Genomic DNA, 57671 nt, shown 5'->3' with positions numbered 1-57671 from the left:
GAGATGTTTCAAGACATCCACCTAATGCAAATGCTCTAGCTTCTTCAACAGTCATTCCTTCATCGGCAAATTGCTTCATCATAAATGTTGTCCCATTTGAATTGTTTACCCATGCTGGATAACCAGAACCAAGTTTTGTACATTCAACAGCTTTCATTAAAAAATCTTCTGGAAGTTTTTCATCATATAACATAGTCAAGCTAGGTTGAGGAGTTCTACATCTCATACTTGCCTCTAATAATAATTCTTCTAATTCATTAGCTCCTGTAGAACCATCTTCTCTTAAACCACCTATAGATAAAGTATTAAATGTATTTCCTGATAATACTCCTCCATTTACACCTGCTGAAGCAAAACAGTCAATACAAGTGATTTTTATTCTGTAAAGTTCTAATAATTCAATAACTTCTTCTTTTGTAATTAGTCCTTTTTCCATATCCTGTTCATACCAAGGATATAAAATTTGACCAAAGCGACCTATAGACATACCAGATATCGCATCTTCGTTTACTGATGCTATATGGATTGTATAAGTCAATTGAAGAGCTTCTCTAAATGTACGAGGTTGTTTATGTGCAATATGTTCTAATATCTCTACTAAATCTGAATATTCTTTTTTTGCTTCTAAATCTGTTTCTATACTCTCTAAATATTTTGCATGTTTTGCATAGTTTAAAATCCAAGCTTGTAACCCTTCAATAACTTGAATAACAGCTTCATAAAAATATAGACGATCCATTCCGATAAGACCATCTCCAGATGCATTTCCTGCGACTGCTTTTTTACATTCTTTTGCCATTTCTATAATTCCATCTAATCCATAATTTAAAGGATAAAAATAGTTTATAACTTCTCTACCTTGAGGAAGTGTATATCCTGAATCAAACATGCATATAAGTGTACTCATTAAATTTTCTTTTAAATCATAATCTGGCATCATCTTTTCATAGTGAAATCCTAAATCTTCAACTGATTTTCCAACCCATTCTTTTGCCATTTTTACAAGAACAGGAACTTCTTCTTTTCTCATTCCAAATTTACCAGCTATTGAAACAACATTTCCAAAACTTTCAGTTACATTTCCTCCACCAGAACCAAATTTTGTAAGCTCATCTGCTGTATTGCTAGCTAACTTCTTTGCTTCTTCTTTCATTTGTTCTCCCTGAGCAACAAAGAAACTTTCACTTACCCAAGGCATTGGGAAAGAGCCTCTATAATGGCGTGTTTTTTGCATTACTATCTTCTCACCAGGTATTATATTTGGTGTCATATGAGAAAAAGCAGCTTTAAGAGCTTTAGCTCTTCTAACTACTGCTATATCACCATCTGATTTTCTATATTCTCTATTGTACCAATATGGAAATTCCATATCAGCTGTAGACAATGTATTGTAATATACATTCAATAAATCATCTGCTCTTTTACTTGCTTTTTTTTCACTAAGTTCATCTAAATTTTCTTGATTTTGAAAATTTGCTTTAATATTTTTTGCTTCTAAAATACTTCTTATTTTATCTTCTTTACTTTGACTCATTTCTTCCCCTCCTTAAACTTTCTACACTTAGTATAAAACTTTTTAAGAATGAAAAAAAAGAGTCTATTACCCACTTTCTAAAATAATCTTTCTACAAAAAAATAAAACTTAAAACAATTTAGACCATAAATTTACCTTATATCTAAATATCTAAAAAACCTCCTGATTTATTAGAATATAAAGATTATCCATGGTCTTGTTTTAAGCTTTAATAGACAACATATTTAATTTTATAAAAATACTTACTCAATATATTTTTAAACCTAGTTTATATTACTGGTTTATCTTAAGATTTGGAACTGCATTCAGACTCATATCATGTGTTTTATTGTTTATGAAATTATAATATCCTGCACAACCTATCATAGCAGCATTATCTGTACATAAAATTAAAGGAGGATATTTAACTATAATTCCACTTTCTTTTGCAAGTTCTGTTATTTTAGCTCTAAGACCAGAGTTAGAAGCAACTCCACCAGAAAGAGTTATAACATCATAACCTTTATCTTTTGTTGCCTTTAATGCTTTAGTAGCTAAAACTTCAACTACAGCTTCTTGAAAAGATGCAGCAACATCTTCAACTACTATTTCTTCATTTTTCATCCTTTTTCCATTTAAATAATTCAATACAGAAGATTTTAGACCACTAAAACTAAAGTCATAGCTATCCTCTTCTAAATAAGCTCTTGGAAATTCTATAGCATGCTTATTTCCCTTTTTAGCTAAATTATCAATAATAGGACCTCCTGGGTAACCCAAATTCATAGCTCTTGAAATCTTATCGAAGGCTTCTCCAGACGCATCATCTCTCGTCTTTCCTAAAATTTCATATTTACCATAATCTTTAACTTCTACTAAATGAGTATGACCTCCCGATACTATTAATGTTATAAAAGGAGGTTTTAAATCTTTATGTTCTATATAGTTTGCACTTAGATGTCCCTCAATATGATTTACTCCTACAAGAGGAATATCCAATGTATATGCAAGTGCTTTAGCATAGGATAATCCAACTAATAAAGCCCCTACTAGCCCTGGACCATATGTAACTGCAATGTGGTCTATATCATTAAATCCTATATTTGCCTTGTCTAAAGCTTCTTGAACAACTATATCAATATTTTCCACATGTTTTCTTGAAGCCACCTCTGGTACTACACCGCCAAACTTTTTATGTGTTTCTATTTGAGTAGAGATTATGTTTGAAAGTACTTCTCTACCATTTTTTAAAACTGATGCAGCTGTCTCATCACAGCTACTCTCTATAGCTAATGTTATTATATCACCCATAAACTCTACACCTCTTTTAATTGGTTCCACATTATAATTGCATCTTCTTTATTATCACTGTAGTATTCTTTTCTGATTCCACCCATTTTAAATCCATATTTTCTATATAGATTTTGTGCTATTTTATTTGATGCTCTAACTTCTAATGTCATAGACGCAATATTATTATCTTTACATAAATCAACTAATCTTTTTATTAACTTATCTCCTATTTTTCTGCCTCTATAGTCACTATGAACAGCTACATTATTTATATGCCCTTCATCAATTATAAGCCAAATTCCAACATATCCAACTACTTTTCCATCTAGTTTTGCTACTATATACTTTGCAACTTCATTAGATAACTCTTTTCTAAAAGATTCTTTTGACCAATAATCTTCAAAACAATTTTTTTCTACTTCAAAAACTTCATCTATATCTTTAATAGTCATTTCTTCTATTTTTACATCATCTACTATTTGTTTTGTATTATCTTTCATTATTTATCCTCTTCATTTTTTCGTCATATTGTACTTCAGCCTGAGATTTTCTGATATACATAGGGTTTATTGTATAACAAGTATGTACATCTATATTTTTACTATATTTATTTAATGCTACAGAACATAAGCTTCCTGCTTTAGATACATTATGAGCTGGTGAAGGTATCTTTATATTTTTTATGTTTTCTAGCTCATCCTTATATTTATAAACAGCTTCTCCAACTATTATAAATTCTTCATCACTTGATTTAATCTCTTTTAGTAAAGTTTCAAACTCTACAACATCAACACTATCTAACTCTATTAACTCTCCATCTTCAAACTTATATTTAGCTGAATAAACCTGATTTTTTTGTGCATCTAATATAGAGCATATTTTTCTTTCGCATAAATTCATATTACCAGCTAAAGATTCTAAAGAATTTACTGCTATTATTGGTAGATTATTTACATGGGCTATAGCTTTTACTGTAGCCATACCTATTCTAAGACCTGTAAATGAACCAGGCCCTATACATATAGCTAACAAATCCATCTCTTTTATGTTTAAATCACTCATATCCAACATATTTTCTATCATTGGCATAAGCTTTTGTGAATGAGTTTTTTTGTTATTTACTGTAAACTCACAGATTAAATTATCATCTTCGACAACTGCTACACTTGCTGCCATAGAAGATGTATCTATACCTAATATCTTCATTATTTAATCAACTCCTCAACTATACCTTTATAATAATCTCCTTTTGGAGTTAATATCATTTCTCTTCCTTCATCTTTGTATCTTAATTCTATGTTTAAATATTCTTTTGGAAGTATATCTTCTATTAAATTACCCCATTCAATTATACAGATTCCATTTGAATTTATATATTCATCATATCCAATATCATACATTTCATCACTACTACCAATTCTATAAACATCAAAATGATACAAAGGTATTTTTCCTTCATATTCGTTTATTATAGTAAAAGTTGGACTTGTTATATAATCATTTATTCCTAATGAGTCTGCTAAACTTTGTGTCATTGTGGTCTTTCCAGCTCCTAAATCCCCCACTAAACAAATTACACTACCTTCTTTTAATAATTTACCTAATTTATGTCCTATTTCTCTAGTTTTACTTTCATTTTCTAAATATATTTTTGCCATTAATTCATCTCCATCTTGATATAATCGTCGTGTGAATTTATATCACTGCTTAATTAATTATAGTATAAGCCCCAACTATTATAAAGTACTTCTATTTATCTTTTTTGTTTATCTTTCAATATTGATGATTCTCTGAACCTCCCATGGCTAAAGTCATGAGTGTGCGTAGCTATTTTTTAATCAAAACTTATATATAATCATCAATAGCAATCTTTACATATTCTTTTGCCTTACAATTTTGTTTTAGAGCTTCTTTACATATTTCCTCTGATTGCTCTTTTACATACTTGAGAGATTTATAATTTTCTTTTACTGCTTCAATGCACATTTTTTCTGTTTGATTTTTTATATACATAAGCATCTTTCCATTTTGTCTTACAATCTCTGTACATATCTCTTCTGTATAGTTATCTATGTAATTTAGTACATCTTTAATATTGTACTTTTTATCCAAATATCTTATAGCTCTTATACATGTTTCTTCTGTCTTATTATTAACAAATTGTAGGCTCCTTCCATCTTGTTTAACTGCTTCTAAACATATTTTTTCTGTTTGCTGGTTTACATATTGTAATGCCATACCATTTTGACTTACAGCTTCTATACACATTTTTTCTGTTTGGTTTTGTACATATTGAAGTGCTTTATAGTTTCGTTTTATTGCTTCTATACATAATTCTTCACTTTGTTCTCTAACATATGCAAGACACCTGCCATCTTTTTTAATTGATTCTAAACATATTTTTCTTGTTTGAACCTCTAAAGCTTTTAATATACTTACAACATCTATATTAGAAGAACATCTTATTGCTTTTATAATAAGTTCTTCTGTTTGATTTCTTACATACTTAAGTGCATTGCAATCCTTTTTTATTGCTTCAAGACATATATACTCAGTTTGTTCTTTTACATATTCAAGTGCTCTATAATTGTACCTTATAGCTTCTAAACATAATTCTTCTGTTTGCTCTTTTACATACTTCAAAGCTTTATAATTCTGCCTTACCGCTAAAATACACATACCATCTGTTTGGTTATTTATATTTTCTAATTCATGATAATCATACTTCACTCTTTCCATATTTTCAATATATTCATTCGTAATATGCTTTAAAGAATCTCCTAACATTTCACTATCAATGCCTATATGAATATTTTCCCAATCACTATTAAAATAATACCCTTTATCGTCTAAAAATACTTTTTTCATTTTTTTACATACTTTCATAAATCTACTCTCCTATCATTATTAAATTAGCTATTATTAAGAATTACAGTTCAAAACATTATTTATTCTTAATAATAACTTTATTTTTTGTTTATTATGAATTCGCTCTGCATATTGTAGATACCTTTTTAGTATTTTAATAGTTAATCGTTTTAATTCTTCCTTTATTTTAAAAATTAAATCTGTCTAAATATTTCTTATTTTAAATACATTTTTTGATAAATTAATAAAGCCATAATGTATTTAATACATCAATCACAACATGAGACTGAAGTTATAAATAAATTATGGCTTTCCAATATATTTAATTTTAAAATTTTATATTTTCTTGTCTGATTATTTTTTTATTACATTTCCCATTTTTTTATAAAGTGGTAATGTTACTAAAGATATTATCACAGCTTTTAGTACATTAAATGGAGCTATCATCCAAATTACAAAAGTAAATAGGTCGTGAATTTTAGGATTTAGAGCTGAACCTAAGCCTATTATAGCATCTAGTCCCATCATTTGACCATAAAGTGGTAACATTACAAAATAATTCACTAATGAACCAATTATAGTCATTGCTATTGTTCCTAATACAAAACCAATTAATACACCTTTTAAATCTTTACTTCTCTTATATGAATAACAAAGTATCATTACATAAGAACCACCAATTAATATATTTGCAAATTCTCCTATCCCTCCAGTTGTTGTTGCTGTAATTGCTTGTAGTACATTTTTTACTACAACTATTCCAAACCCAACCACTGGCCCTAAAGACATACCACCAAATATTGCTGGAATATCTGATAAGTCAATTTTTAAGAAATCTGGAAATATACCTGGTATTGGTGCTTGAATAAACATTAGTAAATAAGATATTGCTGATAAAATTGACATTACTACTAAAGTTCTTGTTGAAATCATATTACCTCTTTTTGCTGTACTTTGCATAATTATTATCCTCCTAATAAATATATTTATATTTTTTAGGAAAAACAAAAAACTCGAAGACCCTATCTTCGAGTTTTTATGGATATAGTTTAAACAAACTAAAATAAACTTATTTATATTCCATAAATATCTTCTCTCATCCAGACTTTACTGTCGGCTTTGGAATTTCACCAAATCAACCACCTAAGTAGTTCGCGGGCTATACCGCCGGTAGGGAATCTCACCCTGCCCCGAAGATCTTCTTTGATTTTTTAATTTTCCTTACACTCTTATATTAGTTAATTTTTTAATAATTGTCAAGTTATTTTTTTTCGTACACTACTTTACCATTTATTATCGTGTAAAGCACCTTACTTTGAATCTCTAGTGGAGAATTATCCCAAATTACTATATCTGCATCTTTCCCAACTTCTATAGAACCTACTCTATCTTCAATCCCTAGAGTCTTAGCTGGATTTATTGTAATGGATTCTATTGCTTTTTCTTTTTTCATACCATGCTTAACTGCTATCCCTGCACATATTGGAAGATATTGAACTGGTATTACTGGATGGTCTGTCATTATACACACATCAAGCCCTGCATTTGAAAGTATTCCAGCTGTATTAAACGTTAAATTTCTAAGTTCAAATTTAGACCTTTCTGATAATGATGGTCCTACTATTACAGGAAATCCTTCTTCCAATAGCTCCTCCACTATAAGATGACCTTCTGTACAATGGTCTAATGTAAGCTTTAAATTAAACTCTTTTGCAATCCTTATAGCTGTGAACATATCATCAGCTCTATGGGCATGTGCTTTAAAAGGAATTTCTCCTCTTAAAACAGGTATCAAACTTTCCATTTTTATATCATATTCAGGTTTTTCACAGTCTTCATCATCATGACTTTCATACAGGTCGACTTCCTCTAAATATTCTTCTGCTTTTTTAAGATTTTCTCTAAGTAATGAAGCTATTGCCATTCTAGTTTGTGGAGATTTATCATCTTGACCATAACAACTTTTTGGATTTTCTCCAAAGGCTATTTTAGATGCTACTGGATTTTTTATTACCATTTTATCAATTCTTTTTCCATATGTCTTTATAGCTATACATTGACCTCCCATAACATTCGCACTTCCAGGAGTTGTACATACAGAAGTTATACCACCTTCAAAAGCTTCTTTAAATGTTCTGTCCATTGGATTAATCCCATCTATAGGATTTAATTGTGGTGTTATTGGGTCAGTTTCTTCATTTCCATCTGCTCCTTCAAATCCTATACCATCTTCCCATAATCCTAAATGAGTATGGGCATCTATAAACCCTGGAAACACAAATTTACCACTTGCATCTATCACCTCTACATCTAAAGGTGCTATTAAATCTTTTCCTATTTCTATTATTTTTCCTTGGTCTATAAGTATATCTCCCTGAATTATTCCATTTGTTATGGTATTTATGTTACCATTTTTTACAAAAACCATTCATTTTCCTCCTGATTTTCAATACTATACTAATTATTTTAAATATTATTTTTTTACAATCTCATTTCATAATTTCTTAAATTTTTTATTATGCTACTTACATTTATAATTGTTACATGTAAGTAGCATAACTAAACATAAATTAGCCTATTTTTTCATTGACAATGCTACTCTTTTTTTATTTAAGTCAATTCCAATTACTTTTACATCTACTATATCACCTACTGTAACAATACTCATAGGGTCTTTTACAAAGCTATTACTCATTTCTGATTTATGAACTAATCCATCATTTTTTATTCCAATATCTACAAATGCTCCAAAATCTACAACATTTCTTATAGTACCTTTTAAAGACATTCCTTCTTGTATATCTTCAATTTTTAAGACATCAGTTCTAAGTATAGGCTTTATACCTTCTTCTCTTGGGTCTCTTCCTGGTTTTTTGATTTCAGCTATTATATCTCTTAAAGTAACTTGACCTACTTCCAATTTTTCACTTAATTCTCTCAAACCAATTTCCTTAACTTTTTCATCTATTTCTTCTATATTTTTATTTTTTACATCATCCAAAGAATATCCTATTATTTCAATCATTTTTTTGCATATATCATAACTTTCAGGATGTACACCTGTATTATCTAGAGGATTTTTTCCATCTAAAATTCTCATAAATCCAGCACATTGAGTAAATGCTTGAGGTCCAAGTCTTTTTACTTTTTTCAATTGGACTCTTGATGTAAAGTCTCCATTTTCTTCTCTATATGCTATTATATTTTTTGCGATAACCTTACTTATTCCTGCAATATGCTCTAAGAGAGAATATGATGCAGTATTTAAATCTACTCCAACACTATTTACAGAATCCTCAACAACTCCATTTAATACTTCTTCTAATCTCTTCTTGTTTAAGTCATGTTGATATTGACCTACACCTATACTCTTAGGGTCTATTTTTACAAGTTCTGCTAATGGGTCTTGTAGTCTTCTCGCTATAGATATAGCTCCTCTTATTGATACATTTATATCTGGATGTTCTTCATTTGCAAGTTCAGATGCTGAATAAACTGATGCACCAGCCTCACTGACTATAACATATTGAACTTCTCTATCTATCTCCTTTATCATTTCTGATACAAATGTTTCTGATTCTCTTGATGCTGTCCCATTTCCTATTGAAATTATTTCTATATTATATTTCTCAATTAATTCTTTTAAAGTCTTCTTTGCCCCTTCTACATTATTTTGAGGGTCTGTTGGATATACTGTTGTATAGTCCAATAATTTACCATTTTTATCTACAACTGCTATTTTGCAACCAGTTCTAAATGCAGGGTCAAATCCCATAACTACTTTATCTTTAACTGGTGGTTGAAGTAATAAACTTTTAACATTTTTTCCAAATACACTTATAGCTCTTTCTTGAGCTATTTCTGTCAGATGATTTCTTATTTCTCTTTCTATAGATGGGAAAATTAATCTTTTATACGAATCTTCTATTGAATTTACAATTTCATCTTTATTCTTAAAGTTTTTATCATTTACATATTCATTTACTATATAATTTAAAACTTTATCATTATTTATTTCTAATTTAACTTTTAAAAAATTCTCTTTTTCTCCTCTATTTATTGCTAAAACTCTATGTGGAGCCATACTTTTTACTGCTTCACTATAATCATAATACATATCATAAACTGATTTCTCATCAGTAGAACTTTTACTAACTATCATTCCTTCTCTTAAAGCAAGCTCTCTTATGTATTTTCTAATCTTAGCATCATCTGAAACTGTTTCTGCAATTATATCTCTTGCGCCTTTTAGGGCATCCTCAACAGAAATTACTTCTTTTTCTTCATTTATATAACTCTTTGCCTCTAAATCTATATTATCTAGATTCCTCTCTAGTATTGATACTGCTAGATTTTCTAGACCTTTTTCTTTTGCTATTGTTGCTCTAGTCCTTTTCTTTTGTTTATATGGCGCATATATATCTTCTACTTCTTGTAGTGTTTTTGCTTTTTCTATATTTTGTGTTATCTCATCTGTTAATTTTCCTTGTTCATCTATTAACCTAACTACATCATCTTTTCTACTTTGAAGGTTTCTTAGATACATCAATTTTTCATAGAATTCTCTTAATGTGACATCACTCATCTCACCAGTCATTTCTTTTCTGTATCTAGCTATAAAGGGTATTGTATTTCCTTCATCAATAAGCTTTAGTGTATTATTTATTTGTTCGTCTCTGAGATTAAATTCATTTTTTAAGATTTGATTTATATCCAATTTTTTTCACTCCTAATGTTAGTTTTTTCATAAGTATAACAAACAGAACGAAGGCTGAGGGTTGTAGTCCTCAGCCTAAGTGCTGTAAAGTGCATAGTAAGCACTAACCTTCTTATATATCTATCTTAATTACTGTGCATTATTTATTAAACTGTCTTATTCATTTTTAAGTATTCATTGATAAACAAGTCTATATTTCCATTCATCACACTATCTACATTTCCAAACTCAGCATTTGTCCTATGGTCTTTGACTAACTTATATGGTTGGAAAACATATGACCTAATTTGGCTACCCCACGTTATTTGTGAGTATTTGCCTTGTATATCTTCTATTTTTTCCTTTTGCTCTAATTCTTTTAACTCTATCAATTTTGCCATCAAAAGTCTCATAGCTCTATCTTTATTTAAATGTTGAGACCTTTCATTTTGACACTGAACCACTACACCAGTAGGAATATGTGTTATTCTAACGGCTGAGTCAGTTGTATTTACATGCTGTCCTCCAGCACCAGACGCTCTATATGTGTCTATCTTTAAATCTGATGGATTAATTTCCACTTCTATATTTTCATCTAACTCTGGTGTTACATCTATAGAAGCAAATGAAGTATGTCTCTTTCCTGATGGGTCAAATGGAGATATTCTTACCAATCTATGAACCCCTTTTTCACTTTTTAAATATCCATAAGTGTTGGTTCCCTCTACAAGAATTGTAGCTGTCTTTATTCCCGCTTCAGGGTCTGATATTATATCTAAAAGCTTAACTCTATAACCCTTACCTTCTGCCCATCTTATATACATTCTTAGAAGCATCTGAGCCCAATCTTGAGCGTCTAGACCTCCAGTTCCAGCATTTATAGATAATATAGCATTATTTTTATCATACTCACCATTTAGAAGAGTTTTTATTTTCATCTCAGATAATTTTTCTTCTATTGATTCTATAGACTTTTCTATATCCTTTTCAACAGAATCATCCTCTTCTTCTAGACCTATTTCAATTAATACTTCTATATCTTCTAATAAGTTGTTTAGACTTTCATATTCATCTAGAGTTTCTTTTAAAGCTTTATTTTCTTGAAGTACTTTTTGTGCTACTTCATTATCATTCCAAAAATCTTGTTTGTTTATCTTCTCTTCATTAATTTTTATCTTTTCCATCAATGAAGCTACGTCAAAGAGAAACCCTCAATTCTTCTAAATTTGAAGCTATTTGCTCCACACTATGTCTATACTCTTGTATCCTTAACATTTAATCCTCCAAGACTATCTTCCACAACAGTTTTTATATTTCTTGCCACTTCCACAAGGACATAAATCATTTCTTCCAACCTTTTCATCTTTTTTAATAGTTTTACTTGTTGGAAGAGTTCCATCTGATGGAGAAGTTAGATTTTCAACATCTACAACTGCTTTTCTTTCCACTGGAGCCTCTATTGTTATATTAAATAAATATCTTACAGTATCTTCTTTGATATGTTTATTCATCTCATCAAACATATCAAAACCTTCCATTTTATAAGCAATAACTGGGTCTTGTTGACCTACAGCACGAAGCCCTATACCTTGACGTAATTGATCCATTGCATCTATATGGTCTATCCAATGATTATCAACAGCTTGAAGTAAGATAACTCTCTCAACTTCTCTCATTCTTTCATAACCTATTTGTTCTTCTTTTGCAGTATATATCTTCATAGCTATTTCATAAACTTTTTCTGTTATTTCAACTGGATTAAGCTTTTCTATCTCTGGGATTTCTATACTACCTTTTGGTAAGAACAGATTATACATATGTTCCTTAAATCCGTCTTCATCAAATCCTTTATCTTTTGTATAAAGAGTCACTGATTCTTCTATTATAGAATGAGTCATTGACTGTACTTGCTCTTGTAAATCTTCACCTTCTAATACACGTTTTCTCTCTGCATATATTATTTCTCTTTGCTTATTCATAACATCATCATATTGAAGTACATGTTTTCTTATTCCAAAGTTTTTACCTTCGACTTTCTTTTGTGCACCTTCAATAGATTTAGATAATATTCTATGTTCTATAGGCATGTCTTCTTCAAGACCTATTTTATTTACGATTCCAGATATTCTATCACTTCCAAACAATCTCATAAGGTCATCATCAAGCCCTATATAAAATCTTGAGCTACCTGGGTCACCTTGACGACCAGCACGACCTCTTAACTGGTTATCTATTCTTCGAGATTCATGTCTTTCTGTACCAATTATAGCAAGTCCACCTGCTTCTATCACTTGTTTTTGTTCTTCTTCTGTTTGTTGCTTAAATTGTTTATATAATCTTTCGTACTCTGCTCTAGCTTCAAATAAAATTTCATTTCCTGCCACAGGTATTCCTTCTATTGGAGTATCAACTCTATTTACTACATCTTCTTTAAATCCATTTCTTCTCATTTCTCTCTTAGTTAAGAAATCTGGATTCCCACCTAAAACTATATCAGTACCACGACCAGCCATGTTAGTAGCTATTGTAACAGCTCCAAGTCTACCTGCTTGTGCTATTATTTCTGCTTCTTTATCATGGTGTTTAGCGTTTAACACTTCATGTTTAATACCTTTTTTCTTTAATATTTGTGATAGTAGTTCTGACTTTTCTATCGAAACTGTACCTACAAGTATTGGTTGATTAACTTTGTGTCTTTCAATTATTTCTTCAGCTACAGCGTTAAATTTACCTATCTCACTTTTATATACACAATCTGGTAAATCTTCTCTTACCATAAGCTTATTAGTAGGCACTTGGAAAACATCCATTTTATATATTGCTTTAAACTCTTCTTCTTCTGTTTTTGCTGTACCAGTCATACCTGAAAGTTTTTTATACATTCTAAAGTAATTTTGGAATGTTACAGTAGCTAGTGTTTTAGATTCTCTCTGTATTTTAAGACCTTCTTTTGCTTCTATTGCTTGATGTAAGCCTTCTGAATATCTTCTACCAAACATAAGTCTACCAGTAAACTCATCAACTATTACTATTTCTCCATCTTTAGCAACATAATCAACATCTTTTTTCATTATTACATGTGCTCTTAGAGCCTGATTTATATGGTGGTATAACTCTGTATGAGATATATCTGTTATATTATCAACATTAAAATATACCTCTGCTTTTTGTATACCTGATGCTGTTAGAGATACAGCCTTATCTTTTTCTTCTAATTCATAGTCATCTGGTTTTAAAGTTAACACAAATGTATTTGCATCTGAATATAAGTGAGTTGATTTATCTCCAGGACCAGATATAATAAGTGGTGTTCTAGCTTCATCTATAAGTATAGAGTCGACCTCATCCACTATCGCATAATTTAATCCTCTTTGAACTCTTTGCTCTTTGTGTATTACCATATTGTCTTTTAAGTAGTCAAATCCGTATTCATTATTTGTACCATAAGTTATATCACAATCATATTGTTCTTTTCTAACTTTTGGATTTTGACCATGTACAATAACACCTACACTCATTCCTAAAAACGCATAAACTTTTGCCATTTGGTCTCTATCACGTTTTGCAAGGTAGTCATTTACTGTTACAACATGTACACCTTTTCCAGTAAGAGCATTCAAATAAACAGGAGCAGTTGCAACCAAAGTTTTACCTTCACCTGTTTTCATCTCAGCTATTCTTCCTTGATGTAATACTATACCTCCAATCATTTGAACTCTGTAGTGTCTAAGACCTAATACTCTTTTAGAAGTCTCTCTGACTACTGCAAATGCTTCTGGAAGTATATCATCTATACTTTCTCCATTTTCTAATCTTTCTTTAAATGTATTTGTCATATTTTTAAGTTCCGAGTCTGCCATAGATTCAAATTTAGGTTCTAATGAATCTATTATATCAACAGTCTTACTGAACTTTTTCAATTCTTTTTTATCTGCCATGTTGAATAAACTATCCATAAAGCTCATATTTTACATCTCTCCTCGTTCTTTATTGTACTATTATTCATTTTACCATAAAAACTATACTTTTAATATTAATTTAAAAAGCTATCGATAAATAATTTATCGATAGCTAATATGATTAAATCTAAATTGCTTTATTCATGTTCTATTATACCATATCCGCCATTATGACGTTTATAAACTACGGCTATTTCATCTGAATCTATATTCTTGAACATATAGAAATCATGTCCTACTAATTCCATTTGTAATACAGCTTCTTCTTCGCTCATTGGCTTAACACTAAACTTCTTACGTCTTTGAATTACTATATCTTGATTTTCATCTTCGTAATCTTCTTGTTCATCTGCTAGATTTATCTCTGCATCTTGGAATCTTATACTCTTATTGTCTTGATGCTTATCTTGTAGTCTCTTTTTATATTTTTTTAATTGTCTACTTAATTTATCATATACAACATCTATAGCTGTGTATAAATTTTCCTGCATATCTTCTGCTCTAATTATAGGACCATTTACAGTAGCTATTGTTACTTCTATTTTTTGTCTTGTTTTTCTAGCACTTACTGTAACCTTTACATCAGTGTCTGGATGAATGTAATTATCTAACTTACTTAATTTGCTTTCAATTTTATTTTTTATTGCATCAGTCAATTCGATTTGTTTTCCAGATATAATTATGTTCATAAGTACATCTCCCTTCAATTATGCCAGTATAAGAAAATTTATACTTTAATAATATATTCTACACGAACTCTCATAATCCTTCTTTTATTATTAACTTTTGTGATTTTTTCTATTCAATTGATAGAATTATTTTTCATTTTTAATCACCTTAATGCTTATGTGGATTAATATTATAACAATACCCTGTGGATAATGTGGATAAAACTGTTAATAACTCTTGTTCCTGTGTATTTAAAGCTATTTTTATTGCCCTTTCTATCCACAAATATCTCCAATAATTGTTTATTAATATGTGAATTCATGTCATAAAGTGGTAATTTTAGGAAATTATATGTATTCTATGCCACTTAACTTTTATAAATTTTTCATAGTTATCCACCTTCTAAGACCTCCATATTTCATTTTTTCTTTCACTATTTAGTTTAGCTTCAAGATTACCTAAAAGTAGTAAAGCATCATAACAATAATTTCTTAATCAATATTCATATACCCAAACTACAATTGACTAACACTCTTTATTTAATCTAATAAGTTGTATAAATCATATATGTTTATATTATTTCGAAATTATATCTACTAATTGTTTAAGCTTTTGTCTGTCTATATCTTCAAATGGACTCTTATCTATTCTAACAGCTGTACCAAAATGAAAATTATTTGCCTTAGTTACTCCCTTTATTTCAACTATATTATTAAAATCAAGACCTCCACCTAAAAGAATTTTTATATTATTAGAGTTAAGCATCATATCTTTTATAATTTTTATATTATCTTTTATATTTCCCTTGCCCCCTGATGTTAGTATATTTGTAATTCTGTCATAATTCTTTAGAATATTAACACTTTCTATTGTATTTGATTCATCTATTGCTCTATGAAATGTAACATCAAGATTATCGCAGTATTGCAACAAAAAATCTAAATTTTCTTCGTCTATATTATCATTCTTATCTAGCATTCCAAATACAACTCCATTAGCTCCAATCTCTTTGACTATATTTATATCTTTTAACATTATACTTATATCTTCTTTACTATACACAAAACTTTTGGCATGAGGTCTTATCATTACATTCACAGGTATCTTTACACTGTTAACAACACTTTCTATAAGGCCAAAGCTTGGTGTCAGTCCTCCTTCAGTTAAAGCACTAACTAATTCTATTCTATCTGCGCCACAATCTTCTATAATCTTAGCGTCTTCTACTGTCATTCCTATTATCTCTAACATAACTACTCCTTTGCTAATTCATATATTGCATTTGCAAATATCTTTGCATTTAAAATTATATCATCTATATCCATGTATTCGTCGTGATTATGTGCTATTCCTTTTTGTCCTGGAAACGAAGGTCCAAATGGAACTATATTTGGCATTACTTTTGCATATGTACCTCCATTAGTTGTTACTGGAGTACCATCTAATGATGTTACTCTTTCATAAGCTATTTGAAGTTTTTTAACAAGCTTACTATCCTTATCAAAATATACAGGATTAAAATTAGAAATTACTTCTATCTCTGTACCATTAGGAAAATTAGATTTTATTTCATATAATACATCTTCTAGTTTATAACTAAAGTCATATTTTACTTTTATCTCCAGCATTATGTAACTATTCTCTTTATGTAACTCTTGATTTGTAACAATCACTTTTTCAGACATGTTTTCTATAAAGCTTAAAAATATGTCTTCCTTATAGTTACAGTTATTTTTGATTATAATTTTCGCCATACCTTTTTCACCATATACAACAGGATATTTGCAATCTGGTGTGAACCCCATTATAGGAGGTTTTTCTTTTTTTAAATAATATGGTATATCTTTAAATCCACTTTCTTCATTTGTACCAAAAATTATCCTAACTTTTTTATCTAACTTTAAACTTAATTCTTTAATAACATATAGTCCATATAAAGAACACATTATAGGCCCTTTATTATCTAATACCCCTCTACCATAGATTCTTCCATTATATATCTCTCCTCCATAAGGTTGATATATCCAATTTTTACCTTCATGTACTACATCTACATGGCCAATTACACAGATATAATCTTTACTATCTCCATATTCTGCATAACCAATATAATTGTCTAAGTTTCTAACTTTAAATCCTAATTTTCTTGAAATTTCTAGTGCTTTATTAAGTGCTTTTCCTACCTTTTCGCCAAAAGGGAAGCCATTTTCTGGCTCCCCTTCAACGCTAGGTATTTTTACAATATCTACAATATCACTTAATAAATCTTCTTTTATCTCATCTACTTTATTGTTTATGATATTCATAAAAATCTCCTTTTAAATATTAAAGAACTCTACTTTACTGTATAAATACAAACTTTATTCACTCACTTCTATTGGTGCCTTTATCCTAGCTTCATATGCTTCCATCCACTCGTTTGACACAACCTTATGTATAGTTTTACCATCTATTCTATTTGATATATATACTGTAGGAGCTTCTGCTTTAGTAGCTACTGAAAATGTAAAGTCAGCTATATTTGTAGCTACTCCCCACTCTCCTTTATTATTCATAGCAACTAATGATAAATCTCCAGCTTTTCCTCGTCTTTTGATAAGCTGTTCATCTAACTCATTTACTGCTATATCACATGCCTCTTGTGGATGTTTTCCTTCTTTCATAAGTCTAACTATCTCATATGATATACATCCTTTCATCAAATCTTCTCCAAGACCAGTAGCTGTAGCCCCTCCTATGCTACTATCAACGAAGAACCCCGAACCAGATAGTGCAGAATCTCCTATTCTACCTCTTTTCTTCATAAATAGACCACTTGTTGAGGTTGCTGCACACATCTTTCCATTTTTATCTAAAGATATCATCCCAACAGTATCATGACCAGCATATGGGCTTAATCCTTTATCTAAAGTTTCTTTTTTTCTCTTCTTATAATGTAGCTTAGCTCTATCTGTTAACATATTTTTTCTTTCAAATCCATTTTTATGAGCATACTCTTCAGCTCCTATTCCAACTAAGAAATTATTCACTTTCTCATAACTTAATTTTCTAGCTATACTGACAGGATTAGAATAATCTCTTATACCTGCAACTGCTCCTATATCTAGTGTGTTTCCATCCATAAATGCAGCATCAAGTTCTACTTCACAGTTTTCATTTGGAAGTCCTCCATATCCAACCGATTTATAGAATGGATAATCTTCAACTTTTCTTACAGCAAGTTCTACAGCATCTCCTGCTTCCATTCCTTTTTCTAAATGTTCTGATGCTTCAGTGATTCCTTCTATGGCCATTCTCCATGTTGCTATCATTCCCCACATATCAGAAAATCCCTCCTTAATTATATAAACTCTATCCATATACTTTAATCATAATATAGTATGGTACTTAAACTTGACAATTGGTGAAGTATTAATTAATAACAAAATTCTTCTCTCATTGAAGTTATATCTTCTTTATTTGCTATTGATTTTGCTAATTTACATATATTGTTTAGTGAATCGTTAAGACCAATTCCACCTTTTTTAGGTGTCTTAACTATACATATATCATTTTTGTATTCGTTTATTATATCTGTATTTTCTTCTGACATAGCCGCAAAAGCTGGTATATCCGTTTTATTGTTTATACTTTTAGATAATATTGCTGACATCTTAGAAAAATTTTCATAGTTAAAACTCGGTCCACAAATAACTACATCAGGATTTAACTTTTTAACCATAGCTATCATCTTATTTGTCACTTCTTCTTCATTGTTTATAAAAAATTCATCCCCACAAAAAAGTGTCGCTATCACTTTAGATTCTTTTAAAAATGGTTCCATCATTATACCTGGACCTAATGGGCTTGATTTTCCAGCAGGAGGTATATTGCTTTTTTCTTTCCCACCTGCACCTGCTTGTATTTGATCCAATATCATAACTATTTTCTTCATAATTTTCCTCCTATAATACTAAATCATCAAAAGATATATCATCATCTTCCTCTTCAACATTTGTTTTTTCTTCTTTTAAATATTGTTTATCTAACATTTTTATAAATGGCATGTACATAAATATTCCTAGTACAAGAAGTATTATTTGTAGTAAGGCACCTTGCCATCCTGTTGTTAGAAATCCAGAGAATATAATTGGAGTTGTCCATGGCAATTGAACTCCATTTGTAAGTGGTACTAATCCTGCTGACATACAGAAATAAGCTATTATTATGTTTATTGTTGGAACTATTGCAAATGGTATCAATAATATTGGGTTAAGCATTATTGGTAGACCAAATATTAATGGCTCATTTATTCCAAATATCCCTGGTAGAATTGATAATTTACCCATTGATTTTATACGTTTACTTTTGCATATAAGTAACATAGCTATAATTAAGGATAGTGTACTACCTGCTCCACCAAATGTTGCAAACATATCCTGGAATTGACCAGTTATTATGTTTGGTATTTTTGAACCAGCTTGAAAAGCAGCTAAATTTTCAGCTGATAAAATTTTTAATATTGGATTATAGACAGCTCCAACAACACTACTACCATTTATTCCAAAGAACCAGAATAAATGTAAGAATATATAAGCTATTGCCATAGCACCTAAACTATTTCCTAATTTTAATAATGGCATTTGTAAAAACTTAAATATAAATTCATGTATACTTCCATATGGTGTAGCTTCAAAAGCAATCTTAACTAAAAAGAAAACTATCATAACTATTGCACTTGGTATTAATGCAGCAAATGATTTTGAAACAGTTGGAGGAACTCCATCTGGCATCTTCAATGTCCACCCTTTTTTGACAACTACTGCAAATAATTTAACAGATGTTATTGCGGTTATCATTCCTACAAACATTCCCTTAGAACCCATCCAACCTAATGGGATACCTGTTACCATATAGACTGCCTTTGTTCCTTCTGGTGTATATGGTATTACAAATGGTGTCACTATAAAAAAAGCGACTATTGCAACTGCTGCTGATGCAATTGGGTCTACATCTATTTGTTTAGCATAAGAGTAACCAATTCCTAAAACTGCAAGTAAAGTCATTACTTCAAAGGTCGCTATAGTTGGTTGTTGTAATTTTACTGCCCAATCTGGACCAAAAATTTGACCTACGAATTCGTCCCATCCTTTTATTGGGAAGTTTGCTACTAATAAAAATAACGACCCTATTATCAATAATGGTGATGATACTAAAAAACCATCTCTAATTGCAATTAATAATTTATTTTTACCTATTTTTTCAGCCAATGGCATAAGTATTCTTTCCAATTTATTCATCTATCCACCCTCATTTCTCAGTATCTTTTTACTATATTTTAAGCCTTTAAGCTTGTTTAGATTTTATTAATTTTATAGCAAGCTTTAGTACTTTTTCTCCATTCATAGTTCCATAATCAGTTTCGTTTATTATATCCACAGGTTTTCCTTGAGCTTCAAACTTTGGCTTTAACTCCTTTAGCATGTATTTAACTTGAGGCCCTAACAATATACAATCTGGATTCTTTTCTGCAACTATCTTATCAATTTCTGCTATTGGAAATGCTTCTACTTCTATTGGTAAATTGTGTTCATCTGCTACTTTCTGCATCTTTCCTGCAAGTAAGCTTGTTGACATCCCAAAACTACAAAATAAATATACTTTTCTCTTCATTATCTTAAATCCCCCTTAACTACTTTTTATTTTAGTTTTTGAATTTCTTTTCTTAGCACTATCATTTCTTTTATAAGGTTTCTTTCACTCATACAAGTCATTAAATGGTCTTGAGAGTGAATTAGTAAGATAGATATATCTGACTTATTTCCTCCTGCTTCCTTTTGTATAAGTTCTGTTTGTACTTTATGTGCTTTTAATATTTCTTCATTTGCACTTTCGATTAATTCATCAGCCTTTTCAAAATCGTTTTCCTTTGCACAATCAAGAGCTTCGTAAAGCATAGATTTTGCATTTCCAGCATGAATTATAATCTTTAATACTATTTCTTCCATTTCTTCCTCCTAAATTACTTGTCTACTTTTAACTGATTTCTATCTGATAGATATATAATATCTTATAAAAACAAAAAAACATGCACAAATTTTTCCATTACATGGAAAATTTTGTGCTTATTCACATTTTGATATAAATTTATATAAGAATATTTTTTATATTTTTAATATCACATTTACTTAGCACATCAAGCATATTTTCATCTTCTGTCAATTTAGATATTTCTTTGAATAATTCTCTAAATACTTTTCTATCATCATCTTTTTTATAAGCTAACAAAAGTATAATCTTTATGTATTTTCCATTTCTAATTTTTATTGGTGTTTTCAATCTTGCAAAACATAGGACAGATTGTTTTATATATTTCATATCTCCATGAGGAAACAATATTCCTTTCCCGACATTAGTTGGATATGCCTTTTCTCTTTCTATAATAGAATTTAAATACTCCTTATCTGCATAATGCTTTTCGATTAATAAATTAGTTAAGTATGCTATAGCCTCATAAATATCATTATGTTCTAGCTCTCTTATTAAATAATCAGACATCATTAATCTATTCATAAGTTTATATGATGTATCTTTTTCTTTTATTTTGTTGGTAAATTCTTTGAGTTTATTTTCATCTTCATCAGTAAATAGTGGTGTTGTTATAAAAATTGGCTTTTGTACATTTTCATATTCTTGAAATGCAATTATAAAATCTATCATTTTATTGAAGTTATCTCTTCTTAAATCTTCTTCCCTTAGTGTTTCAACTATTTCTATATTATTAAATCTCTTTTCTATCTTTACTTTTAGTAACATACTTACTCCAAAGCTAAATGGGCATACGATACTTGCTTTTTTAGTTGATTCTCTCTTATTACTTTTTCTTTCTAAAGATGTTTGAAAGTGAAGAGTAAGATAGCCTATTTCATCTTCAGTTATTTGTTTTTCTTTTTGCTCAATTCCTATTGAATTTGAAATTACTGTAAATAAAAAACAAAATTTATTTTTTATATTATCTAAAAGTGGATTTTCCAAATAAACATTACTTTGCATTTGGTGCATTGTAACATTTAAGTGACATATTAATTGGTCATAAAGCAATATATCATTATTAAAGTTTATACCTGATTCTTCTGATACTAGATTTATAATTCTTTTTGTGTACTCTGATAATTCTTCATTAAGGTATAGTGATTTTTTAGTATCTTTACTATTTATTTGTTTATTCATACCAAGTATTAGTGACTCTATAAATAATTTTTCTTCATGGTTTAACACTATAGACAGACTGGATTTCAACTCATTTTCTATATCTAATATAAGAATTTCTAATTTTAGTTCTTTTTTAGTATTTAATATTTCAAAAGAATTCCCTAACCTTATTCGTATGATATTTATAAGTAAAAATAACATCAATTGCCTGAATGAGACATCTGTAAGTCTTATATCCATTTTATCTTCTATCATAGACATTATATTTTTGACAACTATTATGTCTACCATATGGAAATATTCTATTTCATCCATGTTTAGTCTGTATTTATCTATATATTTAAATAAGAACGCCACTAACATTATCCTTATGTCTTTCTCATTTCCCTCAATACATATACCACTACCTGTTTTAGTTGAAATTTTTAAATTATAATTACTTAATTCTACTGATAATTTATTTATTTCTTCTCTAACAATATTTTTATTTATATACAATTTATTGGATAAATCATTTAAGGTAATTTTCTTATTATTGCAAAGTAATAGATTCAATATCTCAACTTGTTTATGAAGTTCACTATTTACTCTTTTAACTTCACCTCTTAACTTCTGATTTACTACTATTTTATCCGTATCATCTCCACTAAACTTAATCCCTATGTTAGGCTTTCTTTTAATATAAGCACTACAAAAAGTAGATAACCATTCATCAATGTACTTACAATCATTTCTTATTGTTCTCTCTGAGCACTCAAAATCGTTAGCAATCTCATTGATATTTATAAATTCTTCTTTTAATAGCAATACTGTCAACAAGTTCTCTTGTCTTTTGTTCATATATATCACCTCTTTATGACTCATTCTAAATTTATTATATATAAAAAAGAGCTACACATAAAAACATTATGTTAGCTCTCTTTTAATATGATATTTAGCTGACCTGGTCTTTGACCCCACACTCGCCTACTGGAGGGTTCGCTTGGGTTCGCCGCACTACTACTCTCTCTCGATTTTATTATCGGTAGGTCTTACTTCTAAGCCGCACCATGCTCATTAACTCAACTTTTAGTGTTAACTTACGTGGATCCTTTTGCCTGCGACTGGCTTGGACTTTCAACCACAGACCTAAATATCACTTATTCATTTTAATATTTTAAAGTAAAATTGTCAATATATAAGATTATTCCATAACATAGTTGTCATTTGCTCTTGTAAGCAAAGTCATTACAAAAACCTTATTAACACCAGATAACTTTAAAATCTTAGATATTTCATTTGTTGTCAAGCCAGTTGTAAATATATCATCTATCAAAAGTACATTTTTATTATTTATTAATTTAATATTTTCGTTAACAGCAAATACATTTTTTAATTCCTTTTTTCGCTCTTGTTTACTTAACTTATAGAGCATCCTTGTATTTTTTTCTCTAGATATACAATCTAATATTGGAACATTGATTATTTTACTCAAACTCAAAGCTATTTTTCGTGCTTGATTAAATCCTCTTTTATTAAGTCTTTTCCTATGAAGTGGAACAAATAATATATAATCAAATTTCACATTTTCTAAATCCAACTTTTCTTTCATTATTTGAGCTATGTATTTAGCCATAAATGTTTTTTGATTGTACTTTAATCCTAATATTATTTTTTTAGTTATATCATTGTATTCAATACAGGAGATTGACTTATCAAAATAAAAACTTTTATCAAAACAATAGCTACATCCTTCAATAAATTCTTTTTCAAGCGAATGATGTATGATTGGCTTTCCACATTTTATGCACCCATTTAGTATAAAATTCATTTCATCAAAACAACTTTTACAGACTGAATAGGTATTAGTTTTTTTTATTGATTTATCACAAATTATGCAATTTATATTTTCAGGATAAATAAAATCCAGACATTTATTAATCAGATTTCTAAGACTCTTAATAAAATTATCATTGCATATTTTCATATTTACTCTATCAACAGCCCTTCTTGTTTGAATTTATTTAGCTTATATCCTAAGTTTGAATATCTTTGATTTACTCTATTATTTTTTATCATATATTCCAAATATTTCACATCTCCAACTAACACAACTAATTTTTTTGCTCTTGTCACTGCTGTATATAATAAATTACGGCTTAATAACATAGGAGGAGCCCAAGTTATTGGTATCACTACAACTGGAAATTCACTTCCTTGACTTTTATGTATAGTTGTACAAAAACTATGGTCAATCTCATCTAACTCATCATATAAATATGATACAATTTTAGTTTGGTCAAATAGCACGTAAATAGTTTTCTTATCTTTATCTATATAATATACATAGCCTATATCTCCATTATATATACCTTCCCCACTTTCCTTTTGGTCTTCTGTCTCCCATTTTTTTGTATAATTATTTTTTACTTGCATTACCTTGTCACCAACTCTAAACAACCTTTTAGAAAAACTTTCTTCTACTTTAAACTTCTCCTTTTTGTTAAGATACTTTTGTAACTCTATATTCAGATTGGTAACTCCTAGCTCTCCTTTTCTCATTGAAGATAAAACCTGTATATCTTTTAGTTTATCAACATTATAAAATTTAGGTAGTCTTTCATTTACCAAACCTATTATTTCATTCAATATCTCTTCATTCGTTGATTTTCTTATAAAAAAGAAGTCTTTTCCCTTTGTATTTAAATGAAGTGGTTCGCCATTATTTATCTTATGCGCATTCACAATTATCATACTTTCTTGAGCTTGTCTAAATATTTCATTTAATTTGACCACATTTATAATATTTGAGTCTATCATGTCCTTAAGTACATTACCCGCACCTACAGAAGGTAATTGGTCACTATCCCCAACTAATATTACTCTTGTTCCTAATTTTATTGCTCTAAGTAAATTATACATTAAGATAATATCTACCATTGATACTTCATCGACTATTATTACATCTGAGTTTATCGGATCTTCTTCATCTTTAAAAAATGTTAAATCATCATCTGTTGAAAATCCCATTTCTAATAATCTATGTATAGTCTTTGCTTCTTTATTAGAAGTTTCACTCATTCTCTTAGCTGCTCTTCCCGTTGGAGCAGCTAAAGTTACGCTTTTACCATTATTTTCAAATATATCTATAATTGCATTAATAGTAGTAGTCTTTCCAGTACCTGGACCACCAGTTATAATTAATACTCCACTGTTCATAGATTCTTTAACTGCTAAAACTTGCTTCTCTGCTAACTTAATTTTCTTATCATCTTCTAAAATTTTAATTTCATTTTCTATATCTATATTCAAATCTTCAAATTCATACTGCGACAATTTGACTATTTGACTACATACTCCATTTTCAGATAGGTAGTATGGCATAAGATATATGAGATTTTCATTATTCACTTTTTCTATATGTATTTTTTGATTATATACCAACATCATTACACATTCTTTTACTATGTCTCCACTTAACTCCAACAATTTTTCCGAATCTTGTATTAGAATATGTTCTGGTAAATATGTATGTCCATTACTTAGGGATTTATTTAAGGTATATAATATTCCTTGGCATACTCTATCTTTAGAATTTTTATCTATGCCAATTTTATTAGCTATACTATCAGCTACTTTAAACCCTATTCCTCTTATGTCTTCAGCAAGCTGATATGGATTTTTATTTATAATTTCTATTGCACTACTTTTATATTTTTTATATATTTTTAAACAATAATTGGGTGTTATTCCAAAAGGAGATAGTTCTATTATTATGTTTCTTAATTCTCTATCTTCTTCATAACTCTTTACTATTTGCTTTACCTTTTTACTGCCTATACCCTCTACTTCTTGTAATTTTTCTGGGTAATTTTGTATTACATCTAGTGTATCAACACCAAACTTATCAATTATTCTCTTAGCCATTTTTTCGCCAATTCCATGTATCATACCAGAAGATAAGTAAACATAAATTCCTTCTAAAGATGATGGTTTCACTGGCATAAAACTATTCACTTCAAATTGAGTTCCATAAATTTTGTGGTTTACCCATTTACCTTCAACTTCTATACTCTCTCCCATTGCTAAGGTAGGCATACATCCTACAACAACAATTTCATCATTTTCATTTACCAGATGAGCTATTGTATAGCCATTATCTTCATTTTTAAAGACTATTTCACTTATCATTCCTTCTAATTTTTCCATTTTTATCTCCTAAAAATACTAATAATTGTTCCGTTTGCATGTTAGTATACTTAAATATATTAAGTTCTATGATAGGATTCTATCAGAAAATTTTTCTATATTTTTATACTTAACTTAATTTCCAACTATTATACATTTTATCAGAAACAAAAAAAATCTGCATCTTAAAAATATGGTACCTTAAAATAAAGGCACCATATATAAATAATTATTTTATTTCAACCATCTTGCTTCTAAAACATAGATTAAATTTCACAAATTTATTTTGATATTAATTTACTTCAGATTTATTTTCCTCATATCCTTCAGTTTTGGTAATTCTTCGATAAAGCATACATAGTAAAATTAAAATTCCCATATAACCTGTGTATGGATATAATGTCCCTACAAGTTTATCAAATGGTAATAATCCTCCTATACATGCTAATATGCTTACTACTACTGTTATTATTTTAAATTTAGGATGGTCATCTTCCACAAATCTATTAGTTACTGACCATAATAATGGTACAGCTGTAGTATATATTCCTAATAAAAGTACTACTGAGAATAAAATACCTATAATTGGAGATATCTTGTCAGCTAAATAAAGAGCTGGTATTTCTTTTGTGTATATATTTCCTACATCTGAAAGTAGTGCTAGATTCATCATTATAGCTGCTGCCATAAGTGCTACTCCACCTATTATACCTCCCCATACAGCATCTTTCTTATTTACTGCTGAAGCTCCCATTCCTGTCAAGAATGTTATTACTATTATTACATTATAGCAAGTATAAAGTACACCTGAGAAATATCCATTTGATGTAGCAGTTTTAACGTTTAGACTATCAACTATAGCTCCTGCATTTGATAAAGCACCAATATTACTAAATAAACTAATTGCTCCCACTAAAAGTGTAAATATTATTATTATAGGACCTATATTACCTAGTATCTTTGAAAGTCTTGTCAAACCTAGAGATACAGTTATTAGGGAAACGATTGCCATGCCAATTCTACCTACATATGGATTTAGCCCATAATACTCTGACAATGTAGCTCCTGCTCCTGCAATCATTATTACTAATGTACCAAACAAAAACAATGGTCCAAACCATTCAAAAAATGTACCAAGATATTTTCCACAATATACTTGATAAATCTTTATTGGCTCTTTAAGCTTTAGTTCTCTCCCTTTTTCTATAACTTCTGCTCCAAACCATGAGAATAATACCATAGATATTATTCCTCCTATAATACCAGCATACCCATAAAACGTAAAGAATTGTAATATCTCTTGACCAGTTGCAAATCCAGAACCTATTACAGTCGCTACATATGCTCCAGCAAAACTTATAACCATTTTGATGTTCATTTTACCCGACATACACACTACTCCCTCCTAAATAAAATAAATTTTTTAATAAGTAAAATTTAATGTAAGTTTATTAAGACTATATTAGTTGTATTATTGATGCTTTTCAATATTTTTTGAATTATTTAACATTACTTAACGAAATCTTAACCAGTTTTTAACATATGTCTCCTAATATGTATTAATTTAATGCAATATTATATAATGAAATATATTAATCTCACTAAATAACGTTTCTTTATTATATGATTGAAAATTAGTATTTATTAAATATATTTAATCATAAAATAAAAAACTGCTAAAACGTAATTTTAAAATTACATTCTAGCAGCTCCTTATCTAAGCATTATTCACCTAATGCGTCTTTTCTTAATTGTTCTACTTTATCAGTTCTTTCCCATGGTAAATCTATATCCGTTCTACCAAAGTGACCATAAGCAGCAACCTTTTTGTAAAGAGGCTTTCTTAAATCTAAATCTCTTATTATTGCTCCTGGTCTTAAATCAAAGTGTTTGTTTACTAGTTCAACAAGCTTTTCTTCTGAAACTTTGCCTGTCCCAAAAGTATCTATAAATATAGATAATGGTCTAGCTATACCTATGGCATATGCAAGTTCTATCTCACATTTATCTGCAAGTCCAGCTGCAACAATATTTTTAGCCACATATCTAGCAGCATAAGCAGCAGATCTATCAACTTTTGTAGGGTCTTTTCCTGAAAAAGCTCCTCCACCATGTCTAGAATATCCACCATAAGTGTCTATTATTATTTTTCTTCCTGTAAGACCTGTATCTCCTTGAGGTCCTCCTATAACGAATCTTCCTGTTGGGTTTATATAAATTTTAGTATCTTCATCAAGTAATTCAGCTGGTATAACTGATTTTATAACATGCTCAATTAAATCTTGTCTTATCTTATCATTTGATACTGTTTCACAGTGTTGAGCTGATATAAGAACTGTATGTACTCTTATAGCTTTATTTCCTTCATATTCAACAGTAACTTGAGTTTTTCCATCTGGTCTTAAATAATCAACTAAACCTGTCTTTCTAACTTCTGTAAGTCTTCTTGATAATTTATGAGCTAATGATATTGGAAGTGGCATTAATTCTGGAGTTTCATTACATGCAAATCCAAACATTATACCTTGGTCTCCAGCTCCCACTTTTTCTATTTCTTGTTCTATTTCTTCTCCAGTCTTACTTTCTAGACCTTCATCAACTCCCATAGCTATATCTCCAGATTGTTCATCTATAGAAGTTATAACTGCACAAGTGTCACAGTCAAATCCATATTTTGCTCTTGTATATCCAATTTCTTTTACTGTTTCTCTTACTAATTTAGGTATATCTACATAAGCAGATGTACTTATTTCTCCAGCTACTAAAACTAAGCCTGTTGTTACTGTAGTTTCACAAGCTACTCTAGATTGTGGGTCTTTTTCTAACAATGCATCTAATATTGAATCTGATATTTGGTCACATATCTTATCAGGATGTCCTTCTGTAACTGATTCTGACGTAAATAAATGTCTTGCCATTTTTGTTCCTCCTTATTCATTCTTAATTTTTATTATAGGTTTTACCTTATCTTCAATTCTTAGAAATTTTACTCAAAATAAAAAACCTCTCCTTATAAGAAGAGGTTAATAATCGTAATCGCATACTAATTAACTGACCTCATCTTTCAAGACTTTTGTCTTGCAGGAATTAGCACCTTTTCCCATTTGGGTGGTTGCTGGGCTTCACAGGGCCTATCCCTCAGCCTCTCTTGATAAGGTAATCAAGATTTAAGTTTTATTTTACCTTATTAGCTTACTATTTTTTTAAAATTTTGTCAAGATTTTTAGCCATATTTTTGCCATTACTTTTTTTGTGAGACAAATAAAATATTATCTCTATCTGAAATTTAAAGTTAGGTCTTTTTAATGTTTTTTATTCATATATTTTTTTGAAGGGGGTGTTCCTATTGTATTTAGCTAAAGTAAATTACAGCGATGATGATGTTATACAGATGCTAAGTTCAGTTCTCAAAACCATAATTAATGAAAATACGATTGTTGTTTGCATAGGAACAGACAGGGCTATAGGTGATACTTTAGGCCCTTTAGTTGGAACAATACTTAAAAACAGTAAATTTAAATACCCCGTTTACGGTACACTAGATAACCCTATTCACGCCTTAAATATATATGAGTCTTTAGATACTATAAAAAATACACATATGCAAGGTAACTTCTTGGCTATAGATGCTTGCTTGGGGTCACAGAGTAACATAGGTAATATACAGATTAGAGAAGGACCTATCCTGCCTGGAAAAGGTGTGGGAAAAAAACTACCTCAAATAGGAAATTATTCTATAGTAGGAATTGTAGATAAAATTGATGAAAATAACAGACTTTCATTTAATAATATACGTCTTAGCTTTATACTAGACTTAGCTGAAACAATAGCCTTAGCACTATTGGTATCTACTTAAATCTTATAAGGTAACTGATAAAATTTTTTGTATTAAAAGGGTAGATACTATAGAGTATTTAATTTAATAAATACTCCAAATTATCTACCTTTTTATTTTGATATTTATTCTTCTGTTTTCATTCTTAAAAATTTTATTTCTCTACTAGAGCAAACATTAACTCACCTTTACAGACAAGTTCTTCACCAACATAAGCTTTAGCATCTGCTTTTGCTATATTTCTTCTAAGCGTTGTCATTTCAACTTCCATAGTCAATGTATCTCCTGGTCTTACTTCTCTCTTGATTCTAACTTTATCAATACCAGCAAATACACCTAATTTCCCTTTATTTTCTTCCAAAGACATCATTGCCACTCCACACACTTGTGCTAGAGCTTCTACTATCAACACGCCTGGCATCAATGGGTAATTTGGAAAATGACCTTGAAAAAATGGTTCATTAACTGTTACATTTTTTATACCAACAGCTCTTTTTCCAACTTCTAACTCTGTAATCTTGTCCACTAATAAAAATGGATATCTATGTGGTATTAGTTCTTTTATTTCATCTATATTTAACATTTTAAACTCTCCTAATTATTTTCTTTTGAAAGACCCACCTGTTTCAAGTAAATCTATTGAGCCCAAAGCAATCCCTGTTCCTTTCGCAACACAAGATAGTGGTTCATCTGCTATTGTAACAGTTATTCCTGTTCTCTGTTCTATTATTTTATCTAATCCATATAATAATGAGCCTCCGCCAGTCATTATTATACCAACATCACCTATATCTGCTGCTAATTCAGGTGGTGTTTTTTCTAAAACAGCATGAGTTGCAACAACTATTTGTTCAACACATTCTCTAAGGGCTTCTAACATTTCTGTTGAGTTTATAGTTATAGAACTAGGAAGACCTGTAATCAGATTTCTTCCTGTTATTTTCATATACTTTTCTTCTTCTCTCTTAAATGCAGAGCCAATTTCAAACTTAATTTTTTCTGCTGTTCTTTCTCCAATAAGAAGATTATGTTGTTTTTTCATGTACTTAACTATAGCATCATCAAATCGGTCTCCACCAACTTTTATAGATTCACTTACAACTGCTCCTCCTAGTGATATTACGGCTATATCTACAGTTCCTCCACCAATATCTATAATCATATTACCATTAGGTTGTGATATGTCTACACCAGCTCCTATAGCTGCTGCTATTGGCTCTTCTATGATATATACTTCTCTAGCCCCAGCTTGTCTAGTTGCATCCTCTACTGCTCTCTTTTCTACTTCTGTAACACCTGTTGGCACACATACCATAATTCTAGGCATGAAAAATCTTCCAAATCCCTTTTTATCAACTATCTTATCTATAAAAGATTTTAACATCTTCTCAGTTACATCATAATCTGAAATTACACCATCTCTTAAAGGTCTTATTGCAACTATATTACCTGGTGTTCTTCCTATCATTTTTTTAGCCTCTTCTCCTACAGCTAAAACAGAATCTGTTCTGTTGTCTATTGCAACAACAGATGGTTCTTCTAAAACGATTCCCTTACCACTAACATAAACAAGTACATTTGCAGTACCTAAATCTATGCCTATATCAGCTCCAGCCATTTTTTCAACTCCTTCATTTATATATTAGATTATATTATAAGCCTATTTATTAATACTCCTATAATAAAGCATATACAAAAATCTCGCTTTAATCAAGAGAAAATAAATGTTTTGAGGGTATTATTCTTTTACTATTTATAATTATCTAATATATTTCTTATAATAATTTAATGTAATAAAAAAAGTAGGTTTTTAACCTACATTTTTTTATGTTCCTTCTCATACTTTAATTTCGTTGCTAATCCCCCTCTAATATGTCTCTCTGATTTATTTTTGTCTAGCACACTTTTAACTTCTTTGGCAAGGGATGGATTTATTTCCTTCAATCTTTCTGTAACATCCTTGTGAATTGTACTTTTACTTACTCCAAATGTCTTGGCTGTTTGTCTTACTGTAGTGTTTTTTTCAAGTATATATTTTGCTACCACTATGGCTCTTTCCTCTATATGAGATCTCAAAGATTACCCCCCTCACATAATAGCTTTAATGATATATATGTAAAAACACCAAAAAATATAACAAGCTTAACCAAATATGATTAAACTTGTTATGCTTTTACTTAATTAGACTCATTGGGTCTATAGATTTTTCTCCATTATATGCTTCTAAATGCACATGTATACCTTCTTCACTTTCTATCTGAGAAGTACTTCCTACAGTACCTAGTGATTGTCCTTCTGTTACTTTCTGATTCTTCTTAACACTAACATTTTCATCTAGATTTGAATATACTACTACAGTATTATTGTCGCTTTTTATTTTTACTGATTTTCCATATTCTTCATCATCAAATACATCTACTACCATTCCGTTTAATAGAGATTTTATTTCTTTACCTTTAGTACAACTAACATCTATACCTTTATGAGTTTCCCAAACATCCAATGTTTTAGAATAACTAGGTTCTTTTTCTGAATACTCTCTTATTATCTTATCACCAATGTAATTTAATTTTGTTGTACTTGACTTATTTTCTTCTTTTGCCTTAGCTTTTTCTAAGTTTTGTTTTGAATCTGTCGCAGTAGGGATAGCATCTTTCTTATCTTTTTCAATTAAATGTATTTCCTCTTCGCTATCTTTATTAGATTTTTCTATCATGCCTTTATTAGAAGCTAATTTATCTACATTATTATTTGTAAACCAAACTCCACCTACTGCTAATAAACAAACACATACAAATAAAGATAAATAAAAACCATCTTTTTCTAACAGTTTTTTCTTCATTTCGCACCTCCAAATATATTTCTACATTTGGATTATTGACGTGTTTTTGGTATTTTATACAATTATTAGTATATATCTTTTATTTTTGTATCAGTATAGTAATGTGATAATATATCATAGTATTTATAGCCTTCTTCTGCCATACCTTCAGCTCCCCATTGGCTCATACCAACACCATGACCATATCCTTTTACTACAAAGTCTATGTATCCTTCTCCAAATTTTATATCAAAGTTTGCAGAATTCAAGTTAAAAACAGTTCTTACATCTTTACCTGTTACTTCTTTGTTTCCTAATTTTATTTTTTCTACAGTTCCACCATCGCTTCTTTTAGTTATTGCAACTTGTTTACTCAAATTATTCACATCTATTACAATACTACTATAAGACTTTCTAAGACTCTTGACAAAATCTGTATTGCTTATTTTAAGTGTTGATGCAAATTTTGGAGAATACTTATCATATGGGCTTTCTACAGATTTTAAATAAGGATATTTTGATGCAAATACTTCTTCACTATTCTCTGTTTTCCCTGAAGAGGTAGAGAAATAAAGAGGAAGTATAGCCTTATCATTATAAGTTATTATCTGCCCCTTAGTACCTTTAACTGCGTTTTGAATTTTAGAATACTTATTTTTAATCCATTCTTCGCCATTCAACTTTTTAAGAGTAGCATAACTCTTGTACTCTTGACAGTGTTTGTAATCAGTACATACCACTGCATTTTTATGTTTACTTGATTTCCCATGTTCTTGCTTATATACTACATACGTTCTAGCTGCTACAGCTTGGGCTTTTAAAGCCTCTATATCAAAATCCGAGGACATTTCACCAGCTAGTACTCCACATAGATAGTTTTCCATGTCCATTTTTTCAACTTTACTTGATATGTGATTATAGACATTTATAACTGGTGTTTTTTTGTCTACAGTTTCATAGTTTACTACCTTTTTCTCTTCTTTCTTACTTTCATCTTTAATATCATTTTTTTTAATGGTTTTGTTTATAGATACTACTTTCTCTGGTTTTTCAGTTAGTTCCACATTTTTGTAAGAAACTAAAGTTATCAATGAAGGGACTAACACAGAGCAAGTTACAAATCCTAACAAAACAACCAATGGGTTCTTCATATACTCTCCTCCTTAGCTTTTAAAACCTTGTATTTAAGTATATGAACAACCCTATCAATTTATAACTTACTTATCTAAACCAATTATTAATCTTCTACTATTTTGATTTGACCACCTAATGCTGTTATCTTTTTATCTATATCAACATAACCTCTTTGAATATGGTATATTTCTCCTATTTGAGTTTCTCCTTCTGCTATAAGACCGCATAAAATAAGCGCTGCTCCTGCTCTTAAATCAGTAGCATTTACTGCTGCACCATGTAATTCATCTACTCCATTAACAACCGCACTTCTTCCATCTATTTTTATATTAGCACCCATTCTATTGAATTCAGCAACATGCATAAATCTATTTTCAAAAACAGTTTCTATAACTACACCAGTTCCATTAGCTACAGTAAGCATAGCCATAAACTGAGCTTGCACATCTGTAGGAAACCCTGGATGTGGTAAAGTCTTTATGTCTATTGGCTTTAATACCTTTGGACCTACTACTCTAACAGAATTGTCCATCTCTGTAATTTCACAACCTGCTTCTCTTAATTTAGCTACAACTGGCTTTAAATGCTCCATTAAAACATTTTCAACTGTTATGTCACCTTTTGTCATAGCTGCTGCAACCATATAAGTTGCTGCTTCTATTCTGTCTGGAATTACATTATGTTCTGCTCCTTTTAACTCCTTAACACCTTTTATCTTTATAGTGTTAGTACCTGCACCTTTAACATCTGCTCCCATTTCATTTAAGAAATTAGCTAAGTCAACTATTTCTGGTTCTTCTGCTGCATTTTCTATTATTGTAGTTCCTTCTGCTAAAGAAGCTGCCATCATTATATTTTCAGTAGCTCCAACAGATGGGAAATCTAAATACAATTTATTTCCTACTAATTTTTCTGTTGCAGCTTCAACAAAACCATGGTCCATTTCTATTTTTGCACCTAAAGCTTTAAATCCTTTTAAATGTAAATCTATAGGTCTCGTTCCTATAGCACATCCTCCTGGCATAGAAATTTTTGTACTATTAAATCTAGCAAGTAATGGTCCCATAACCAAAAAAGAAGCTCTCATCTTTCTTACAAGCTCATATGGAGCTTCACAAGTTTTTATATTACTTGCATCAACAGTAAGTATATTTTCTTTATATTCAACTTCTGCTCCTACATGTCTCAATAAATCTGATATAACATGAACATCTCTCAAATTTGGGACTCCATTTAAAGTTGATTTCCCGTTCGCTAATAAAGTTGCTGCTATTATTGGTAAAACTGCATTTTTTGCACCATCTATTTTAACACTACCTTTAAGTGGATTACTCTTTTTTACTATTATCTTAGCCATATTTTCTGATCTCCTCATAATTAATAATCTAATTTTATAATTGGTGTGGCAATATATATGAGTGTTTTTCCATCGTCCTCATTATATTTAATTCCTATATTTAAATTGATTTTTTCCCCTAAATATTCTAAATCATCATCATTTAATACTTTACTATATGCTGTCATAGATAAAAAGTTTACGTCTTTCACTTTATCTATTTGCTTAGCACTCATATTATATAATATTTTTTGTAAAATATCATCATATTTGTGGTTTTGTAACCTTTTTGTGTATTCTCCAACAACACAAGCAGATACATCTACTTGAGATGAATATTTATTTAACACATTTTCTACACTACTATAAATATCCTCTTTATGTTTATATACTTTGTTGTCCAATATGTCAACTATTATGTAGCTTTCTTTATTATTTTTATTTATTCCTTTTATAGAAATTTCTTTATCGCTATCTTTTATAGTAGCACATAATTGTATTTTATCGCCATACCCTTTTTCATTCCAATTTATTCCTTTTTCATCTAGCTTTAGATTGTTAATTATTTCTAGAAAAATATTATGTAATTCTTTATTTGATAAATTATAATTTATAACAGAATTAATTTTCATATTATAATATTTAAAATCAGCTTCTGAAGTTTCAAGAGCACTAATTAGTTTATTATATCTAGTATTTATGCTTGTATCCGCATAAGATATTGTCATTCCTATAGCCATTAACATAAAAAAACTTACAACTAATTTTATTATCTTCATAATAAAAATCCCCCTTAAATTTGTTTTTCTCTATAACAGAATTATTAACAAATTTAAGAGAGATATACTTCATCATTATGTATTTTTATGCATTTTGTAATTTTATATTCAATAAATGTTTTTCAAACTCTTCAATTCCAATTCTCTCTAATACTTTACTTATTCTTTCTCCTGGACTTGCTAATTGTTTATATGTATAAAATACATCTTGCACTAATTCTTCTATATTATCTTCTGTATACAAATTACTAAGTCTATCTCCAAATCTATAGCCTCTTCCCATTCTACCACCAAGATAAACAGCTAGTCCTTTTTTATCAACTTCCATAGCTCCAAATGGACATGCTTGAGCACACTTTCCACAATTTACACATTCTTCTTTATTCCACACTAATTTCTTATCTTCCATATAAACTGCTTTTTGTCTACAGGATGATGTACACAACCCACAATTTTTACATTTCTCTTCATTAAATTTTACATATACTTGACCTACTATACCCACATCATTAGTATTCGCCTTTGCACAGTTATTTGGACATCCAACTAATGTAATTTTAGTTTTAGATGGTAAATCATATCCAAAATATGAATCATGTAACTTTCCACATAATTCTTGTGTATCATATATTCCATGTTGGCATACAGTACCCTTACATGCGACTAATGGTCTTACTTTTTTACCCGTACCACCATGCTTTAACCCTACAGCTTTTAAATCTTCCTTCATTAAATCTATATCTTCATACTTTATCCATGGTATTTCAACAGCTAATCTAGTAGTAACACCTAAATAACCTCTACCATATTTTTCAGATAGCTTTGATAAGTTGATAAGTTGTTCTGCTGTAAAGTTTCCAGCTCTACTCAATATTCTTATTGAGAAATACCCTTCTTGGCTTTGAGCTAATATACCTTCAGCTTTTAACCTTGCTTTTTCATCTTTACTAATCATATTTCACACCTCATAATATATAAATTTCTAATTCTATATTGCTAATAATATGTTTAAATAAGTGTACATCTATATAAGCATATTCTAACTATGTTTATATTTTAAAACATAACAAAGGTATATTCAACTTAATAAACTGAATATACCTTCATTTTAAACAATTATATTGTATTTTTTACAAAATTCTATTTTAAATCTCCTATTTCAATTGGATTTGAATCATCAAGACTCCATCCCATCCATCCATCACTATAGAGAGAAGTATTTTCAAATCCCATAGCATTTGCATATGTTAATACCTCTGCAGCACGCCATCCACTGCCACACATAAATGCAAGTTGTTTATTAGTATCTATATTTTCTTTATCCCACATTTCCAAGATCTCATATTGATTTCTCATTGTGTTATCTATATTACGGTACTCTTCTAGTGATACACTGTCACTACCTGCATAACCATATAAGGCTCCTGGTATACGCCCTTTTTTATCATAATAGCTATATCCAGATATTTTACCTATATGTTCATCCCAAGAACGATTGTCCACTAACGTAAATTTATTTTTATCTCTTAGCTTTTGCTTTAATTCTGGTATACTAACAATTAGTTGTGGATTAGCTGGTATATTTGCCCAAAAAGTAGTACATGAACTCTTTGGATTGCTAGTTAACTCCAACTCATATCCTTCTGATAACCATGAGTTTATTCCGCCATTCAAAACTCTTACATCTCTTACTCCTATATATCGTAATATAATAGCAATTCTATAAGAAGCCATAGATGCACTACTTGAAACTATCACAGTATCATCTTTTGTAAATCCATAGTCTAAAGCAAATTTGGCCAAATTATCATCATTAGTAAGCATCCATGTTGGAGGAGGTTCTATAATATCAGTATTTATATGAACACTTGTATGTATATGCCCTTTTGCATAAGATTCTTTTTCTTCTCTGAATTTCTTTGACATAATTTGTACTCCGATTTCTAAGCAATCTTTTATTATTTTAATCTATTTAACTAAATCAAAATCATATTCATCTACACCATCAATTGAATTATATACTTTTGTAAATCCATTCTCTGAAAGTATTTTAGCTGCTTGTCCACTTCTATTTCCAGTTCTACAGTATAAGATTATATCCTTATTTTTATCAAGTTCTCCCATTTTCTTTTCTGTGTCTTCTAATGGTATATTGATAGCTTCTTTTAAATGTCCAGTTTCAAATTCCTTTGCCTTTCTAGCATCTATCACTATAGCATCTTTATTTTCGCTTATTAACTTTAACATTTCAGGCGCAGTTATATCATTATATTTAACTAATCCATAATCAAAATCTTTTACACCTTCTGCATTATAAACATCTTTAAATCCATTTTTTACTAATATTTCAGCAGCTTTTGCACTTTTTTTACCTGAGTTACAATACGCTAATATAGTTTTATCCTTATATCCTTCTAAATCACTTAATTTACCTTCTAAATCATCTACTAATATATTTATACCATTTATAATATGACCTTTAGCATAGTCGTCTGCACCTCTTACATCTAATATCAATAACTCTTTATTTTTCTTCATCATTTTTACAGCCTCTTCTCCTGTGGCTTCTTTATAACTAGCCTTATCTTGACTTTGAGAAGATTCTTTTGGTTTTGCTGATTCTTTAGAATCACAACCAACTACACTCCCTAATGTTAATACTAAAGTTAAACCAATAGCTAAAACTTTAAATCTTTTACTAAATTTCATAAAATTACCCTCCAAATATTAAAAATATTCCCTTTTTTGATATAAAATCTTATTTTATTATAGTATTCGAATTCATTATAACAAAATTAAAATATATTTGATACTTATTTACTTGATTACAGTTATAGTTTTTTTCTATAATTCAATAGGAAAGAATAGAATTTTTCTTTGTTCTATAAATACATCTACCTTTTCATTTATTTCATATAAATTATTGTTACTACTAGCTTTTAATACAGTTCCGTCAATATCTACATCATAGTAAATTTTATCTCCTGCATATCTCTTTCTTAATATAATCCCTTCTCTTCCTACATCATTATTAATCGTTTTTAGGATTATACTTTCTTTTGGTATCATTAACTCTACATTATCTATATTTATATTTTTATATTTATCTAATTTAATAGAAATTATATCATTCACAAATTCTCCGTTTCTTATATTTCCTATTAAATAATTTTTTTCTCCAAATATATTTGCAACTTCTTTACTTTTGGGATTTTCATAAAGGTTATCTGGCGTGTCGAATTGTTTAACCTCACCATTTAACATAACTGCTATTCTATCACTCATCATCAATGCTTCTTCTTTGTCATGTGTTACTAATACCGTTGTTATCTTTAGATGTTTTTGTAATCCTAATACAAACTCTCTCATTTCATTACGTAAATTAATATCTAAATTTGAAAATGGCTCATCTAATAACAGTACCTTTGGATTTATTGCTAAAGACCTTGCTATTGCAACACGTTGTTGTTGTCCTCCTGAGAGTTCGTTTGGATATTTATTTTCATATCCCTTTAGCTTAACTAAATTTATAAGTTCACTTACTTTACTTTTTCTTATATTCTTGTTTATTTTTTTCATTTTAAGGCCAAATTCTATATTTTCATATAAAGTCATATGTGGAAATAGTAAATAATCTTGAAAAACTATTACAGTATCTCTTTTTCCTATAGGTATATCTAATACTGATTCATTATTTAAAAGTATATCTCCGTAATCAGGATGTAGAATACCAGCAATTAATTTTAGAGTAGTACTTTTTCCACAACCTGATGGGCCTAAAAGAGAAACTATTTCTCCTTCTTTTATATCCAAATTCATATTGTTTAAAACTTTTATTTTGTTAAAACTCTTACATAAATTTATAAGTTTAACTGATGACAATTGTTACACCTCCAATCGTACTAAAATAGCCTTGTATTTTGGATATGTTTATATTTCTTTTTTACACTGTATTCTATTATTATCAAGATAAATAGACTTATTATTAAAAATAGCATACTATACAAAGATGCTATTGTCCTGTCTCCACTTTGTATATATGGAAACATAATCATTGGATAGGTTATGACACTACCTCCACCTATAAGAAGAGTCAAAAAATATTGACTAAAGGATATTATAAAAGACATACTTGATGCACCCAATATCCCTGGCAAAATCAAAGGGAAAGTCACATATCTAAATGTATTAAATCTACTTGCTCCAAGTACTTTCGCTTGTATTTCTAAATTATCACCTATTAATTTATAAACATCTGTTATTATTCGAACTGAATATGGTATGCATGGAAGTATATTTATAATAATTACTCCCAAAGTATTATTGGCTAGACCTATTCTTATAAATGCTATATGTATGCCCATAGCAACAGATATTAGTGGAATTATAATTGGAGACAATATCAGTAACTCACAAAACCTTTTTCCTTTAAAGTTATATAATGCTAATGCTTTGGATGCTGGTATGCTTAATAAAATAGTGACTAAGACTACAATTATTGATATTATAATACTTCTCAAAATAATATTCAGATTACTTATATCCAAAATATATCTAAATCCTCTTAATGAAAATTCATTAGGTAAAAGATTTGGAAATGGCCATGTATTTACAACTCCCCATATTGCCAATAATATTATAGGAGCTATAATAACTACAAACATGATATTAAGAATTATATTAAATTTTTTACTCATAGATACTCCTATACATTATATTTTGATATTTTATTAAAAAATCTATCATAGATTATTAATAGTATAAAACTTACTCCAGATAATAAAACATTGATACACATTGAGATTGGTCTTTGCATTAAATCTGAGCTAGCATAACTCAGATATGCTTGAACTGGTAATGCTTTTGGAGTTGATGCTCCTATTAAAAAAGGAACTTCAAAAGAACCAAACGAAAAGGCAAAAATTATTATAAATGAAGAAATTATTGTGGGCATAGCAAGTGGCAACACTATATATCTAAAAGTTTGAAGTTTGCTTGCACCTAAATTTATAGATACCTGTTGTAGATTATCATTTATATTTTTCAGTATATTATAAACCATTAGTGTTATATATGGTATTCCTTTCCACAGATAAACTAAAATTATTCCTATTCCATTTTTATCAGAAACCATTGGTATAAATTCAGATGAATCCTTTATTATATTGAAAAAGTAAAATACTCTTGAAATTATACCTGTTTGAGAAAATATTATAAATACCAACAATACAACTATTATATGTGGAACTACTAGTGGAATATTTAGAATCATATATCTAACTTTAGAAAATCTATTTTTAGACATTATGTATGCTAAAAGTATACCTATAATAACAGCTAAAATCGATGACACTAAAGAAATCTTCAAACTAAAGATAAGAGATTCTAAAAAATTAGAATCTCTAAAAATTTCTCTATAATAACTTAATGTAATTTGCTCAAGACCAATCTGAGGAAAAAATCCTAGACTTTGCGAGATGCAATTTATAATTCCTACACCCATTATAAGTATCAAGATGATAGATACAGGTGCTATTAATAAATATGGAATTATTTTATCATTAATTATTTTACTTTTCACTTTCTAGTACCTCTTGAGTCCATATTTTTTCTATTATTGGAACTATTCCTGCTTTTAATTCTGGAACTGAATTTTTTAATACTATAGTTTCACTAAATTTCTTAACATCTTCACTTGGAATCTTTTTCATATCTAAAACAGATGTATCTCCCCAATTTTTAGTTTCTGTCTTAGAGGATTGTGCATCTATACTCATCAAGAAATCTATTAACGCTATTGCACCTTCTTTATTTTGAGAATTATCTGGTATAGCAACAAAGTGTGTGTTACTTATATTTCCTTTTTCAAATTCTATTGCTTTTGTAGATTTTCTAAACTCTCCATTTTCTATTCTTCCTAATAATACATTTGGAGCATAAGTCATTGTAAAATAAGTTTCATTATCTGAATACATATTGTCTAACTGGGAAGATGTCGCAGGATAAGTTTTACCTTTATTCCATAAGTATGGTTTTATTTCTTTAAGATAATCCATAGCTGGTTGTATGGCTTGTTTTACTTTAGCTTCATCTTCTGGTAAATTTTTTACTTTATCATATCCTACTACATCATATATTATATTTCTAACAAATGCACTTCCTGTAAAATCTGGTGGAGCTGGATAAGTAAATTTTCCAGGATTAGATACAATTGCTTCTTTTAGTGTTTCTGCATCAGTTATTTTTGTATTAATCTTAGATGTATCTGTTACAACTGCAAATTGAGATTTACCCCAAGGAGCTTCCATCCCCTCTACCTTCACTCCGAAATCTGTAGTAATATCTTCAGAAGATGAATCAACATACTTTTCATAATTAGAAAGTTTCTCTACAAAAGGTCCAAATAGCAATTTATTCTCTTTTGCTGTTTTAAAGTTTTCTCCATTTATCCAAACCACATCTATAGTACCCTTAGCACTTCCAGCTTGTTTTTCTGACAATAGTTTATTAAGAATGTTTTCTATATCCATTCCTACTCTTTTTAAAGTTATGTCATAGTCTTCTTTCATCTTTGGAATTACATAACTATCAAACCATTTATTCATTACTTCATTTCCACCATATCCATAAAAGTTAACTGTTGTACCTTTTGCAGATTTTAAAATCTCTTCATTGCTACTTTCTAATATGTCTTTTTGAGGCTCTTCTTTTTTATCGTTATTTGAGCACCCTACCAATCCAAATATAAGTCCTAAACATAATAGTATTGTTAATATCCTTTTTTTCATTTTTTCCCCTCTCGAAAATTAATTTATAATATTTTTTTTGCTTCTAATAGTCTTTGAACTGCTGTAAATAAAACTACTATAGAAAATAGATTTGCTATCATCCCAATATAACTTTGAAATAAAATCATCAAAGTAAAAAGTATAAATCCCTCACTCCTTTCAGCTACGCCAGCTTGATAATAAAATGATTTCATACCTTTTTTATCAGTTAAAGCACCAACAGTTAAAAATATAGTCATTGAGATAAGAATACTACTTAAAAGAATCATTAGATTTAATCTTACATCAATCATCTTCAAACCAAATACTAAAATCATGCTTATTTCTACTATTCTATCAAAAGTAATATCCATTAATGTTCCAAATAAGGATGTTTTATTACTACTTCTAGCCATATCACCATCTACAGCATCTAGGTATCCTGAAACCCATAATGTAATTATTGCTAGCACTTTCATATCGAGATATATAAATAAAGACGTAGATATTCCAACTATAAGCGCTATTATTGTTACGTTATTTGGGGTTAATTTAAGTTTTAAAAAGAACTCTGCTCCCTTGCTTATAAATGGCTCTACATATTTTCTTGCATGTGTATCTAACATATCATTTCCTTTCATTAGCTTATATACTTTTTATGTGCATTTATTAAGTTTCTATATTCATCTTCTTTGCTAATGCTATTCCTTTATACCTTGTGCTCCATTTTTTAATAGATGATGTTTTTTTCTGGGTTAATTTATTTTTGTTTATAACATCAACATCAAAAATAAAATCTAATACATGTAGTGCTTTTTTATCTGCCATTAACATAGACTCACAACAAGATTGACAGTATGAGATTACATAATCTGTTTTTTTATTATTTGCTCTATTTTTGGTCTGGTTTATAGCAACTTCATTATTAGTAACCCTTACCATACCTCCAGAGCCACAACATTCTGTGTTTTCTCTATTTTTTTCAAATTCAATTATTTTTATTCCCATAAAACCCAGTATATCTCTGACTGACTCATGTATATTATTCTCATTTCTTATAGGGCATGGGTCATGTAATAAAAATTCCTGATTTAAATCATCATAATGATTTTTTAGATTTTCTGGAAGCCCATATTCTTTTATCACCTCCCATATTGAAATCACTTTTATATCACTATTATTTCTTATAGTATTAAAACAATTGGGACAAGCTACGATTACCTCATCTATATCATTTTCTCTAAATAGCTTGTCTATTTTAGAATAATATTCATCAAATTTATTTGTATCTCCCATAGCTAAAGTTGGCTTGCCACAACATTCAAAAGCTAAGGATATATTTTCTATATGATTTTCTAAATATTTATATGTTTCTAATACTAAGTCACTACTATAGCTAGAAAGGCTACATCCTGGGAAAAAAATCTTTTTAGTGTTTTTTTTAATAAATTGTTTTGAGAATAATGGAGAGAAACTATTAGTTTGATGAAATTTTATTGTTCTATATCCTATATCATTTAATTCTTTTTGATTATCATGGAATATTTCTTTCCTTACATCAAAAAATATTTCTTTTAAATCTATATCTTTTGGACACTCTACCTTGCATATTCCACATAACATACAGGAATATGGCATATTTTTATTTATTGATTTATTTTGTAAAATATCTATCATAAGTTCTCTTGGTGAGTCTCCAAATTCTTTCATCATAGGGCATACTTTAAAACATTTTTTGCAATTTATACAATCATCGTTATTTTTTTCGATTTTTTTTAATGTCTCTAGTTTTAGCTTTACTTCTTTTATACAAATACACCTCCAGATTGATTAATAGTTTTTTTCTATAATAAAAAACTCATTCTATAAAATTATAACAAATAGAATGAGTTTTTTCTAATAGATATTATCTATGCAATTTTTAATATATTTTTATTCAACTGTTACTGATTTAGCTAAGTTTCTTGGCTTATCTACATCGCAACCTCTTAGTACAGAAACATGATAAGCAAGTAATTGCATTGGTACAACTGCTAATATTGGTGATAAAATATCATCTGAGTTTGGTATATATATTATTTTTTCAGCAGCTTTTTCAACGTCTTTATTATGACTTTGAGCAATTGCTACGACATAAGCTCCTCTTGCTCTTACTTCTTCCATATTAGAAACCATTTTTTCAAATAATTTTTCTTGAGTAGCTATAGCAATTACAGGAGTTCCTTTTTCTATTAATGCTATTGTTCCATGTTTTAATTCTCCTGCTGCAAAAGCTTCTGCATGTATATATGATATTTCTTTTAATTTCAATGAACCTTCCATTGCTAAACTATAATCTATACCTCTTCCTAAATAGAAAGCATGGTCAGAGCTAACAACTGTTTTAGCAACTTCTTTTATATATTCCTCATTGTCTAATATTTCTTGTATTTTTGATGGTATTTCTTTCATCTTAGAAATCATACTATCATAAAATTCTCTAGTTATTGTTCCTTTTTTAATAGCAAAATCTAAAGCTATCATATATAAAGAAGTTATTTGAGTTGTATATGCCTTAGTTGATGCAACTGCTACTTCAGGTCCTGCCCAAGTATAGAAAACATCATCTGATTCTCTTGCTATAGATGAACCTACAACATTAGTTATTGAAAGTATTCTTGCTCCTTTAGCTTTTGAATCTCTTAATACTGCTAAAGTGTCTGCTGTTTCACCAGATTGGCTAACTAATATTACTAATGAGTTTTCATCTACAAATGGGTCACTATATCTAAATTCTGATGCTATATCAGTTATTACTGGTATATTTACAAATTTTTCTATAGCATACTTACCAAGTAATCCAGCATTATATGCTGTTCCACAAGCTACTATATAAACTTTATTTATTTTATCTAAATCTTCTTTAGAAATATTTATACTATCTAAAATTATATTTCCATTATCATCAAGTCTTCTTTCTAGAGTCTCTCTAACTCCTGTTGGTTGCTCATGTATTTCTTTTGACATAAAGTAATCATATCCACCTTTAGATGCAGCTTCTACATCCCATGTTACATGGAATACTTCTTTTTCTACAAGATTTCTATTAGAATCATAAATTGTTACATTTTCATCTTTTAGGTGAACTATCTCTCCATTGTCTAAGAAATAAACATCTCTAGTATATTTTAATAAAGCAGGTATATCTGATGCTATAAAGTTTTCGCCTTCACCCACACCGACTACAAGAGGACTATCTTTTCTTACTGCAACTAATTCATTTCCATGATCTTTACATATAACACCTAATGCATAAGCTCCTCTTAATTTTGATATAGTTTTATATACAGCGTCTAACAAGTTACCTTCATAGTATTTATCTACTAAATGTGCTATTACTTCTGTATCTGTTTGAGATTCAAATTTAACACCTTCAGAAATTAATTCTTCTTTGATTTCCATATAATTTTCTATTATCCCATTATGAACAACTGCTATTGTTTTAGCTTGATTAAAATGAGGATGTGAGTTTACATCAGATGGTTCTCCATGAGTTGCCCATCTTGTATGTCCTATTCCCAAATTTCCATCAATAGGATTTTTTTCTAAATCTTCTGCAAGCACAGAAAGTCTACCTTTGAACTTTCTAATATTAAGTTCATCACAATTAGAACCATTAACTGCTACTCCTGCTGAGTCATAACCTCTGTACTCTAACTTAGAAAGCCCCTCTACGATAACTTCTGCTGCCTTTCTACTTCCTAAATATCCAACTATTCCACACATTATTTGTGTCCTCCTAAAAATATTATTTATATATTTTAAGAGTTAGGTCATATAAGTTTACTTTGGCTTCCCTTTGTCCATAGGATTACTCCTATTATTTAAAGAAGTCTTTCGATGGTAAACACACCGCAGAGCATCCGCCGACAATTCGATTAACTCTGACCTCGTCAACTTAGTTCCAATAATACTTAATTCTTGTGTCTATAACTAAGTTCTGGCGCTTAGAAAGGTGTCCTCAGGGTTTATATCTGAGAATACCCTTATAAATTACGATAATTTTTCTTGTATAAGATTAGCTAAATTTGTTGCTAATTCTTTTATTTGACCTTCCTCTTTACCCTCTAACATAACTCTAACCAATGGTTCAGTTCCTGATGGTCTTATTAAGACTCTACCATTTCCATCTAAAATAGATTCTATTCTTTCTATTTCAGTTTTTATTTCTGGATATTCCATATATTTGGTTTTATTTTCATTTTTTATTGTTGCATTCACTAATACTTGTGGATATTGACTCATTATTGATGCAAGTTCTGATAAAGGTTTCTTTTCTTGCAGTATTATATTTGCAAGTATTAAAGAACTAAGAACTCCATCTCCTGTAGTATTGTAATCTAAGAATATCATATGTCCAGATTGCTCTCCACCAAGATTATATCCATTTTTAACCATATCTTCTAAAACATATCTATCTCCAACTGCTGTAGTAGATAATTTTATTCCATTTTCTTTTGCAGCTATTGCTAATCCTATATTACTCATAACTGTAACTACTAAAGTATCTTGTGCTAATTTATTATTTTTCTTTAAATTTAAAGCACTCAATATCATTATATGGTCTCCATCAACAATTTGACCCTCTTCATTTACTGCAATTAATCTATCAGCATCTCCATCATATGCAAGACCTAAGTCAGCATTATGTTCCAAAACAGCCTTTTGAAGTTGTTCTGGATGTGTAGAGCCACATTTATAATTTATATTGTTTCCATCTGGTGAACTATTTATTGAAATTACACTTGCTCCTAATTCATCAAATACTATTGGTGCTACTTTATACGATGCACCATTAGCACAGTCCAAAACCACCTTTAATCCTCTAAAATCAGTGTTAATTATTGATTTTAAATAATCTACATAGTCTCTTTGTGCATAATGCTCATGTAATCTTCGTCCTACATTTTCACCAACTGGCATACAATCTACTTTATCTATATCATCTATATATTCTTCTATCTTTAACTCTATTTCATCATCCAATTTATATCCATTTTTATTAAAGAATTTAATTCCATTATATTCAACAGGATTATGAGATGCAGATATAACCACACCACAATCAGCACCATATTTTCTAGTTAAATATGCAACTGCAGGGGTTGGTATTATTCCAACAGTAATAACATCACATCCAACAGACATAAGACCTGCTATTAAAGATGCCTCCAACATATCTCCAGATATTCTAGTATCTTTACCTACTACTACTTTTACTCTATGGTCTCCTTGAGCTAAAACAAATCCACCAGCTCTACCAAGTCTATATGCTAAATCACATGTTAATTCTGTATTTGCTATGCCTCTAACTCCATCTGTTCCAAAATACTTTCTCACTAAATATTCTCCTTTCATAATTGAAAAGCTTGTAATTTGTATTATATTTTTATAATTCATAAAATACTATTATATTCTTAATTTCAGTCATAAAAATATTTTAATACTTCTCAGCAAAAAAGACAATAGAAATAATTCTATTGTCTTTTTTTTGACATCTTTTTTCTTTATTAGTTAGTTGCTCCACAACATGCAGCATCCATACCTTTTTGTAAAGCTTCTCTGTTTAATGGAACAAATTTTTCTTTTCTAGGTCCAAAAACTTTTTTAAATGCTTCTAATACAGATTCTATATCCACTGTATCAGCTACTTTTAAGTAAGCTCCTAGCATTATCATATTAGCAACTTTATCATTACCTAATTCAACAGCTAATTCATTTGCTGGGATATAATAAACATCTACATCTGTTCTTTCAACTTTTTCTTTTATTAAAGAACTGTTTACTATTATTTTTCCACCAGGTACAACATCGTCTTTAAATTTTTCAAATGCTGGTATATTTAATAATATAGCTGCAGTTGCATCATCTGTTATAAGTGGAGAACCAATAGGTTCACTAGATACAGTTACTGCACAGTTTGCTGTACCTCCACGCATTTCTGGTCCATAAGATGGTAACCAAGAAACTTCTTTTCCTTCTAACATTCCTGCATAAGTAAGTAATTGTCCCATAGACATAACACCTTGGCCTCCGAAGCCTGCACATATTACTCTAGCTGTAGACATTTACTTCACCTCCTCAACTTCAACATTTTTGAAATTTCCTAATGGATAGTATGGTATCATATTGTCTCTTAACCATTGTAAAGCATCATTTGGAGCTAGTCCCCAGTTTGTAGGACAAGTAGATAATACTTCTACTATTCCAAATCCTAATCCTGCTTGTTGAACTTGGAATGCTTTCTTTATAGCTTTTTTAGCTTGTCTAACATGAGCTGGAGTATCAACTGCTACTCTTTCTACGAATACAGCTCCTGTTAATGTAGCTAACATTTCACTTACTCTTATTGGATAACCTTGAGTTTCAGCATTTCTTCCTGATTGAGCAGTAGTAGCTCTTTGTCCAACTAATGTAGTTGGAGCCATTTGTCCACCAGTCATACCATATGTTGTATTGTTTACAAATATAGTAGTTATTTTTTCTCCTCTAGCAGCTGCATGAACTATTTCAGCAGTACCGATTGAAGCTAAGTCTCCATCACCTTGATAAGTGAATACTGTGTTTTCAGGATGAACTCTTTTTATTCCTGTAGCAGCAGCTGGTGCTCTACCATGAGCTGCTTCTTGAGTATCACAGTTAAAATATTTATATCCTAAAACTGAACATCCAACTGGAACAACACCTACAGCATCACCTAATACTCCTAATTCTTCTAATACTTCACCAACTAATCTATGGATTATACCATGTGTACATCCTGGACAGTAGTGAGTTTGAGTATCTTGTAACCCTTGAGTTTTTTTAAATACAACAGCCATTATCTAGCACCTCCTGCAACCAATTCTCCGGCAATAATTTTTTTAGCTTTTTCAACTATTTCTGCTGGTGTTGGAGTCATTCCTCCTGGTCTTCCATGGAAGTAAACTGGTAATTTACCTTCTACTGCCATTTTTACATCTTCCACCATTTGTCCCATACTCATTTCAACAGTTAATATGTTTCTAGCACTAGGGATTTGGTCAAATGCTTCAAATGGGAATGGCCATAATACTTTAGGTCTTATAAGACCTGCTTTTATTCCTTCTTCTCTTAATATATCAATTGCACTTTTCACTATTCTTGAAGTAGTTCCATAAGCTGCAAATATAAATTCAGCGTCTTCTGTTTTGTACATTTCATATTGTACTTCATTTTTTTCCATTTCATTGAATTTAGCTTCTAAGTGCCAACAGTGATCTTCTAATACTTCTGGCTCTAAGTATAAAGAGTTTATTACATTAGGTACTCTTTTTCCTTTAGTTCCAACAGTTGCCCAATCTTTAGGAGGCAATTCTCTCTTCTTTTCAGGAGCTTTGAATTCAACTGGCTCCATCATTTGACCTATCATACCATCTGCAACTACCATAACAGGTGATCTGTAGTAATCTGCAACATCAAAAGCTTCCATTATCATATCAACAGCTTCTTGAACTGTAGCTGGTGCGAATACTGGAGTTCTGTAGTCTCCGTTTCCTCCACCTCTTGTAGACATAAAGTAGTCAGCTTGTGAAGGTTGTATACTTCCAAGTCCTGGACCACCTCTCATTACGTTAAGTACAACACAAGGAACTTCTGCTCCTACTGCATATGTTATACCTTCTTGTTTTAAAGCAACGCCTGGTGAAGATGAAGAAGTCATAACTCTTGCTCCTGCACCTGCTCCACCATAAACCATGTTTATCGCAGAAACTTCTGATTCAGCTTGAACGAACGCTCCACCTATTTTAGGTAACTCTCTTGATAAATATTCTGGTAATTCACTTTGTGGAGTTATTGGGTAACCGAAGAAATATTTGCAACCAGCTTCTATAGCTGCTTTTCCAAATGCTTCGTTACCTTTCATAAGTATCTTAGCCATTAAAATTCCCCCTTAAATATTAATTTAAATTAATCTCTTTCTACTGTTATAACTACATCTGGACACATAGTTGCACAACTTGCACATCCTATGCATTTTTCCATTTCAGAAACAGTTGCTGGGTTATACCCTTTTTTGTTTATTGTGTTTGAGTCTAATTGTATGATTTTTACTGGACATGCTTCAACACATAATCCACAACCTTTACAACGTTCTTGATTAAAAGATACTTTTCCTTTAGCCATTTACCTAAGCCTCCTTAAACTTTCTATATATTTGAGCTCAAACTACATCCAGTCTTCTCTCATATATAATTTTATCGGAAAAATTTCTCCCTCTAAATCTTTTGGTAATTGTTCAACAAGATTTTCTAAGCATGCAACATATCTTATTGGTATATTACATTCCTTAGAAACTTCTTCTGCAACTTTTTGACCTCTTAAAACATCATCAATAGTAGTAAACCTAATAAGATGAGTATTATTAATTAGACCTGTTACCTTTAGTTTAGAAGATTTCTCTATTTCCTTTATATATTGGATAACTTCTTCAGAAGTTTGAGTTTTCTCCCTATTTGCATTTATTACAAAAAGCATGTCATAGTCGCCTTCTTTTAATAAATGACTAAATCTTCCTATAACTCTAGCACCTACATTATCTCCACCTAAGTCTATAACAGAATTGTATGAATGGTCAACCATAGGTGACATTACTTCTGCTGATACTGCTGGTAAATCTAATGTTGGAGCATTAATTGAACTATCTATTGGTTGTATACCTAAAGATTTCATTAGCTCTTTCTTTTCTCTAGTTCTAAAGTATACATTTACCACATCCAAATCGGCTATAGCAACTTTGCCAGAAACCATCTCTCTTAATTTAACAACATAGTTCATCGCAAATTCACTTTTACCACTTCCATAGTGACCTGTTATGATTCTTATTCTTTTATCATTAGTTATCATAAACTTGAGCCTCTTCTTCACCAGTTAAAACTCTAAGTCCACCTTGAGCTAATGCAATCATTTCATCTTCACCTGGATAAACTTTTACATCTGCTATAAATTTAACTCCATCTGCTATCATATCTGTAAACATTTTTGAATATGCGATTCCACCAGTTAATAATATTGCTTTTACATCTCCCTTAAGAACTGCAGCATTAGCTCCTATTTCTTTAGAGATTTGATATGCCATAGCTTCATATACTAATTTAGCTTTTTCATCACCAGCTTCAATTCTTTCTTCAACTTCTCTAGCATCATTAGTATTTAAGTATGCAACTAATCCACCATTACCTTTTATTTTCTTTTTAATTTCATCTTGAGTATATTCTCCACTGAAGCACATTTTTACTAATGCTCCTACTGGTAATCCACCACTTCTTTCTGGAGAGAAAGGTCCTTCTCCATCTAATGCGTTTGCAACATCTACTATTCTACCATTTTTATGAGCTCCAACAGAAACTCCTCCACCCATATGTGCAACTATAAGATTTATATCTTCATATTTTGTGTTTATCTCTTTAGCATATCTTCTTGCTATTGCCTTTTGATTTAAAGCATGTACTACACTTGCTCTACTTATTTCAGGCATACCAGAAATTCTAGCAACCTCTTCTAGTTCGTCCACAACAACTGGGTCTACTATGTATGAAGGAACATTAACTTCATCACCTATTTGTTTTGCTATTATACCACCTAAATTTGAAGCATGTTCTCCTAAAACTCCTACTTTTAAATCTTCTATCATAATGTCACTTACTGAGTAAGTTCCACCTTTTATAGGCTTAAGAAGACCACCTCTACCTACTACAGCATCTAAGTCAGATGTTTTTACTCCACCTTCTTTTAATGCTTCTTCTATTACTTGTTTACGAAATTCAAATTGGTCTGAAACTTTCTCATATTTTCCTATTTCTTCAGAAGAGTGTCTTAGTGTTTTTTCAAATACTAAATCCTCATTATCAAATACAGCTATTTTAGTTGATGTCGAACCAGGATTTATTGTTAAGATTTTAAATATTTTGCTCATTTGCCTATTTCCCCCTTAAATTTAAGCCTTTGCTGCCATTAAAACGCCCAAAGCTATTGAGTTTAGTTTAGTTTCTTCACTATCTGCTCTAGAAGTTAATATTATTGGTGCTTTAGCTCCAACTATAACTCCTGCATTTTTTGATTTTGAGAAAAATACTAAAGCTTTATATAATATATTACCACCTTCGATGTCTGGAGCCAATAATATATCAGCTCTTCCTGCTACAGGATGATCTATACCTTTATGTTTAGCTGCTTCTAAAGACACTGCATTATCTATTGCAAAAGGTCCACCAACCATACAACCTTTGATTTCTCCTCTTTCATACATTTCTTCAAGTTCTTTAGCTTCAACTGTATCTTTCATTTTTGGATTTACTTTTTCTTTTGCGCATATTGCAGCAACTTTTGGTTCACTTATATCTAATGAATGTGCTACTGTGCAAGCATTTTCTATGATTTGCTTTTTAGTATTTGTATCAGGAGCTAAGTTCATAGCTGCATCAGTTACGAAAAATAATCTGTCATACCCCTCTACATCAAATACTGCTACGTGGCTTAATACATTACCAGTTCTAAGACCTACTTCTTTGTTTAAAACTGCTTTTAGTATTATTGATGTGTCTACTAAGCCTTTCATTACCATATCGGCTTTTCCTTGTGAAACTAATTCAACAGATTTTAGAGATGCTTCTGCTAAATCTTTTATATCTATTACTTCATAATTTTCGATATCCATGTCTATGCTTTTTGCAATTTCTTTAGTCTTCTCTATATCACCTATTAAAATGGCATTTGCTATTTTTTCTTTTCTAGCCATTTCAACTGCCATTAAAACTTCTTTATCTTGACAACATGCTACTGATATAGTTTTAGGTCCTCTTTCCTTTGCAAACTTAATTACTTCTTCAAAACTTCTCATGCATTTCCACCTCATCTTGAATTTTTTGAAATAGAACTTTTATATCTCAATTAAATTATAACTCGTTCAGCAACGTTTTCCTAGGGATAATTGAAATATTTAATTCAAAAATATTTATTTAAATCTATTTATCAGTCTTTTTTCATATATCTAACACTTTTTAGATTTAACAAATATCTCATTGTCCTTATTTTATAATATAACTAAAATAAACAAGATGCAACAAAAACATAAAATTAACAAACTTAATTTTATAGATTTTTTTGTCGCATCTTGTAACAACTAAATATTCAAAATATTTGTTCATTCCACTTCAACAATATTAGGTTCTATATTTATTTTTTTAAATTGATATGTTGTTTCATATTTTATTTTATATTTACCATTTTCAGCAGGTGCTTCTGATAAATCGATATATAACGAAATATCTTTTTTATTTAGCTTACTTAAATCTTCTGCTGACTCTACAACAACTTGAATATCTCCAGTAGAAATTATACTTGGATTGTCCATATTTGCTGGAATATTTCTTAACATAATATCTTCTGGACTATATACAAACTCAGCGCTTAATTGTTTTGTTTCATTTAGCTTTATAGTTATAGAGGTATCATCAATAGTTATTCCTTCTGGAATCTCTAGACTCACTTCTTTTTCTTCTCCATTAGCTAAATCAACTAAATCAATAGGTTTTGTCTTAATATAATTTATTTTGTCTATATTTTCTTTTTTACCTTTTATTGTAACTTCATCTTTACTTAATTTATAATTTTTCAATGTATTATTATCTTGATTATTATCCTTTAAATCTACTCTTATTGGTACAGTTTTTTCTTTTAATAATTCTACACTTGCTGTTACAGAACTTGAACTTAATGTCACACCTTCAACCTTAGTTCCATCACTATTTAAAGGTATTAAATCCAATTTTTTAGAGAAATCTTCTGTCTCATTGCCGACATTTAGATTAGCTCTTACACTTTTAACTTCTTTAACTAAACTCATCGTACCCGATATATCGACATAATTTTTACTTAATTCAATATTATCTATATTTCTTTTTGAATTCCCACTTACTTCTACCTTTATATCTCTTTTTTCTTTTATATTTTTCTCAAGATTTACTATTAAAACGTCATGCTTAAATTCTAAAGTAACACCTTGAGGAATATTTGCTTTTAAATATACTTCCTTCTTACCTTGTATTGGGTCTTCAACAGTTCCATATACATGTATATCCTCTTTTTTAACTTTTTGTACCTTTGATAAACTACCTTTTATATACACATCTGCTGTTAATTTTTCGTCTGGATATATAACAAGATTTTTATCATTTAAATCACTCATATTACTTATAGATACAGGTATATCTTCAAACCCTCTAGTTTCTTCAGGGTCAACTACAGCCATAACATACATCCATAAAGCAATTGCACTTAAAAATGATATTATTTTTATTTTGGTATTATTTTTTAGTCTATTTATCATTTAAATATACCACCTTTGAAAAAACTTCTTGTTTCTGTATTCGTTTTTAGATTACTACGTAATATATTCATCATTCTTTCTCTAGAAATATCTCTATATAACTTACCAGCTTTAGCAATTGATACGCCTCCAGTTTCCTCTGATACAATCAGCGTTATACAGTCAGAGACTTCACTTACACCTATTCCAGCTCTATGTCTAGTACCTAAATCTTTGCTTAAATCCTTACTCTCTGTTAACGGCAAGAAACATGCAGCCGCCTTTACCTTAGAGTCCCTAATTACAACAGCTCCATCATGTAATGGTGTATTTGGTATAAATATATTTATCAATAATTGCCTAGAAATTTCGGCATCAATTATAGTTCCTGTATTTATTATATCACTTATTCTGGTTTCTCTCTCCATTATGATAAGAGCTCCTATTTTTTGTCTAGAAAGTGAATATAAAGCTTCTACAATCTCTTCTATAGTTCTATTAAGAGTTTCTTCTGAAGTATTTACATTTTTTCCAAATAAATTAAACTTCGCTCTTCCTATATGTTCAAGCCCTGCTCTAAATTCTGGCTGAAAAATTATAAGAGCTGCTATAACTCCATAATCCAGCGCCTTAAGAGATATCCAATAAACGGTATGCAATTTAAAAGTGTTACTAAGTTGAGTTGCTAGCAAAAGAAATATTATACCTTTAAATACTTGTTCTGCTCTTGTGTCTTTTATAAACATAAATATTTTGTAAAAAATATATGCTACTATGGATATGTCAATTAAATCATATATACTCATTCTTAATATTATATTAAAAAATTCATTTAAAAAAGAATTTATATCTAACACAGTTTTATCCTCCTGTTCGATAACTTCTTAATTATTTACACTATGTATTATACTATATAAATCTAACTCTATACAAACTATTTAACTTTTGTGTAAATAATTCTATTTTTATAGATTGAGATTGTTAAATAATCTCTAAATACATTAAAAACATTGCTAATCAAATATATATTTTCTATTAAAGTTAAATCTAGTTTAAATAATTCAAATCATCAAGGCGCGAATACAAAATAGTACTCGCGCCTTGATGCAATTTTATACTATAAAATCTATTTCAAAATACATATTATCTTTCAATATATTTTCACTACAATAAATTTAATAATCTATTTATTAATTATATAAAATTGTAACATTATTTTTATTAATATTATATTAGTAATATTATTTTTATATTATACCAATAATTTCCTTTATAAATAATTTATATCAACTTCTATTAATATCTTATTATGTATCTTTTCTAGAAATTATCTTTTATAATTAAAATAATTAAAACAGCTTATCTATTTTCAAAGTCATACATATATTACTTATAAATATAACAATTCATTTAATACAATCTACAAACACCATATTATCAAGTATTTAGAATATCTAGTATTTCATAATATATTTCATCGTTCTTTTTCAGTATAAGAAATTAATTTATGAATTTAAATAGTATTCTAATGTCTCAGTACTATAAAGTATACAGTATAATGTATATGAGCCTATTTACTAATAATTAAGTCTATGCAATAAATCTTTCTATAAACTTCTTGTAGACTATTATACATTACCATTAATATGATTACAATATTAATGAATATAATGTAACTCTTATATAATTATAAAGAAAAAGACACAGGTGACATGCATGTATCCTGTGTCTTTTTAAACAATATAAAAGTTTACTATAAATATAGTAAACTTTTCTTAATGAGCGCACAGGGATTCGAACCCCGGACACACGCCTTAGAAGGGCGTTGCTCTATCCAGCTGAGCTATGCACCCAAATTATTATGGAGCGGGAAACGAGATTCGAACTCGCGACTTCAACCTTGGCAAGGTTGCGCTCTACCACTGAACTATTCCCGCTTATTTAATTTGGCGACCTGGAAGGGGTTCGAACCCTCGACCTCCAGCGTGACAGGCTGGCATTCTAACCAACTGAACTACCAGGCCGCAAATGGTGGGACCAGCAGGGCTCGAACCTGCGACCCCCTGCTTGTAAGGCAGGTGCTCTCCCAGCTGAGCTATGATCCCATTTTTTTGGAGCGGGTGAAGGGGATCGAACCCTCACAGCTGGCTTGGAAGGCCAGAACTCTACCATTGAGCTACACCCGCTTATTTAATTGTTTTTTTGGTGACTCGTAGGGGAATTGAACCCCTGTTACCGCCGTGAAAGGGCGGTGTCTTAACCTCTTGACCAACGAGCCA

At 29.7% G+C, this 57671-nt stretch carries 52 protein-coding genes, 6 tRNA genes and 2 riboswitches (1 of these 60 running past the window's edge); of the genes, 1 reads left to right on the top strand and 57 read right to left on the bottom strand.

The window, feature by feature from the left end:
• The 24 genes from hpdB to metK form a co-directional block, all read right to left on the bottom strand.
• Positions 1-1534, bottom strand: partial view of a 4-hydroxyphenylacetate decarboxylase large subunit gene (gene hpdB / locus KGF46_RS08220; protein ID WP_227827859.1) — the 5' portion only. The gene continues 1175 nt to the left of window position 1, outside the view; only the first 1534 of its 2709 coding nucleotides appear in the window; its start codon is at positions 1532-1534; its stop codon lies beyond the left edge, outside the window.
• A gap of 273 nt (positions 1535-1807) precedes the next feature.
• Positions 1808-2824, bottom strand: a complete 1017-nt coding sequence (gene tsaD / locus KGF46_RS08215) for a tRNA (adenosine(37)-N6)-threonylcarbamoyltransferase complex transferase subunit TsaD (RefSeq protein WP_227839993.1) — start codon at positions 2822-2824, stop codon at positions 1808-1810.
• A 5-nt stretch (positions 2825-2829) separates the two neighbouring features.
• On the bottom strand, positions 2830-3306 hold the full coding sequence (gene rimI / locus KGF46_RS08210; protein ID WP_227827861.1) for a ribosomal protein S18-alanine N-acetyltransferase: 477 nt from the start codon (positions 3304-3306) through the stop codon (positions 2830-2832).
• Positions 3296-4012 (bottom strand): tRNA (adenosine(37)-N6)-threonylcarbamoyltransferase complex dimerization subunit type 1 TsaB, encoded by a 717-nt coding sequence (gene tsaB, locus KGF46_RS08205; protein ID WP_227827862.1) that lies wholly within the window; start codon positions 4010-4012, stop codon positions 3296-3298. Before tsaB ends, rimI begins: the two co-directional genes overlap by 11 nt.
• Positions 4012-4464: a tRNA (adenosine(37)-N6)-threonylcarbamoyltransferase complex ATPase subunit type 1 TsaE gene (tsaE, locus tag KGF46_RS08200; protein ID WP_227827863.1), complete on the bottom strand. Its 453-nt coding sequence runs from the start codon at positions 4462-4464 to the stop codon at positions 4012-4014. The genes tsaB and tsaE overlap by 1 nt, the downstream gene beginning before the upstream one ends.
• Positions 4465-4651: 187 nt before the next feature.
• Entirely contained in the window at positions 4652-5692 is a 1041-nt protein-coding gene (locus KGF46_RS08195; RefSeq protein ID WP_227827864.1) for a DUF4116 domain-containing protein, read from the bottom strand.
• A gap of 336 nt (positions 5693-6028) precedes the next feature.
• The gene (locus KGF46_RS08190; protein WP_227827865.1) at positions 6029-6634 is read right to left on the bottom strand and encodes an ECF transporter S component; all 606 of its coding nucleotides are present in this window, start codon (positions 6632-6634) and stop codon (positions 6029-6031) included.
• Between the two features lie 124 nt (positions 6635-6758).
• Positions 6759-6876, bottom strand: a riboswitch (FMN riboswitch).
• 59 nt (positions 6877-6935) lie between these two features.
• Positions 6936-8102: an amidohydrolase gene (locus KGF46_RS08185; RefSeq protein WP_227861922.1), complete on the bottom strand. Its 1167-nt coding sequence runs from the start codon at positions 8100-8102 to the stop codon at positions 6936-6938.
• A gap of 147 nt (positions 8103-8249) precedes the next feature.
• Complete coding sequence (locus KGF46_RS08180; protein WP_227842676.1) at positions 8250-10391, bottom strand: Tex family protein; 2142 nt, start codon at positions 10389-10391, stop codon at positions 8250-8252.
• A gap of 146 nt (positions 10392-10537) precedes the next feature.
• Positions 10538-11645, bottom strand: a protein-coding gene (gene prfB, locus KGF46_RS08175) for a peptide chain release factor 2 (RefSeq protein ID WP_227861921.1) whose coding sequence is annotated in 2 segments (ribosomal slippage) — positions 10538-11569 and positions 11571-11645 — 1107 coding nt in all. Because the reading frame shifts where the segments join, the coding sequence is not laid out codon by codon here.
• 14 nt (positions 11646-11659) lie between these two features.
• Entirely contained in the window at positions 11660-14335 is a 2676-nt protein-coding gene (secA, locus tag KGF46_RS08170; protein ID WP_227861920.1) for a preprotein translocase subunit SecA, read from the bottom strand.
• A gap of 131 nt (positions 14336-14466) precedes the next feature.
• Positions 14467-15018, bottom strand: a complete 552-nt coding sequence (gene hpf / locus KGF46_RS08165; RefSeq protein WP_227827870.1) for a ribosome hibernation-promoting factor, HPF/YfiA family — start codon at positions 15016-15018, stop codon at positions 14467-14469.
• Positions 15019-15574: 556 nt separating this feature from the next.
• Positions 15575-16249 (bottom strand): copper homeostasis protein CutC, encoded by a 675-nt coding sequence (locus KGF46_RS08160; RefSeq protein WP_227827871.1) that lies wholly within the window; start codon positions 16247-16249, stop codon positions 15575-15577.
• Between the two features lie 2 nt (positions 16250-16251).
• Positions 16252-17304 (bottom strand): Sapep family Mn(2+)-dependent dipeptidase, encoded by a 1053-nt coding sequence (locus KGF46_RS08155; protein WP_227827872.1) that lies wholly within the window; start codon positions 17302-17304, stop codon positions 16252-16254.
• A gap of 54 nt (positions 17305-17358) precedes the next feature.
• On the bottom strand, positions 17359-18318 hold the full coding sequence (locus KGF46_RS08150) for a N(4)-(beta-N-acetylglucosaminyl)-L-asparaginase (RefSeq protein ID WP_227827873.1): 960 nt from the start codon (positions 18316-18318) through the stop codon (positions 17359-17361).
• A 95-nt stretch (positions 18319-18413) separates the two neighbouring features.
• Complete coding sequence (locus KGF46_RS08145; RefSeq protein ID WP_227827874.1) at positions 18414-18932, bottom strand: GrdB-related putative oxidoreductase; 519 nt, start codon at positions 18930-18932, stop codon at positions 18414-18416.
• 10 nt (positions 18933-18942) lie between these two features.
• Entirely contained in the window at positions 18943-20277 is a 1335-nt protein-coding gene (gene celB, locus KGF46_RS08140; protein WP_227842679.1) for a PTS cellobiose transporter subunit IIC, read from the bottom strand.
• Between the two features lie 46 nt (positions 20278-20323).
• The gene (locus KGF46_RS08135; RefSeq protein ID WP_227434553.1) at positions 20324-20650 is read right to left on the bottom strand and encodes a PTS sugar transporter subunit IIB; all 327 of its coding nucleotides are present in this window, start codon (positions 20648-20650) and stop codon (positions 20324-20326) included.
• 26 nt (positions 20651-20676) lie between these two features.
• Positions 20677-20985: a PTS lactose/cellobiose transporter subunit IIA gene (locus tag KGF46_RS08130; protein WP_227483559.1), complete on the bottom strand. Its 309-nt coding sequence runs from the start codon at positions 20983-20985 to the stop codon at positions 20677-20679.
• A 139-nt stretch (positions 20986-21124) separates the two neighbouring features.
• On the bottom strand, positions 21125-23029 hold the full coding sequence (locus tag KGF46_RS08125) for a BglG family transcription antiterminator (protein WP_227827876.1): 1905 nt from the start codon (positions 23027-23029) through the stop codon (positions 21125-21127).
• 343 nt (positions 23030-23372) lie between these two features.
• Positions 23373-24155: a ComF family protein gene (locus KGF46_RS08120; protein ID WP_227827877.1), complete on the bottom strand. Its 783-nt coding sequence runs from the start codon at positions 24153-24155 to the stop codon at positions 23373-23375.
• Between the two features lie 2 nt (positions 24156-24157).
• Complete coding sequence (locus KGF46_RS08115; RefSeq protein ID WP_227827878.1) at positions 24158-26377, bottom strand: ATP-dependent RecD-like DNA helicase; 2220 nt, start codon at positions 26375-26377, stop codon at positions 24158-24160.
• Positions 26378-26648: 271 nt separating this feature from the next.
• Complete coding sequence (locus KGF46_RS08110; protein WP_227850248.1) at positions 26649-27746, bottom strand: hypothetical protein; 1098 nt, start codon at positions 27744-27746, stop codon at positions 26649-26651.
• A 334-nt stretch (positions 27747-28080) separates the two neighbouring features.
• Complete coding sequence (gene metK / locus KGF46_RS08105) at positions 28081-29274, bottom strand: methionine adenosyltransferase (RefSeq protein ID WP_227827880.1); 1194 nt, start codon at positions 29272-29274, stop codon at positions 28081-28083.
• Between the two features lie 136 nt (positions 29275-29410).
• Positions 29411-29514, bottom strand: a riboswitch (SAM riboswitch).
• 188 nt (positions 29515-29702) lie between these two features.
• Between metK and yyaC the strand changes: the two genes are divergently transcribed.
• Entirely contained in the window at positions 29703-30212 is a 510-nt protein-coding gene (gene yyaC / locus KGF46_RS08100) for a spore protease YyaC (RefSeq protein ID WP_021382545.1), read from the top strand.
• Positions 30213-30345: 133 nt separating this feature from the next.
• On the opposite strand, the gene fabZ is transcribed toward yyaC, so the two are convergent.
• The 33 genes from fabZ to KGF46_RS07935 all read right to left on the bottom strand — a co-directional run bounded on the left by fabZ (position 30346) and on the right by KGF46_RS07935 (position 57670).
• The gene (fabZ, locus tag KGF46_RS08095) at positions 30346-30774 is read right to left on the bottom strand and encodes a 3-hydroxyacyl-ACP dehydratase FabZ (RefSeq protein ID WP_227483562.1); all 429 of its coding nucleotides are present in this window, start codon (positions 30772-30774) and stop codon (positions 30346-30348) included.
• Positions 30775-30789: 15 nt separating this feature from the next.
• Positions 30790-31809: a rod shape-determining protein gene (locus KGF46_RS08090; protein WP_003425449.1), complete on the bottom strand. Its 1020-nt coding sequence runs from the start codon at positions 31807-31809 to the stop codon at positions 30790-30792.
• A gap of 197 nt (positions 31810-32006) precedes the next feature.
• Complete coding sequence (gene spoIIID, locus KGF46_RS08085; protein WP_044212029.1) at positions 32007-32267, bottom strand: sporulation transcriptional regulator SpoIIID; 261 nt, start codon at positions 32265-32267, stop codon at positions 32007-32009.
• Positions 32268-32364: 97 nt separating this feature from the next.
• Positions 32365-33033, bottom strand: coding sequence for a M23 family metallopeptidase (locus KGF46_RS08080; protein WP_227434544.1), 669 nt, complete (start codon positions 33031-33033; stop codon positions 32365-32367).
• 65 nt (positions 33034-33098) lie between these two features.
• Complete coding sequence (gene spoIID, locus KGF46_RS08075; protein ID WP_227842683.1) at positions 33099-34163, bottom strand: stage II sporulation protein D; 1065 nt, start codon at positions 34161-34163, stop codon at positions 33099-33101.
• Positions 34164-34249: 86 nt separating this feature from the next.
• Entirely contained in the window at positions 34250-35503 is a 1254-nt protein-coding gene (gene murA, locus KGF46_RS08070) for a UDP-N-acetylglucosamine 1-carboxyvinyltransferase (RefSeq protein ID WP_227827882.1), read from the bottom strand.
• Between the two features lie 20 nt (positions 35504-35523).
• Complete coding sequence (locus tag KGF46_RS08065; RefSeq protein ID WP_227827883.1) at positions 35524-36261, bottom strand: YwmB family TATA-box binding protein; 738 nt, start codon at positions 36259-36261, stop codon at positions 35524-35526.
• A gap of 85 nt (positions 36262-36346) precedes the next feature.
• On the bottom strand, positions 36347-37216 hold the full coding sequence (locus tag KGF46_RS08060; RefSeq protein WP_227839398.1) for a 4Fe-4S binding protein: 870 nt from the start codon (positions 37214-37216) through the stop codon (positions 36347-36349).
• A 185-nt stretch (positions 37217-37401) separates the two neighbouring features.
• Entirely contained in the window at positions 37402-38187 is a 786-nt protein-coding gene (locus KGF46_RS08055; RefSeq protein WP_227861919.1) for a rhodanese-like domain-containing protein, read from the bottom strand.
• A 42-nt stretch (positions 38188-38229) separates the two neighbouring features.
• Positions 38230-38970, bottom strand: coding sequence for a rhodanese-like domain-containing protein (locus KGF46_RS08050; protein ID WP_227861918.1), 741 nt, complete (start codon positions 38968-38970; stop codon positions 38230-38232).
• A gap of 135 nt (positions 38971-39105) precedes the next feature.
• Complete coding sequence (locus KGF46_RS08045; protein ID WP_227861917.1) at positions 39106-40143, bottom strand: ABC transporter ATP-binding protein; 1038 nt, start codon at positions 40141-40143, stop codon at positions 39106-39108.
• Positions 40144-40163: 20 nt separating this feature from the next.
• Positions 40164-40958: an ABC transporter permease subunit gene (locus KGF46_RS08040; protein ID WP_227842687.1), complete on the bottom strand. Its 795-nt coding sequence runs from the start codon at positions 40956-40958 to the stop codon at positions 40164-40166.
• A gap of 8 nt (positions 40959-40966) precedes the next feature.
• Positions 40967-41842: an ABC transporter permease subunit gene (locus KGF46_RS08035; protein ID WP_227842688.1), complete on the bottom strand. Its 876-nt coding sequence runs from the start codon at positions 41840-41842 to the stop codon at positions 40967-40969.
• Complete coding sequence (locus KGF46_RS08030) at positions 41832-43049, bottom strand: ABC transporter substrate-binding protein (RefSeq protein WP_227861916.1); 1218 nt, start codon at positions 43047-43049, stop codon at positions 41832-41834. Before KGF46_RS08030 ends, KGF46_RS08035 begins: the two co-directional genes overlap by 11 nt.
• Positions 43050-43072: 23 nt before the next feature.
• Positions 43073-43654: a CDP-alcohol phosphatidyltransferase family protein gene (locus tag KGF46_RS08025; RefSeq protein ID WP_227861915.1), complete on the bottom strand. Its 582-nt coding sequence runs from the start codon at positions 43652-43654 to the stop codon at positions 43073-43075.
• 43 nt (positions 43655-43697) lie between these two features.
• Complete coding sequence (locus KGF46_RS08020) at positions 43698-44774, bottom strand: (Fe-S)-binding protein (RefSeq protein ID WP_413926554.1); 1077 nt, start codon at positions 44772-44774, stop codon at positions 43698-43700.
• Positions 44775-44960: 186 nt separating this feature from the next.
• Positions 44961-46793, bottom strand: a complete 1833-nt coding sequence (glmS, locus tag KGF46_RS08015; RefSeq protein ID WP_227827892.1) for a glutamine--fructose-6-phosphate transaminase (isomerizing) — start codon at positions 46791-46793, stop codon at positions 44961-44963.
• A 267-nt stretch (positions 46794-47060) separates the two neighbouring features.
• Positions 47061-48407, bottom strand: coding sequence for a phosphoglucosamine mutase (gene glmM / locus KGF46_RS08010; protein ID WP_227842689.1), 1347 nt, complete (start codon positions 48405-48407; stop codon positions 47061-47063).
• A 170-nt stretch (positions 48408-48577) separates the two neighbouring features.
• Positions 48578-49135: a 2-oxoacid:acceptor oxidoreductase family protein gene (locus KGF46_RS08005; protein ID WP_227861914.1), complete on the bottom strand. Its 558-nt coding sequence runs from the start codon at positions 49133-49135 to the stop codon at positions 48578-48580.
• Entirely contained in the window at positions 49136-49888 is a 753-nt protein-coding gene (locus KGF46_RS08000; RefSeq protein ID WP_227827895.1) for a thiamine pyrophosphate-dependent enzyme, read from the bottom strand.
• On the bottom strand, positions 49888-50967 hold the full coding sequence (locus tag KGF46_RS07995; protein ID WP_227434529.1) for a 3-methyl-2-oxobutanoate dehydrogenase subunit VorB: 1080 nt from the start codon (positions 50965-50967) through the stop codon (positions 49888-49890). The genes KGF46_RS08000 and KGF46_RS07995 overlap by 1 nt, the downstream gene beginning before the upstream one ends.
• A 29-nt stretch (positions 50968-50996) precedes the next feature.
• Positions 50997-51212 (bottom strand): 4Fe-4S binding protein, encoded by a 216-nt coding sequence (locus KGF46_RS07990; protein ID WP_227434528.1) that lies wholly within the window; start codon positions 51210-51212, stop codon positions 50997-50999.
• 42 nt (positions 51213-51254) lie between these two features.
• A complete protein-coding gene (locus tag KGF46_RS07985; protein ID WP_227827896.1) occupies positions 51255-51932 on the bottom strand; it encodes an ATP-binding protein in 678 nt (225 codons plus the stop codon).
• Positions 51922-53001 (bottom strand): butyrate kinase, encoded by a 1080-nt coding sequence (gene buk / locus KGF46_RS07980; protein WP_227827897.1) that lies wholly within the window; start codon positions 52999-53001, stop codon positions 51922-51924. The genes KGF46_RS07985 and buk overlap by 11 nt, the downstream gene beginning before the upstream one ends.
• A 21-nt stretch (positions 53002-53022) precedes the next feature.
• Positions 53023-53925: a phosphate butyryltransferase gene (gene ptb, locus KGF46_RS07975; RefSeq protein WP_227434525.1), complete on the bottom strand. Its 903-nt coding sequence runs from the start codon at positions 53923-53925 to the stop codon at positions 53023-53025.
• Positions 53926-54228: 303 nt separating this feature from the next.
• Positions 54229-55413, bottom strand: a complete 1185-nt coding sequence (locus tag KGF46_RS07970; protein ID WP_227861913.1) for a CdaR family protein — start codon at positions 55411-55413, stop codon at positions 54229-54231.
• Positions 55410-56249, bottom strand: a complete 840-nt coding sequence (gene cdaA / locus KGF46_RS07965) for a diadenylate cyclase CdaA (RefSeq protein WP_227434523.1) — start codon at positions 56247-56249, stop codon at positions 55410-55412. The genes KGF46_RS07970 and cdaA overlap by 4 nt, the downstream gene beginning before the upstream one ends.
• A 922-nt stretch (positions 56250-57171) precedes the next feature.
• Positions 57172-57245: transfer RNA gene (locus KGF46_RS07960), tRNA-Arg, on the bottom strand.
• Between the two features lie 9 nt (positions 57246-57254).
• Positions 57255-57329: transfer RNA gene (locus tag KGF46_RS07955), tRNA-Gly, on the bottom strand.
• 10 nt (positions 57330-57339) lie between these two features.
• A tRNA-Asp gene (locus KGF46_RS07950) sits at positions 57340-57416 on the bottom strand.
• Positions 57417-57421: 5 nt separating this feature from the next.
• Positions 57422-57497: transfer RNA gene (locus KGF46_RS07945), tRNA-Val, on the bottom strand.
• A 7-nt stretch (positions 57498-57504) separates the two neighbouring features.
• A tRNA-Gly gene (locus KGF46_RS07940) sits at positions 57505-57578 on the bottom strand.
• A 17-nt stretch (positions 57579-57595) separates the two neighbouring features.
• Positions 57596-57670, bottom strand: a tRNA-Glu gene (locus KGF46_RS07935).
• Between the last annotated feature and the right edge of the window lies 1 nt (position 57671).

The sequence above is a fragment of the Clostridioides sp. ZZV14-6153 genome (genome assembly GCF_020657855.1).
In the GTDB taxonomy this organism is placed as follows: Bacteria; Bacillota; Clostridia; order Peptostreptococcales; family Peptostreptococcaceae; genus Clostridioides.
Note: the sequence above shows the minus strand (reverse complement) of the source record. Positions and strands in the feature narration are given on the sequence as shown.

Coding starts and splice junctions, on each gene's coding strand:
- KGF46_RS08160 (WP_227827871.1), bottom strand. CDS start 16,249: ATGTTAGAGATAATAGGAATGACAGTAGAAGACGCTAAGATTATAGAA.
- tsaB (WP_227827862.1), bottom strand. CDS start 4,012: ATGAAGATATTAGGTATAGATACATCTTCTATGGCAGCAAGTGTAGCA.
- fabZ (WP_227483562.1), bottom strand. CDS start 30,774: ATGTTAAATATAGATGAAATAAAAGAACTAATACCACATAGATATCCA.
- KGF46_RS08080 (WP_227434544.1), bottom strand. CDS start 33,033: ATGAAGAAAAAACTGTTAGAAAAAGATGGTTTTTATTTATCTTTATTT.
- KGF46_RS08145 (WP_227827874.1), bottom strand. CDS start 18,932: ATGAAGAAAATAGTTATGATATTGGATCAAATACAAGCAGGTGCAGGT.
- KGF46_RS08090 (WP_003425449.1), bottom strand. CDS start 31,809: ATGGCTGGAGCTGATATAGGCATAGATTTAGGTACTGCAAATGTACTT.
- KGF46_RS08120 (WP_227827877.1), bottom strand. CDS start 24,155: ATGAAAATATGCAATGATAATTTTATTAAGAGTCTTAGAAATCTGATT.
- KGF46_RS07995 (WP_227434529.1), bottom strand. CDS start 50,967: ATGGCTAAGATACTTATGAAAGGTAACGAAGCATTTGGAAAAGCAGCT.
- KGF46_RS08025 (WP_227861915.1), bottom strand. CDS start 43,654: ATGTTAGATACACATGCAAGAAAATATGTAGAGCCATTTATAAGCAAG.
- KGF46_RS08135 (WP_227434553.1), bottom strand. CDS start 20,650: ATGAAGAGAAAAGTATATTTATTTTGTAGTTTTGGGATGTCAACAAGC.
- KGF46_RS08155 (WP_227827872.1), bottom strand. CDS start 17,304: ATGAATATCATAAACAATAAAGTAGATGAGATAAAAGAAGATTTATTA.
- KGF46_RS08150 (WP_227827873.1), bottom strand. CDS start 18,318: ATGTGGGGAATGATAGCAACATGGAGAATGGCCATAGAAGGAATCACT.
- celB (WP_227842679.1), bottom strand. CDS start 20,277: ATGAATAAATTGGAAAGAATACTTATGCCATTGGCTGAAAAAATAGGT.
- glmS (WP_227827892.1), bottom strand. CDS start 46,793: ATGTGTGGAATAGTTGGATATTTAGGAAGTAGAAAGGCAGCAGAAGTT.
- KGF46_RS08190 (WP_227827865.1), bottom strand. CDS start 6,634: ATGCAAAGTACAGCAAAAAGAGGTAATATGATTTCAACAAGAACTTTA.
- KGF46_RS08065 (WP_227827883.1), bottom strand. CDS start 36,261: ATGAAGATAATAAAATTAGTTGTAAGTTTTTTTATGTTAATGGCTATA.
- KGF46_RS07990 (WP_227434528.1), bottom strand. CDS start 51,212: ATGGCTAAAGGAAAAGTATCTTTTAATCAAGAACGTTGTAAAGGTTGT.
- rimI (WP_227827861.1), bottom strand. CDS start 3,306: ATGAAAGATAATACAAAACAAATAGTAGATGATGTAAAAATAGAAGAA.
- hpf (WP_227827870.1), bottom strand. CDS start 15,018: ATGAACATAATTATATCTGGAAAACAAATCGAATTGACTGATGCAATA.
- murA (WP_227827882.1), bottom strand. CDS start 35,503: ATGGCTAAGATAATAGTAAAAAAGAGTAATCCACTTAAAGGTAGTGTT.
- buk (WP_227827897.1), bottom strand. CDS start 53,001: ATGAGCAAAATATTTAAAATCTTAACAATAAATCCTGGTTCGACATCA.
- secA (WP_227861920.1), bottom strand. CDS start 14,335: ATGAGCTTTATGGATAGTTTATTCAACATGGCAGATAAAAAAGAATTG.
- KGF46_RS08115 (WP_227827878.1), bottom strand. CDS start 26,377: ATGGAAAAATTAGAAGGAATGATAAGTGAAATAGTCTTTAAAAATGAA.
- KGF46_RS08195 (WP_227827864.1), bottom strand. CDS start 5,692: ATGAAAGTATGTAAAAAAATGAAAAAAGTATTTTTAGACGATAAAGGG.
- tsaE (WP_227827863.1), bottom strand. CDS start 4,464: ATGGCAAAAATATATTTAGAAAATGAAAGTAAAACTAGAGAAATAGGA.
- KGF46_RS08055 (WP_227861919.1), bottom strand. CDS start 38,187: ATGTCAAAGAAATTCAGAGAAGAAAAAGAATCTTATGCAAAAGGGCAT.
- ptb (WP_227434525.1), bottom strand. CDS start 53,925: ATGAGAAGTTTTGAAGAAGTAATTAAGTTTGCAAAGGAAAGAGGACCT.
- tsaD (WP_227839993.1), bottom strand. CDS start 2,824: ATGGGTGATATAATAACATTAGCTATAGAGAGTAGCTGTGATGAGACA.
- KGF46_RS07970 (WP_227861913.1), bottom strand. CDS start 55,413: ATGATAAATAGACTAAAAAATAATACCAAAATAAAAATAATATCATTT.
- metK (WP_227827880.1), bottom strand. CDS start 29,274: ATGGCAAGACATTTATTTACGTCAGAATCAGTTACAGAAGGACATCCT.
- spoIID (WP_227842683.1), bottom strand. CDS start 34,163: ATGAAGAACCCATTGGTTGTTTTGTTAGGATTTGTAACTTGCTCTGTG.
- KGF46_RS07985 (WP_227827896.1), bottom strand. CDS start 51,932: ATGATAACTAATGATAAAAGAATAAGAATCATAACAGGTCACTATGGA.
- KGF46_RS08030 (WP_227861916.1), bottom strand. CDS start 43,049: ATGAAAAAAAGGATATTAACAATACTATTATGTTTAGGACTTATATTT.
- KGF46_RS08125 (WP_227827876.1), bottom strand. CDS start 23,029: ATGAACAAAAGACAAGAGAACTTGTTGACAGTATTGCTATTAAAAGAA.
- KGF46_RS08130 (WP_227483559.1), bottom strand. CDS start 20,985: ATGGAAGAAATAGTATTAAAGATTATAATTCATGCTGGAAATGCAAAA.
- KGF46_RS08185 (WP_227861922.1), bottom strand. CDS start 8,102: ATGGTTTTTGTAAAAAATGGTAACATAAATACCATAACAAATGGAATA.
- KGF46_RS08005 (WP_227861914.1), bottom strand. CDS start 49,135: ATGTCTACAGCTAGAGTAATATGTGCAGGCTTCGGAGGCCAAGGTGTT.
- KGF46_RS08000 (WP_227827895.1), bottom strand. CDS start 49,888: ATGGCTGTTGTATTTAAAAAAACTCAAGGGTTACAAGATACTCAAACT.
- KGF46_RS08040 (WP_227842687.1), bottom strand. CDS start 40,958: ATGAGTAAAAAATTTAATATAATTCTTAATATCATGTTTGTAGTTATT.
- KGF46_RS08110 (WP_227850248.1), bottom strand. CDS start 27,746: ATGTCGGGTAAAATGAACATCAAAATGGTTATAAGTTTTGCTGGAGCA.
- KGF46_RS08050 (WP_227861918.1), bottom strand. CDS start 38,970: ATGAAATTTAGTAAAAGATTTAAAGTTTTAGCTATTGGTTTAACTTTA.
- KGF46_RS08060 (WP_227839398.1), bottom strand. CDS start 37,216: ATGATTAGTAAAGATGAAAAAGCAAGGTTAAAAGCTGAAGGTATATTA.